This is a genomic window from Herbaspirillum chlorophenolicum (assembly GCF_001189955.1).
In the GTDB taxonomy this organism is placed as follows: domain Bacteria; phylum Pseudomonadota; class Gammaproteobacteria; order Burkholderiales; family Burkholderiaceae_D; genus Herbaspirillum; species Herbaspirillum chlorophenolicum.
This window is the reverse complement of record NZ_LFLT01000006.1, coordinates 56134-111343: the sequence shown is the minus strand read 5'-3', so window position 1 is coordinate 111343 and position 55210 is coordinate 56134. Positions and strand designations below refer to the sequence as shown.

Here is a 55210-nt window from a genome sequence, read left to right as displayed (position 1 = left end):
CGCTCATCACGGACAGCAATCTGGTGCATGGACTGGCGCTCAAGCTGGAGGCCGGCGAGCGTGCGGTGGCAATTCCCATCGATGAAGTCGCCGCGGCCGGCAACAAGATCGAGGCCGGCGATTATGTGGACGTGTTTTTCACGCTGAAACAAGGTACCGATGTCGAGAAAAGCCAGGCACGGCTGCTGGCATCGCGACGCCTGGTGCTGGCCTACGGCGCCAACGTGATCGGCGAAGCGCCAGGCGACTCCCTCCCCAAAAACCCATCCCAGAACCAGGCCCGCACTGCCGTGCTGGCAACCCCGGTCGATCAGGTCAATCCATTGCTGCTGGCCATGCAGAACGGCAAGCTGAGCCTGGCGCTGCGCCATCCCGACGACACCGGTGTGGCCGATGGCGACCTGTTTGCGGCGCCGAAAAAGGTCCTGGGCAACAAGCCCGAATTGACCGGCAACCAAAAAGACGCCCTGAAGACGGCTGACAACCAGGCATTTGCCGGCATCGACCTGTCCAGCTGGAGCGGCGGCAATGCCAAAGGAACCCCCGTCTCGCCCCCGCCTCGCAAAGGCGTCGCCGGAGAGAACAGACACGCAGCCGGAACGCTGGAAGTCATCAAGGGAACACATCGGGAGAACGTTAATTTCTGATTGCGCCGCAGCCTGAACCTGGAATTTGTGCCGAACCGACATGGGGAAGAACATGAATATATGCAAGGCTCTCGTGGTTGCAACAAGCCTGCTGCCGACAATTTCAGTCATGGCGGACGATGCCAGTGTGCATCTCGGCGTACATGAGCAGCGCGAGCTGGCTATCCCCGCCGGCCTGGAGCGCATCGCCGTCGCCAATCCGGATGTGGCCGATATCGTGGTCCTGCGCGGTTCCGCAAAACGCCAGGGCAGCGTGCTGGTGGTCGGCAAGAAAAGCGGCACAACCACCGTCACCGCATGGCAGCGCAACGGCAGCAGCCGCGTCTGGCAAGTTACGGTGCAAAGCCAGTTGCAGCGCCAGCAGCCGCCGGCCCCGGGCGGCGCCGAACTGCAGATCAATGACGACAGCGCCTTGCTGCGCGGCCAGTCGCCCTCGCTGCTGGAGCATGCTTACAGCAATGCGGTTGCCGCCAATGCCGTGGGCAAGGACAAAGTCATCGACACGGCCACCATCGCCACCGGCGGCGTCGTGCAGATCGATGTCAAAATCGTCGAATTCAGCAGGACGGCGCTGAAAGAAGCCGGCTTCGGCTTCCTGTTCAATCTGGCGCGCGGCAACTTCACCTTCGGGTTGAGCAACAACCTGCCGGCCAGCGTGCCGCTGCAAACGCCAACGACTTCCGCATTCAACCTGGTGACTGGCTTGAAGCGCGGCAGCTTCAATCTGCAAACATCGCTGGAACTGATCGAAAACAATGGCCTGGCCCGCGTGCTGGCCCAGCCCACGCTGACGGCCTTGTCGGGCCAGAGCGCCAGTTTCCTGGCGGGCGGCGAACTGCCGATTCCGCAGTCGGGTGGTCTCGGCACCACGACCATTGTCTACAAGCCGTTCGGCATCGGCCTCACCGTGACGCCGACGGTGCTCGCGCCCAACCGGATCGCCCTGAAGGTGGCGCCGGAAGCCAGCGACATCGATTACACCAATGCGCTGGTGAGCAGCGGCGTATCGATTCCGGCCATTACCACGCGCCGCGCCGAGACCACCGTTGAACTGGGCGACGGCGAGAGCTTCGTCATCGGCGGCCTGGTGTCGCGCACCACCAAATCCAGCCTCAGCAAGGTGCCCTTCCTCGGCGACTTGCCGATCATCGGCACTTTTTTCCGCAGCATGAGCTATTCGCGGGATGAAAAGGAACTGGTCATCGTGGTCACGCCCAAACTGGTCAATCCGATTGCCAAAGGCGTCAAATTGGCCATGCCGGGCGCCGACAAGGAAAAACTCGACACGCCGACCAACGCGTGGAGCGCCTACTTGATGGGCAATGCGGGCGGCGACGATTTGCCAGGTTTTTCAAAATAACCGTGGAGATCATTCTTGACTTCCCTTATGGATAAAACTGATCACGGTGCCACCACCATTGCTGACGCCAACCGGTTTGTCTTCTGCTCGTCAAACGGAACGCATGCGCGCTGGCTGGCGCAAGCACTGAACGAGTGGCAGGTCCAGCAACAGGAATTGGTGGCGCTGCCCCTGCTCGCCGCCCAGATCGGTGAATCCAGGCCGCGCCTGGTCTTTCTGGACTTCTCGGGAAATTGCGGCAGCAGCATCGCCAATTGCGCGGCCGACATGATCGCGCTGGCGCAGACGCTGAAAAAAGAAATGCCGCATTGCCTGCTGATCGCCGTAGGCACGATGAATTACCCGGAAGGCGCGGTGGCTGCACTGCGCGCCGGCGTCAATCATTTCATCGACATGTCGGCGGCGGCGGTCGAAGCGCGCGACGTCGTGCGCAAGCTGATTGCGTCGGGCGCCACCTCCTCCGCACAGGATTCGCAGCAAGGCGTCCTGATCGCCTTGCTCGGCGCCCGCGCCGGCATCGGGACCACCACCATGGCAGTGCATTTGGCCGACCTTTTGCAGCAGCGCCACATCGCCGGCCAGGCCGAATTCCGGGTCGCCTTGCTCGACCTGGGCTTGCCGGCGGGCGACGGCCAGCTATACCTGAATGCCTCCGGCAGTTTTCATTTCGCCGACGTCGTGCGCAGCCGGCATCGCCTGGACCAGACGCTGATTCAGACGGCCCTGACGCGCAGCCGCAGCGGCATCAAGATCATTTCCATCCCGCGCAGCGCGCACCAGATCAGCGGCCTGGCCGCTGCCGATATCGTGGCGGTGCTGGCGCTGCTGCGCTCGTACTTCGATGTGCTGGTGATGGACCTGGGCGGCTTTGCCGATCCCGCATTGGCTTGCAAGATGGCCGCCACGGCCGACCAGACATGGCTGCTGACCGACCAGAGCGCCGGTTCGCTGGTGTCGCTGGCGGCGCTGATTGCCGAACTCGACCTGCATGCAAGCGTAACGGCAACTCCGCCACGGCAGCTGATCGTCAATCGCTACAACAAGCAATACGGCATGAGCGCCGAGCAGATCGCCGAACGCTTCCAGCTGAACCTGGCGGCCGCGATACCGGATCGCACCGCATCGCTGATGAGCAGCGCCAATCAGGGCAAGCTGCTGCACGAAATCGTCGGTAGCGATTCCTATCTCCATGCGCTCGAGACGCTGGTCGAAAAAACCTTGGGCTCGGTAGTGAAAATAAATGGTGCTGGGACGTTGTCCCGCTGGCTGTCCGGTGTCCTGTTTCGATAAAAAACATCATGGATGCAGATAAGGAAAAAGCGAGATGAGCGAACACATTGATCTGGCCGACGACAACGAATCCTTCGTCAACACCCAGCGGTTCCAGGATATCAAGACCGCTGCCTACGACAACCTGCTGACGCGCATCGAAGAGCTGGGCGCGGAATTCGGACGCTGGTCGCGCACCGCGATCCAGCAGTTCGTCAATCTGGATGTCGACGGCTTTGTGCGCCTGCGGCATATACCGCTCAATGAAAACGAAGTGCGCCTGATCGCCGATTCGCTGACCAAGGAACTGGCCGGGCTGGGGCCGCTGGAAGACCTGCTGGGCGATGCCGCCGTCGAAGATATCCTGATCAATGGCTACAACGATGTGTTCGTGTCGCGCCACGGCGTGCTGGAGCGGGAAACCCTGCGTTTCACCGACAACAACCACCTGCTGCGCATCGTGCGCCGGATTCTGGCGCCGCTCGGCCGCCGCCTGGACGAATCCAATCCCATGGTCGATGCACGCCTGCCCGACGGCGGCCGCCTCAATGTCGTGATCGAGCCGCTGGCGGTGGACGGCCCGATGGTGTCCATCCGCAAGTTCCGCAAAGACCCGCTGAAGCCGGCCGATCTGCAAGAACTCGGCACACTGAACGACCAGTTGTTCAACCTGCTTGAGCAGGCGGTCAAGGCGCGCTGCAATATCCTGATCTCAGGCGGCACCAGTTCCGGCAAGACCTCGCTGCTCAATGCATTGGCCTTCTTCATCCCCAACAATGAGCGCGTCGTGACCATCGAGGACACCGCCGAACTGTCGCTGAACCATCCGCATGTGGTGCGCCTGGAGTCGCGCATCGGCAGCTTTGAAGGTTCCGGCGCGGTGACCATCCGCGACCTGATCCGCAACAGCCTGCGCATGCGTCCCGACCGCATCATCGTGGGCGAAGTGCGCGGCGCCGAAGTGCTGGAAATGCTGCAAGCCATGAATACCGGCCACGACGGCTCGATGGCCACCATCCACGCCAATACGCCGCGCGAATGCCTGCACAGGATCGAGATGCTGGCCGGCTTCGCCGGCTTCCAGGGCAGCGAATCGAGCCTGCGGCGGCAGATCGCCGGCGCGCTCGACTTCATCGTGCAGATCGCGCGCCTTTCCAATGGCCGGCGCCGCATCATGTCGATCACCGAAATCACCGGCGTCGGCGACAACATCATTACCACCCAGGAACTGTATCGCCACGAAAGCTACAACACGCCAGACGGCGAGGAAAAGGATCGCTGGGTGTCGCTGGGCATACAGCCGCATTCTCCGAAACTGCAAAAACGGCGCCTGATGCAAAACGCGGGCGACGGCAACCCGCCGCGGAGGAACTGATGACTGCCCCCGCATTATGGTTGATGGCCGTAGCAGTGCTACTGCTGGCGCTGGGCATCCTGCTGTGGCAAAACGCCAAATCCCGGCTGCATCAAAACGCCACGTCGGACTTCGTCAACCAGCAGATACGCAGCATGGCGCCCACGCTCGACGCTGACGCGGACGGCAGCGACCAGCCGCTGTTCCTGCCGGCCCAACCCGGCCCTCGCCTGTGGCGTCACTTCTGGCTGCGCGCGGGCGTCGTGCCGGGAATTGCGCTGTATGCCGGACTGCTGTTGCCTGGCCTGGTGCTGGCGATACTGGCGATGGTTTTCGGCGGCGTGCTGTCGACCGTCTGCGCCGTGCTGATGTACCTCGTGCTGGCGTATTTCCGCCTATGGCTGAAAATCACCAGGCGCCACCAGAAGATGGTGCATCAATTGCCGGCCTTTCTCGATACGATGGTGCGCCTGACAACGATCGGCAATAGCCTCGAGTCTTCTTTCCAGGCGGCGCTGCTGACCATCGATGCGCCGCTCAAGGAGCCGCTGAATCGGGCCAATCTGCTGATACAGGCCGGCCGCAGCCTGGAACATGCTTTAGCGCAGGAAGCCCGCACATTCCGCCTGACCGAACTGAACCTGGTGGCCGCCGTCATCGGCGTGGCGCTGCGCTTCGGCGGCCGTGCCGACACGGTACTCGAGCGCATGGCCTCCTTCATGCGCGATCGCGAACAGGCGCAAAGCGAATTGCTGGCGCTGTCGGCGGAGATCAGGTTGTCGGCCTGGGTGCTGGCATTGATGCCGATCGGCCTGGGCGCCTTCATGGTCATGTTCAACAACGACATGTTCATGTTGATGTGGGACGACAGCGTCGGCAAGCAACTGCTGTTCGGCGCCACCGTCATGGAATTCGTCGGCGCCTACTGGTTGTACCGGTTGGCCAAATCAGTGTGAGGGAACCATGGAACAGGAACGCCTGATCGTCATCTCCATGCTGTTGCTGGCAGCGGCGGCCTTGCTGATCGCCGGCGCCATACTGCTGCGCGACTGGCAATTGCGGCGCAGCGAAAAAGTCTTGAACCGGCGCATCGACATCCAGCAGCAGCAACCGGATCCGGAGCAGCCGCCCACCGCCCCGTCCAGGCAACGCTGGCTGGATCATCTGGCGAACTATGCCGCGCAATGGGTCGACACGCCGCTGGGACGGCAACTGGTCGCAGAAGAAGACCGGCAGCTGCTGGACCAGTGCGGCGTCAACGACATTCGCGGCAAGGCCTTGTTCTTCGCCACGCGCGTGCTGCTCGGCGCCGGTATTCCCATCATTGCCTGGATCGTGCGCGCCGACGAGGATGTGCTGCATTTGCTGATCATCGGCTTCTTCGGTTTCGGGATCGGCTACATGATCCCGAAATGGGTCATGCTGGCCAAGGCAAAAGAACGGCGCCGCAAAGCCGCCGAAGAACTGCCCCTGCTGATCGACTTGCTGCGCCTGCTGCAGGGCGTCGGCTTGTCCATCGACCAAAGCCTGCATGTGGTGCAAAACGAATTCGCGCACGCCCTGCCGGTGCTGAGCAAGGAACTGCAGATCGCCTCGCAGCAATACCTGAACGGGCGTACCCGCGAGCAATCGCTCAAGCGCTTTTCCACCGTATTCGACAACGATGACATGAACTCCATCGGCCGCCTGATCGCGCAGGTGGACCGTTACGGCGGCGCGGTGCAGCAGCCGCTGCAGCAGTTCAGCGAAAGAATTCGCGAGCAGCGCAAGATGGAAATGAAAGAACGCATCGGCAAGCTCACCGTAAAAATGACCGGCGTCATGGTGCTGACCCTGTTGCCGGGTCTGCTGATCATCACCGGCGGCGCAGGTTTCATTGCCATCATCCGCACACTCTCGCAGGTGGGAACATGATCATGATCGACATTGCCGAAAAGAATATCCGCCGGCGGTTTCCGGCCGTATGCCTGGTTCCGCTGCTGGCGGCGCTGGGCGCATGCTCCTCGTTCAACAACTCGGCCGGCGGTTATGCGGCGCAGAACGAGGCCGCCTTGCAGCGGCAGCAGGCGGAAGAAGAAAAGCCCAGCCTGGACAACAAGCAGGTCTATCTTGAGATGATCCGGAAAATGCAGGCGCGCTCCCTGTACTTTGCCTCGCTGGCCCATCTCGACGCTTACCAGAACGCTTACGGCAGCTCGCCCGAAGTACAGCGCATGCGCGCCGATGCATTGCGGCTGACCGGCGAAACGGCTGCCGCCGAAGTGCAATACAAGCAATTGCTGTCAGGTCCGGAAGCGACTGCCGCCTGGCACGGGCTTGGCTTGCTGGCGGCGCAACGCGGCGACTACGCTGCCGCTGCCGTGGACTTCAGGAAAGCCAATCAGCTCTCCCCCGTCAATGCGACGGTGCTGAGCGACCTGGGTTATGCCCTGCTGCATGGCGACGACCGTCGCGCTGCGCGGCTGCCGCTGATGCAGGCCGCCGAACTGGATCCGGACAATCGCAAGATCCTCAGCAACCTGGCCTTGTTCTTGCTGCTGACGGACGAGACCGCGAAAGCCGATGGCTTGATGAAGCGGGCCGAGATTCCGCCCGATGCGCGCGCCGAAATCTTCCGCCAGGCCAGGGAGATCAGCGGACAGCCGGTTCCGCTGCCGGCGCAAGGCAAGGCGGCGCCGGCGAAAGCAGTCGCTGTCGCAACCGCAGAAACCGTCACCGCAACGACGGCAATCATGCCGATCGCGCCAATCAGCACGGCAGCCATCACCAGAACCATAACAGCGCCCGACTACAACAGCGTCGGCTTCATGCAGTCGATGCTGGAGCGGTTTCGCCGCAGCGATTGATCGGGCATGAAGACAGCGGAGTGAACACGGCAGCACCAGCAAGATGAACAAATCGAGCGGATGGACAAGGCGTAATACGTTGAATCATTGCACACCGAAAGGGGCATCATGTCAGCAAACAGGCCACGCCGTACAGGCAGATTCGTGTTCTGTGGATTGGTCGCACTCTCGTCTGGCGTCATGCCGGCGGCGATCGCGCAATCGCGTGATCCTGAAGCGCTCAACAACAAACCGCCCACAGCAGAAATACCCGCAAGCCAGAAACCGCCGGCGCAGATAGGCGACGCCACGAATGCCATGCTGCAAATGCAGGCGGATGGCAGCCAGGCGGCTCCCACCCTGCCGACGCTGGGCCCGGCGGCGGAACTTAGCTGGCAACGCTATCTGAACAGCTACAAATACCCGATCCCTGAGTCCTACGGCAACAAGATCCAGAAAATCGGCAGCGGCCAGTGAGATCGCCATGACCACACCCGCGCCCTCGTGTTCATCAGCTCCCGGCATGCCGGTGCGGCAATGCACGGCGGCGGCGCGTCATCGCCAGAACGGCTCGATTGTCGTGATGACGGCCATTTTCATTTCGGTCATGATCATCCTGCTGGCCTCGATCGATATCGGCTATCTGTTTTTCCAGAAACGGGATCTGCAAAAAATCGCGGATCTGGCCGCCATTGCCGGCGCGCAGCAACTGCCCAGATCGAATGCCTTGACGAATGACCAATGCGCTACGGTATTCCAGGTCGCCAGCGCCAACGCACAAGTTGCCCAGGGCTTTACCGGAACATTGACCGTCACTTGCGGCAACTGGGACCCGGTTGCCATCCCCGCCTCGCCGAACTACCTGGCGTATCCGGGGGGGATTGCGCCTTCGGGACAGCCGCAGCCGACCGCGGTCAACGTGGTGCTACAGCGTTCGGTCCGCAACTTCTTCGGCCCCTGGGGCACACAGCAGATCAGAGCGACGGCCATCGCCACGGCGTCGGCGCCGATCGCGGTCTTTTCCGTCGGCTCCCAGCTAATACAAATCAATAATGGCGTGGTGCCAGGCCTGCTCACCGCCCTGGGCGTGAACATCAACGGCACCGGGCTGGTCTCCTACAACGGCCTGGCCAATGTGTCGGTGACGCCCAGCGGCCTGCTCAATGCGCTCGGCTTTCAGATTCCGCTGACGGCCGATGTCGCCACGATCAAGCAGGCTGTTCTGCTCAACACCGCCGGTTGCAGCAACGGCAGTTGTACCCTGGAAGCCTTGCTGGGGGCAATGTCGACCGTCCTCGGCCAGCAAAACCTGTTGAGCGCACTCGGCTTGCAGGCTGCGGGCGGCCAGTTGGTCAAGATCATCTCCGACAGCACCGGCCGCGGTGGCCTGTTTGTACTGGCGGATGCGGCCAACGGCGCATCCGCGCTGCAGCTCAGCATCAACGCGCTGCAATTGCTGACCACCGCCATCGGTGTGGCCAACAGCCATAATTTTGCCGCGCTGCCGCTCACTATCAACGTCCCTGGCGTCGTCCAAACCCAGTTGCAGGTCGGCATCGTCGAACCGCCGTCGATCGGCATCGGCGGCGTCGGCACGACGGCCTATACCTCGCAGGTCCGGGTATACAGCAAGGTGACGGCCAACGGGCTGACGGCGGGATTGCTCAGCGTGAACCTGCCCATCGCCATCGATGTCGTCAATGGCCAGGGCACGATTACAAACATGTGCACCGCCAAGGACAGCAATGGCAACGACACCGCCACCATCGCGGTATCGGCGCCGATACTCAAGGTCTGCGTCGGAAACGTCAATTCGGGTGCGATCTTTTCAACGCAAGGCGCTTGCGACACAGCTCTGACACCTGCTCCGCTGGTCAATATCCTCGGCAACGTACTCAGCCTCAATACCAGCTTCGCCATTACCGGCCTGAACAATACCGGCAGCGTGACGCTGAGCAAAGGACAGACGCAAACCGTCGGCAACAACAGCCTGCAGCTTGGCACCACCGTCAGCAATCTCCTGCAGGCAGTGGTGGCAACCGTGCTGGGCCAGTTGCTCAATCAAGGGCAAGGCAACGTCACCAACAATTCGCTGGCGTCGACGCTGCTGAGCGCGACCGGCAATGTGCTGAATACGGCGGTCCAGACACTGGACACTTCCCTGACTTCACTCACCGCCTTTGTCAATAGCCTGGGCACCAGCGTCAATCAGTTGCTGACCAACTCCCTGGGCGCCGGCGTGATCAGCCTGCTCAACAGTGTCGGCAATCTGGTCGGCGGCTTGCTGACCAGCGTTCTCAATCTGCTGGGCAACCTGCTGGGCAACGTCGGTTGTCTTTTGAGCGGCAATTACAACCAATGCACGCTGGCCAACCAATTAAGCGGCAGCCAGAGCAGCGGCGGCAATACGGTCAGCAATGTGCTGCTGACCCTGCTCGGCCTGGTGCAAAGCCTGCTGACACCGGTCCTCAATAGCCTGGGCAGCACCCTGGCGAGCCTGCTGAACAGTCTGCTGGGCATCAATATCGGTCTGGTGGACGTGACCTTAATCGATCTCAACTGCGGCGGAGGATCAAATGTCAAACTGGTTTATTAACACTGATGGGTTCTGGATCATGAAGAAAACAGGATTTTTGAATGGCGTGCGCAGCCATGTCAATTTCGAGCATCTGGTCACGCCGCTGCTGATCAGGCTGACCTACGGCGTGGGTCTGGTGATCATCATCAGCGCCGGTATCGGCAGCCTGTTTACCGCCTTCACCTTGCCGGAGAACGGCGTCATGCGCGCGGCGCTGTCGATCGGCGCAACCTTGCTGGTGCTGGTGCTGTGGCGCCTGATCAACGAACTGTGGATTCTGGCGTTCAACCTGCATACCCGCCTGGTCGAAATCCGCGAACTGCTTGCGCAACGGCAAAGCGAATTCAAGGCACGGCAAAAGACGTCCGGCATATCGGCGCAATAAGGCCGGCGCCGCATCCGACTGTTGAAGGAAGTACGATGAAGAACAAAACACTCAAGGAAAACATCGATGTCTACGTATGGGAGGGCAAATCCGATATTTTCGACCGCATCGTGCGCTGCCTTGCCAGTTTTGAAATCGATGTGATCCGGGCCGACAATACCGATTTGACGCAGGAACAGGTTGCGCAGACGCCTTCCCTGGCCGTGATCTCGGTCACCGTGATCGACCGTTTCGGCTTCAACGCCGACGAATGGCAAAAAACCCATGGCATGCCGGTCATCTGGGTGGCGGAAGCGCCGCGCGCCTACGATTCGCGGGTTTATCCGCCGGAGTATTCGCACATCCTGATGCTCGACTTCACCTGCTCCGAATTGCGCCGCCTGGTATTCGGCCTGGCGGGGGAAATGCACAGTCACGCCGTCGATGTACAACCGCACGATCCGCTGATCGCAGAATCGGCCATCATGCAAGCCTTGCTGAAAGAGGCGGAGGTCTTTGCCGATTGCGATTCGAATGTCTTGGTCACCGGCGAAACCGGGGTCGGCAAGGAGCGCATCGCCCGGCTGCTGCACGACAATCACAGCCGCTATGGACAAGGTCCTTTTGTCGCCGTCAACTGCGGCGCGATTCCGGACGGCTTGTTCGAGTCGCATTTCTTCGGCCACGCCAAGGGCGCCTTCACCGGCGCCATGCTGGCACACAAAGGCTACTTCGAACAGGCCGACAAGGGGACGCTTTTTCTCGACGAGATCGGCGACCTCCCGCTGTATCAGCAAGTCAAGCTGTTGCGCGTGCTGGAGCAGAACAAGGTGACGCGCCTGGGCACCACCGTCGAAACCAATATCGATTTCCGCCTGGTCGCCGCCACCAACCGCAACCTGCGTGAACTGGTGCGGCTGGAGATGTTCCGTTCCGACCTGTACTACCGGATGGCGGTGATCGAGCTGCACGTCCCTACGATAGAAGAACGCGGCGCTGTCGATAAGCTGGCCATCTTCAGCGCCATCGTCGGACGCATACTCGGCGGTGACAAACCGGACCGGGAACCGCCGCCGGCAATCCCGGAATGGCTGCAGCAACAGGTCGCACAAACGCAATTCCAAGGCAATGTGCGCGAGTTGCGCAACATCGCCGAGCGCGTCACGATCATCCACCGCCAGTTCGGCGACTGGAACAGGGAAGCCATCAACCGCGTGTTCGACTTGCTGCGCCACAGCCGGATCGAAGCCGACAATAGCGATAACCCCAGAGATAAAAAGAAATGGGACAACGCCGACCGGACGAGAATCATCGAAGCGCTTGACGCGCATAACTGGCGCCGCCAGGACACGGCAAATTACCTGAACATCAGCCGCAAGGTCTTGTGGGAAAAAATGCGCAAGTTCCAGATCATCGATGGCAACCAGGCCACGGCGGAAGAAATCGATTGATGACGCGTACGCTGGTTCAAACCCAAACCATCACAAAGGAGATGTACATGCCTACTTGCCGCTCCGCCATCGCATTGGCCATCGTGCTTTGCTCCCTGCTGGCCACGCCCTGGGCGCTCGCCAAGACCAGGAAACCTGCCGTCACGGAAAATCCGGCCAGTGCGACAACGACGACAAACATCAGCGAACTGCAATCGCTGGTCGCCAATCCGGCCTTGCTGGAATTGCGCTCTACTTACAATGGCCAATACGGCGCGAGCCTGTTGCTCAATCCCGATACCCTGACTTATTACGTGGTTCTGTTTCAGCAAAAGACCTTTCAACGCGTGCTGAAGACCTCATCTGTCGCCAAGGCCGAGAGGAATTACAAGGCTTATGCCGCCAGATCGGAACAACAGGCCACCGACGATATCGAGCGCATGAAACAAATGGCGGAAAAACGCTATATGGATATGCAAGGCGTAGAAAAGGGCAAGCGTCTGCTGACCCTGAAAACCGGCATTGCGAGCGATCAAGCGCAGGAAAAATGATCGGCCGCCATGGTCGATGCGAGCACTAGGGCCTGTCCCCTCTCCTGCTCAGTCGTCGACCGGCAGCGCGAGGGTTTCCTTGATCTCTTCCATCACCACATAGCTCTTGGACTGCGCCGCACCCGGCAACTGCAGCAGGATATCGCCCAGCAGCTTGCGGTATTCGGCCATGCCGCGGATGCGCGCCTTGATCAGGTAATCGAAATCGCCTGATACCAGATGGCACTCCTGCACCTCGGGAATGCGCAGCACTTCGCGCCGGAACTGCTCGAACATGTTGCCCGACTTGTGGTTCAGGGTGATTTCAACGAACACCAGCAAGGTCGCCCCCAGCGACTCGGGATTGACGCGCGCGTAGTAGCCGGTGATCACGCCGTCGCGTTCCATGCGGCGCACCCGTTCGATGCAGGGCGTGACCGACAAGCCGACCAGCTCGCCCAGCTCTTTCATGGAAATGCGCCCGTCTTTCTGGAGGGCGGCGAGGATGCGATGGTCGAGCTTGTCGAGGGTGCGGATCGATTGCTGCTGGGTTCTCATGATTTTTCTCGCCGGTTTTCTCGTTAATGGTCATTTTTCACTATTTATTCTCGAATATACAAATAAATATAGAAACAACCACTACATATTCATCAATATGATAGCGGAATACTCTACTCAACAAACTGTTCTTCAGCACATTCACATTCAGCGGGGGTTGCCATGCGTGTCGTCATTCTTGGAAGCGGTGTCATTGGCGTCACCAGCGCCTGGTATCTGGCCCGTGCCGGCCATGAAGTTACCGTGCTGGAGCGCCAGGACGGCGCGGCCCTGGAAACCTCGTTCGGCAACGCCGGCCAGATCTCGCCCGGCTACGCCTCGCCCTGGGCTGCGCCCGGCATTCCGCTCAAAGCCATCAAGTGGATGTTCCAGGAACACGCCCCGCTGGCCATCCGCCCGGACGGCACGCTGCGCCAGCTGCGCTGGATGTGGCAGATGCTGCGCAACTGCAATGCCGCCAGCTACGCGGTCAACAAGGAACGCATGGTGCGCCTGGCCGAATACAGCCGCGACTGCTTCCGCGACCTGCGCGCCGATACCGGCATCCCTTATGAAGGCCGCCAGCAAGGCACGCTGCAATTGTTCCGCACGCAGGAGCAATTGGACGGCGCCGCCAAGGACATCGCCGTGCTGAAAGAAGCCGACGTGCCGTATGAACTGCTCTCCTCCGATCAGCTTGAACGCGCCGAGCCGGCGCTGGCCAAGGTACGCGGCAAATTGGCCGGCGGCCTGCGCCTGCCCAACGACGAAACCGGCGACTGCCAACTGTTCACCACCCGCCTGGCGGCGATGGCGCAAGAACTGGGCGTGAAATTCCGCTACGGCGTTTCCATCGACGCGCTGGCCATGGCCGGCGGCAAGATCGCTGGCGTGGTATGCGGCAAGGAACTGGTGCAGGCCGATGCCTACGTGGTGGCGCTCGGCTCCTACTCGCCGCAACTGCTGCGCGACGTGCCTGCATTGCCTGATATCCCGGTCTATCCGCTCAAGGGCTACTCGATCACCGTACCGATCGTCGATGCCGCTGCCGCACCGGTTTCCACCATCCTGGATGAAACCTACAAGATCGCCGTCACCCGTTTCGACGACCGTATCCGCGTGGGCGGCATGGCGGAGATCGTGGGCTACGACAAGACCCTGAGCGCCAAGCGCCGGGCCACGCTGGAGCTGGTGGTCAACGACCTGTTCCCGGGCGCCGGCGACACCGCAAAAGCCAGCTTCTGGACCGGCCTGCGCCCGATGACGCCGGACGGCACGCCGGTAGTCGGCGCCACACCGGTATCGAACCTGTACATCAATACCGGCCACGGCACGCTGGGCTGGACCATGTCGTGCGGCTCCGGCCAACTGCTGTCTGACCTGATGTCGGGCCGCCGCCCGGCCATCGCTTCCGATGATCTCTCGGTGGCGCGCTACATGGGCGGCGCAAGCCACGGCCACACACCGCGTTTGGCCGGAGCCTGAACGGCACTACCGCAAAGTTTCATCTCTTCTGCTTCCCTCGCAGAACGGTTGGCCGGAGTGCTTCGCATTCCGGCCTTTTTTCCTTTTGCATCTCCCTTCATCAACGCACTTCATCGGCACATATGCCTGCATGTGCGCGCTGACGTTCATCTTGTCCGCCTATCGGCATTCCCGGAAATCGGCGCGTAGGAAAAATCCCACATGCATTCCACTGCGTGGCTGACTGCCTGATGCGTCGTGTTCCATCAATAATGGACTCCGCCGATACGGCAGGCCGCGAAGCGAATTTCCGCCCCTGCCGGCGGCGTGATTCACACAAGGGAACCGATGAACTCAGGACATTCCGCCAATGAGCGCGGCAGTTGCCAGGAACAAGCCGCAGGTATCGCCCACCAGAATGACCTGCGCTATATGAATGATGAAATGCCGGGCATCACCCGTACCCGCCACGGCAAGGGATTTGCCTACCACACCCCCGATGGCCACCTGATCTCCGACAAGGAAGAAGTGGCGCGCCTGCAGGCACTGGCCATTCCGCCAGCGTGGGAGGAAGTGTGGATCAGCCCCTGTGCCAACGGCCATATCCTGGCCACCGGACGCGATGATCGCGGCCGCAAGCAATACCGCTACCATCCGCAGTGGCGGCTGGTGCGCGACGATGCCAAATACGAACGCATGGTGGACTTCGCACAGGCGTTGCCGGCAATACGGCGTGCGGTGCATGAGGACTTGCACCGCTCCGGCCTGCATCGCGAAAAGGTAGTGGCTTCCATCGTGTACTTGCTGCAAGCGACGCTGATGCGGGTGGGGAACGACGAATACGCGCAGGGCAGCAAATCCTTCGGACTCACCACGCTGCGTAACCGCCATGTGCGCCTGGATGGCAGCGACGTGCTGTTCCGCTTCCGCGGAAAGGGCGGCGTACTGCACGACATCAAGCTGCACGACCCTTATGTGGCGCGCCTCGTCCGCAAGATGCACGACCTGCCCGGGCAAGAGCTGTTTCAGTACAAGGATAACGAGGGCAATACGCGCAGCATCGGTTCAGGCGACATCAACGCCTATCTGCGCGAGGTGAGCGGCGAAGATTTCAGCGCCAGGGACTTCCGCACCTGGGCCGGTACCGTATTGGCGATGCTGGCGCTGCAGGCATCCGGGCATGCCGATTCGCTGGCGCAGGCCAAGGCAAACATGGCGCGCGCAATCGAACGCGTGGCTCAAAAACTGGGCAACACGCCCTCCGTCTGCCGCAAATGCTATGTCCACCCGGTGGTGCTGGAAAGCTATCTGGACGGCAGCTTCGCCGAGCTGCTGGAACAACGCGTACCAAACGAACCGGCGGAAGAACTGCATTCGCTCACGCAGGAAGAAGCGGCCGTGCTGGCGCTGCTGCAACAGCGGCCATGCGAAGCCAACGAAGGCGCAGCCGGCCACGACAGCCGCCGCAAGCAGCCCGTGCAGACCGTTAAGCCCAAAAACAGCACGGCCGGGGAAAGGAAGCATCATGCCTCCCCTCGCCCGGCCGTGCGACGCTCGCATGCCTGATTTTTACACCGCTCGTCTTCTTCAAGCTACTGCACGACGCCGGATCTTGGCGTCGCGCCACCGGCATCAGGCTGCGGCAGGTTCAGCCTCCACCTTTTGCATCTTGGGCAAGAATGCCGCCAGCAAGCCGATCAGCGGCAGGAATGCGCACACCTGATAGACGAAATAGATATCGGTCAGGTCGGCCAGCTTGCCCAGCAACGCCGCGCCGATGCCGCCCATGCCGAATGCGAAGCCGAAGAACAGCCCCGAGACCGTGCCGATCTTGCCGGGCATCAGTTCTTGCGCGAACACCAGGATGGCCGAGAATGCCGAGGCCAGGATCAGGCCGATGATCACCGACAGTATTCCGGTCCAGAACAGGTTTGCGTACGGCAGCATCAGCGTGAACGGCGCCACGCCGAGAATCGATGTCCAGATCACCGCCTTGCGGCCGATGCGGTCGCCGATGGGGCCGCCGGCCACGGTGCCGACCGCCACCGCAAACAGGAAAGCGAACAGGTGAATCTGCGCATCCTGTACCGACAGCTGGAACTTGCTGATCAGGTAGAAGGTGAAGTAGCTCGACAGGCTGGCCATGTAGAAGTACTTGGAAAAGATCAGCAGCAGCAGGATGCCCACCGCCTGCGTCACCTTGCGCTTGGGCAGCGCAACGTAGGCTGGCCCCTTCTTTTTCGCCTTGCCCTTGGCGGCGCTTTGCTGGCGCGCGTACCAATGGCCGATCTGGCGCAGCACGACGATCGCCACCAGCGCCGCGATCGAAAACCAGGCGATGCTGGCCTGGCCGCCGGGAATGATGATCCACGCCGCCAGCAATGGCCCCATGGCGCTGCCGGCGTTACCGCCCACCTGGAACAGCGATTGCGCCAGGCCATGCCGTCCGCCGGACGCCATGCGCGCCACGCGCGAAGCTTCCGGGTGGAACACGGAAGAACCGGTGCCCACCAGCGCCGCCGCCACCAGCAGCACGCCGAAATTGGGCGCCACCGACAGCAGCAGCAAGCCGCACAGTGTGGAGCCCATGCCGATGGCCAGCGAATACGGCTTCGGATGCTTGTCGGTGTACAGGCCGACCAGCGGCTGCAGCAGCGAGGCGGTCACTTGGAAGGTCAGCGTGATCAGGCCGATCTGGGCGAAGCTGAGATGGAAATTGCCCTTCAACAGCGGATAGATCGCCAGCAGCAGCGACTGGATCATGTCGTTCAGGAAATGCGAAAAACTGATCGCGCCCAGTACGCGGAACCCGGTCTTCTCGGCCGGCTGCGGGGCCGATGCGGGCGGCATGGCCGGCGGATTGTCCGGCACGTTGTCGAGTGCTGTCTCCATAGTCATTATTTATTTTCCTGCAAGGTGGGATGACTCCGTCCTAAGAACCTGTTCAATCATTGAACAGGTTCTAAGCTGCTTGGGCCTCGGATCGGAGGAAAGCCGTAATTTTATGCCTGTCGGCGCAACTTGTCTTTTGACGCCGTTTTTTGGGCGCCGGCAGCCCGGTACCTGCGCTAGCGCGCGCACCGGAATGTGAGGTTGTAGCGGCAGCGGCCCGTCAACGGATGCTCGCCCTCGGCCAGGATGTCGACGCCATGAAACAGCAGCCGCGCCGGGCCGCCCCACACGACGACATCGCCGCTCTCCAGCCGCATGCGGCGCGGACGCTCGGAGCGCTCCATGCCGCCGAACATGAAGGTAGCCGGCAGCCCGAGCGACACCGAGACGATGGGCTGGGCCATGTCGAGTTCGTTCTTGTCCTGGTGCAGCGACATGCGCGCGCCGGGTTCGTAACGGTTGACCAGGCAGGCGTCCGGCGTAAAGTTGGCGAAACCGGCTTCCTGCGCCGCGCGCGCGGCCAGTTGCGTAAATGCGGCCGGCATCCCGGGCCAGGGATGGCCTGAGAGCGGGTCCTCATGCTGGTAACGATAACCGCGGCGGTCCGTCACCCAGCCATATTGCCCGCAATTGCTCATCGCCACCGACATGCGAAAGCCACCGGGCGTCTGCATGTGACGCAGCGGCGCCAGGGCGATGACCGCGTCGATGGCTTGCATCAGTTCGCGCACCTCGCCGGACGCGAACCCGCGTAGCAGCACCGCGCCTTCCGTGATGGGCTCACGGGAGGGCGGCGCGGGAAGATCGGCAAACAGGTCGAAGGTCATGGCTTGGCGACGCGTTCCTTATCCAGCAAAGCCTGCTTGCGCTCCACGCCCCAGCGGTAGCCCGAGGGCGAGCCATCAAGCCGCACGATGCGGTGGCACGGGATCAGCAAGGCGATGCTGTTGTTGGCGCAGGCGCTGGCCACGGCACGCACCGCGGCCGGGCTGCCGATGCGCTCGGCCAACGCGGAATAGCTCAGGGTGACGCCGGGCGGGATGCCGCGCAGCGCTTGCCACACGCGCTGCTGGAACGCCGTGCCGCGCACATCCAGCGGCAGCTCCAGCCCGCGCTCCGGCGCCTCGATGAAAGCCAGCACTTGCGCCAGCATCTGCTCGAATTCGACATCGCCGCCTACCAGCTCCGCATTGGGGAAACGGTCTTGCAGTTCCTTTACCAGCGCATCCGGGTCGTCGCCCAGCGTGACCGCGCAAATGCCCTTGGCGGTAGCCGCCACCAGCAACGCGCCCAGCCAGCATTGCGCCACCGCGAATCGGATGGATTCGCCGCTGCCGCCCTGGCGATAGGCGCTGGGCTTCATGCCCAGCTGCTCGCCGGTCTGTTCGTAGAAACGGCCGCTGGAATTGAAGCCGGCGTCGTACATCGCTTCGGTCACGCTGGCGCTGCCCGGCAAGCGGCTGCGCATGCGCTCGGCGCGCTGGCCGTCGGCATAGGCCTTGGGCGTGACGCCGGTGTGCGCCTTGAACAGGCGATGGAAGTGATAGCGGCTCAGGCCCACCGCATCGGCCAGCGCTTCCAGCGCAAGCGGCGCATCGGCCTGCTCGATCATGCGGCAAGCCTGCTCCACCGCCTGCGCCTGGCGTTCCTCCAGCGGCGGCTGGTCGGGCTTGCAGCGCTTGCAGGCGCGAAAACCGGCCGCCTCGGCCGCCGCGCAACTGTCATGGAAAGCGACATTCTTGCGCAAGGCCGGACGCGCCGCGCACGAAGGCTTGCAATAGACGCCGGTGCTGCGCACCGAATAATAAAAATGGCCATCGGCAGCCTTGTCGCGGCGCTGCACGGCTTGCCAGCGCGCTTCGTCGCCGGCGTAGGCAGGTGCCGCCGCCACGTCCGGTGTCGACGGGACGGCCTTGGCGCTGCGGCGGAGAGATTGGGTAGCCATGGTATGCATGATGCGCTCCTTTGATCGTGAACAGGTTCTAATGCCTGCAGTCTACGAACCGCGGGAGCATGCCGCACTCCGGCGCTTGCTTTCAAATTCGCGCGAAGGTAACGGCCGTCGTCAATTACTGCGAAAACCGGATGCGCTGGCGCGACTTCACCGGCTGCATCACATGTTCCAGCGGGAGCTCGTGCGATTGCTTGACCTTCTTGAGGGTGATATTGGACTTCACATTGGTCACCCCCGGCAAGCGCAGCAACTGGGTCATCATGAACTCGGAAAAGCTCGCCAGGTCGGGCGCCACGATACGCAGGATATAATCGGCTTCGCCAGTGATGGAAAAACATTCGGTCACTTCCGGCATGGCCTCCACCGACTTTTCAAACAACTCGCCGCGGGTTTCGCCCTGGCGGTCCAGCGTGACGGTGGTAAAGGCGGTCACTCCCAGGCCGACCACGGCGGCATCGAGCACGGCGGTGTAGCGCTCGATCACGTGGGCCTCTTCCAGCCGCTGTACGCGACGGCTGATCTGGGACGTGGACAGATGCACCTTCTGCCCCAGGGCGCTGTTGGTGATATGTCCGTCGCGCTGCAACTCGGTCAGCAGGGCGAGGTCGAAGCGGTCGACATTGATGATGCTCATTTTTATCTCCAAAATCCAAATTTAAGAATTATTTGTGCGTATTATCGACCACATTACGCAAAAAACAATCACATATTGCATCAACGGCACAATAAACTCCTCCCATGGGCTGGCAATATCGCAGCTCTCCCTTTGAAACACAGAGAATCGGCCTGCCGCATCCGCCAATCCATGCCAAAACGGCAAGCATGGCGCCCCGCGATCCGGGAAGCGGCGGCCCGATTCCCCACAACACGAGGAGACAACTCATGGGCCACGCAGACACCAATTTCACCCCCGCAGCCAAATCGCAGGACCTGTTCGATAACCCCATGGGCACCGACGGTTTCGAGTTCGTCGAATACGCCGCGGCCGATACGAGCGCTATCGCCGCCGTGCTGGAACTGATGGGCTTCGTTGCGGTGGCGCGCCATCGCTCCAAGAACGTCACCCTGTATCGCCAGGGGCAAATCAATTTCATCCTCAATGCCGAACCCGGCAGCAACGCCGCCGCCTTTGCGCAGGTGCATGGCGCCTCGGTCAATGCCATGGCGTTTCGCGTCAAGGATGCTGCCTTCGTCTACAAACGCGCGCTGGAACTGGGCGCCGAAGGCGTAGAAGCCAAGCTGGGCCCGATGGAACTGAACATCCCTGCCATCCGCGGCATCGGCGGCTCCTTGCTTTATCTGGTGGACCGCTACGGCGACAACGGCTCGATCTATGACGTCGATTTCCAGTTCCTGCCCGGCGTCGACCACAATCCCAAGGGCGTGGGCCTGACCTATATCGACCACCTCACCCACAATGTGGTGCGTGGCGCGATGGATACCTGGTCGTCGTTCTACACCCGCCTGTTCAACTTCCGCGAGATCAAGTACTTCGATATCGAAGGCAAGCTGACCGGCCTGAAGTCGCGCGCCATGACCAGCCCCTGCGGCAAGATCCGCATCCCCATCAACGAGAGTGCCGACGACAAGTCGCAGATCGAGGAATTCATCAAGCAGTACAACGGCGAAGGCATCCAGCACATTGCGCTGGGCACCGACGACATCTACCAGACCGTGCGCAACCTGCGCGGCCGGGGCGTGCCGCTGCAGGACACCATCAGCACTTATTACGACCTGGTGGAGCGCCGCATTCCAGGCCATGGCGAAGACCTGGACGCGCTGCGCGAATTGAAGATCCTGATCGACGGCGCCCCTACCGCCGGCCAGGGCCTGCTTTTGCAGATCTTTACGCAGAACGTGATCGGCCCGGTGTTCTATGAAATCATCCAGCGCAAGGGCAACGACGGTTTCGGCGAAGGCAACTTCAAGGCCTTGTTCGAATCGATCGAGCTTGACCAGATGCGCCGCGGGGTAATCTAAGACGCCCCAATCGGGACGCATCCCGTCTCGAAACAGCCCGGCAAAGGGCGCAGGCCGAGGAACCGGCCTGCGCCCTTTTTCATGCCATCAGGAGTTTTCTTGCTTTGCCTCAAGGAATTTCAGATGCTGCCGTAAAAGAATCCATACTTCATCACAACCTGCGCCTCCTTGGGGCTGGAGCTTTCATGGCAATCATTTCCGAATGCGAAGAAGCCGAAGCGGCATGCAGCACTCCGCTGGCCGACGCGTTTGACAACGGTACGTCCGAACTGGTCGCACAGTTGAGCAGCCGCATCGTCATCCTGCAACAGCAGGCGCAATCGCTAAGCCGCTTCCCCGCCAACAAAGACGGCAAGCAGCAGCACAACATCCTGCAACAGCAGATCCGCAACCTGTACCAGCAGATCTTCCTGCTTGAGCAGCAGGATACGCGCAACCGCCACCGCGCCGAAAACTACCTGAGCATGGCCTTGTCAGTTGCCGCCCACACGGCCCACGTGCGCAGTTGCAGCCACTTCGCCGCGGGCTGAGATCAAGCAGCCCTCCCCTCGCATGCAAAAAAGCGATCCGCATATGGATCGCTTTTTTATTTCCCCTTCAGCGTCTCAGTGACGGTGCTCAGTCAGGTTGATAACGCAGCCGCGACAGGCTGACCACGCATGCTGCGCCTGCCAGCCCTGCCGCGCACCACAACACCAAGGCGTAGGGTGACGAGAACAATGTCAGCATCATCGCCACCACCGATGCACCGGCAGTCTGGCCGGTCAGGCGCGCGGTACCCAGCATGCCGCTGGCGCCGCCGGTACGCGAACGCGGCGCCGAGCTGATCAGCGTACGGTTATTGGGCGACTGGAACAAGCCGAAGCCAAGACCGCAGACGGCAAACAATACCGCGATGGTGAGATCGGCGGTGCCGGGCCCGATCGTCAGCAACGCCAGCAAACCGGCGCACATGATCGCCAGGCCGATGCCGCCCAGCAGCCCCGCCGACATGCGGTCGGACAGCTTGCCCGCCACCGCCCCGGTCAGCGCCACCGCAATCGGCCACGCAGTCAGCAGCAGCCCGGCGCGGGCGGCGCTCATGCCCAGATGGTTCTGCAGCATGAAAGGCAGCATTACGAAGGTCGCCATCTGCGCAGCAAACGAACAGAACGATGTGCCGATCGACAGTGCGAACAACGGAATACGCAGCAAGTCCAGCGGCAGCATGGGCGCACTGGCCGACTGCACCTTCAGCAGCACCGCCAGGCTGGCCACGGTCAACAGGGCGCAGGCGAGTACCGCCTCCCATCCCTGCACATGGCCGATCGCATCCACCGTGTACAGCAGGAACCCCACGAACAGCATGCATACCAGCGCGCTGGGCATATCGAACTTGCGGTTCGACAACGGGTTGAACGGCAGCGCCTTCCAGCCGATGGCCAGCGAGAGTAGTCCCAGTGGAATGTTGATCAGGAACAGCCAGTGCCAGGAGGCGAAATGCAGAATGGCGCCAGCCACGGTCGGCCCCAGTGCCGTCGACGTGCCTGCCACCAGCGCGTTATAGCCAATGGCGCGGCCCAGCAGCCGGCTGGGATAGATGAAACGGATCAGTGCCGTGTTCACACTCAGGATGCCGGCTGCGCCAATGCCTTGCAGCACGCGCGCCAGGCTCAGTTGCAGCATGTCGCCGCTGAGCGCGCAGGCCAATGAAGAAATAGTGAACAGCACCAATCCCGTGAGGTAGACCCGGCGATAGCCGACCACCTCGCCCAGCGAAGCCAACGGCAGCAGGAACACCGCCATGGCGATCTGGTAACTGTTGATGATCCAGATCGCATCGGCCTCGGTGGCCTTGAGATCCTGTGCAATGGAGGGTAGCGCGAGGTTGGCGATGGAGCCGTCCATCACCGCGATGGTCACCGCCAGCACCACCGTGGCGATGGCGAGGATACGCTGCTCGGCAGGCAAGCCGTCGGCGTCTGGCTGCGCGCCGTTTCTGGTTTCTGTGTGTACTGGCATTTTCATGAAAACCGCGCCTGGCGCGGCTCCCCGTGGATGGGGGTAAATTTGTTCCAAGCCCGGTATGCTATCACCGCATCGCCATTGGGATCGGCCGCATCGGCCTGGCGATCACACCGCCGCCAGGCCAATGCCAGGGATACCGGCGATGCCGGTATCCCTGAACGGTCTTGCTTACTGGAAGCTTGAGATCGGTGTCAGCTTCTTCTCGCGCGGGATGTTGAACTTGGTCTGCGGGCCAAACCACTTGGTCCACAGCACATCGGTCTCGCCCGACTTTTCCAGCTTGTCGAGGGCATCGTTGACTGCAGCCAGCAACGCCGGCTCGCCCTTTTTCACACCCATCGCGGTAGGTTCCCAAGCCAGGGCGCCTTCGAGGAATTTGTACTTGCCATCGGATTCGTTGACGAAACGGATACCGGACGGCTGCGACAATGCCAAGCCCTGCACCTTATTCTGCGCCAGCGCCAGGAAGGCCGCGGGCGTGTCCTGGAAGGTCAGGATGGTCGCCTTGGGGAACATGCGGCGGGCATACAGTTCAGGCGTGGAGCCCTTGTTGGCGCTGATGCGCTTGTCGGCCAGGTCTTCTATCTTGTTGTAGCCTGCGCCGCTGTGGGCGATCAGCTTGATGGGCGTCTGATAGTGTGCAGAGGTGAAATCGATCTGCTGCGCACGCTCCTTGGTATAACCGAGCGCGGCGACGACCAGGTCGACACGGCCCAGCGTCAGTTCGGGAATGCGCGCTTCGACCGACACGCCCTTGTGCTCCAGCTTCACGCCAAGCTGCTTGGCCACGGCGCCGCACATGTCGACGTCGAAACCGACGACCTGGCGGGTCTGAGGATCGGGATAACCAAGCGGTTCGCTGCTGGTCAAGGTGGCACAGATCAACGAACCGCGCGCTTTAATGTCGGCCAGCCGGTCAGCATGCGCCGCAGTGGAAAAAGCCAGCGAAACGACCGCAGCCGCCATCCCAAGATGAGTCTTCCTGATAAACCCCAAAAACATTTTCTTTCCTTTCCCAGATTGAACAAGCAACATACCCTGAAATAAATCATAATTTCATTATGATTTTTAAACAAGCATAATTTCCCTTTATTTTTCATGCACTTAGAAAATGCTTCGATGCAGTGCAAAATCCGTTGCAAAGCACAGGGCAATCCCATTGGCAGTGCAGAAAATCGCGCCGGAGGTTATTTTTTGGTGCAATGCACCACCCCTGAAAAAGGTGTTACTCTCGCCGAATTCCTGAATTTGAAATCGTTTTATGAAAAAAGAGAAAGAGACAACAACAAAGAAGGAAAAAGATACCGGGCCCGACCGTACCGTCCTCGGGGCGGAGCGCAGCCTGGCTATCCTGAGCGCGTTCGTCGACGTGTCCGGCCCGTTGGGGCTGACCGAACTGGAGCAGCACACCGGCCTCTTCAAGAGCGTGATCCACCGCTACATGATGTCCTTTATCAAAGAAGGCTATGTGGTGCAGCGCGCCGACAGCTCCTACCAGTTGGGCCCGCGCGCCTACCAGTTGGGCAAAGCCTTTGAGGCGAGCTTCAATTACGCCGACTTCATCGTCCCTGCGCTGGATAAGCTGGTGCGCGAGACCGGCGAAAGCACCGCTTTCTATATTCGCCAGCAAAACCAACGACTGTGCATGTATGCGGCGGAATCGCCGGAATCGGTGAAAGCGACCGTCAAGGCCGGCTCGCTGTTTGCCATCGACCAGACCTCCAGCGCACAGGTGCTGCGCTTTTTCTCGGTGCCAGGCAACGCGGCGCGTTCGGGAGGACGTTATGTGTGCGTCTCGGTGGGCATCAACAATCCGCTCTCCTCTTCCATGTCGGTGCCGGTATTCGGCGCAGGCAATGCGCTGGTGGGGGCGATGACCATCTTCGGCCTCTCGCTGCGCTTCGACCCTGTCGCCAGCGAGTCGCTGCGCGGCAAGCTGCTGGCGCTGGCGCAGGAGCTGTCGATACAACTGGGGGCGACGCCACAGGCCTACCGCAATCCCCTGCCCGAAGTGTTCGACGAAGCCGCTGCCCAGACGGCCTTGTTGCAAGACGCGGTGCACGATGCCTGAGCACAGGCGCGGCTAACGCCATGCCACATGAAAAAAGCGCATCCGAGATGCGCTTTTTTCATGGCGGCAATCGACGGGCCTGCGACGGTTCAGCCATGCCCCAGATACGCCTTGCGGACATCGCTGTTGGCCAGCAGGTTGGCGCCGGTGTCGGCCAGTACCACATGGCCGTTCTCCAGCACATAGCCGCGGTCGGCCACACCCAGCGCCTTGTTGGCATTCTGCTCGACCAGGAATACCGTCACTCCGCTTTCGCGGATGGTGCGGATGATCTCGAAGATCTGCGCAATCACCAGCGGCGCCAGGCCCAGCGTGGGCTCGTCCAACAGCAGCAAGCGCGGCTTGCTCATCAGCGCGCGGCCGATCGCCAGCATCTGCTGCTCGCCGCCGGACATGGTGCCGGCGCGCTGGGCGGCCCGCTCCTTCAGGCGCGGGAACAGGCCGAAGACATAGGCGATGCCCTCTTCGATCTCCTGGTCCTTAGCGAAGAATGCGCCCATCTTGAGGTTCTCCAGCACCGTCAGGCTGGGAAACACGCGGCGCCCTTCCGGCGAGATCGCCATCCCCAGGCGCATGATCTCGTGCGTGGGCAGCTGCGTGATGTCCTGCCCTTCGAAAACGATGCGGCCGCTGGAGGCGCGCGGGCGGCCGCACAGCGTCATCAGGAGGGTGGTCTTGCCGGCGCCGTTGGCGCCGATCAGGGTGACGATCTCCCCCTTGTCAACCTTCAGCGACACGCCGTGCAGCGCTTCGATGGCGCCGTAGTGCGTATGCACCTGTTCAAACTGCAGCATCATTCTTCTCCCAGGTAAGCCTTGATCACGCGCTCGTCGCTGCGCACCTGCGCCGGCGTGCCGGTGACGATGGGCTTGCCGTGTTCCATCACCAGGATACGGTCGGAAATGCCCATGATCAGGCTCATGTCGTGTTCGATCAGCAGCACCGCCACGCCATGCTCGCGGCGCAGGCGGTCGATCAGTTCGCTCAGCTCCTGCTTCTCGTGCGGGTTGAGGCCGGCGGCCGGCTCATCCAGCAGCAACAGGCGCGGGCGAGTGATCATGCAACGGGCGATTTCGACGCGCCGCTGCAAGCCGTAGGACAAGGTCCCGGCCTCGCGATTGGCCAGTGCGGTCAGGCCCAGCTGGTCGAGCCAGTAAGCCGCCCGCTGCAGCGCTTCCTTCTCCGATTTGCGGTAAGCCGGGGTCTTCAGCAAGCCCCACAGCAGGTTGGTGTTGACCTGATGGTGTTGCGCCACCAGCAGGTTTTCCACCACCGTCATCGATTTGAACAGGCGGATGTTCTGGAAGGTACGCACCAGCCCCTGCTGCGCCACCTGGTGGCTGGGCTGGCGGGCGATCGACGTGCCGTCCAGGCTGATGTCGCCCGAGCTTGGCTGGTAGAAACCGCTGATGCAGTTGAAGACGGTGGTCTTGCCGGCGCCGTTGGGGCCGATGATGGCGAAGACTTCCTTGTCCATCACCGACAGCGACACGCCATCCACGGCCAGCAGGCCGCCGAAGCGCATCGACAGGCTGGAGACTTCCAGCAGCGCCTTTGCTTGCGAATTCATGGCGGTCATTGCGGCAGCTCCACATGCGGACGGGTTGCGGGGAGCAGTCCTTGCGGACGCCACATCATCATCAGCACCATCACCAGGCCGAAGATCAGCATGCGGTATTCGGCGAAGCTGCGCGCCAGTTCCGGCAGCACGGTCAGCAGGATGGCGGCCAGGATTACGCCCAGTTGCGAGCCCATGCCGCCCAGCACCACGATGGCCAGGATCAGCGCCGACTCGATGAAGGTGAAGGACTCCGGCGTCACCAGGCCCTGGCGCGCCGCGAAGAAGGAACCGGCCAGGCCGGCGAAGGCCGCACCCAGCGTGAAGGCCGAGAGCTTGACCTTGGTCGGGTTGATGCCCAGCGAGCGGCAGGCGATTTCATCTTCGCGCAACGCTTCCCAGGCACGGCCCATCGGCATGCGCAGCAGGCGGCTGGTGACGAAGTAGGTAAACAGCACCATCAGCAGCGCCAGGAAGTACAGGAAGATCACCATGTGGCTTCCCTGATAGGTCAGCCCCAGCAGCTCATGGAAGGTCGTGCCCCCCTCGACGCTGGCGCTGCGCGCCATCTCGATGCCGAACACGGTCGGCTTGGGGATGCCGGAGACGCCATCCGGACCGCCGGTCAGGCCGGTCATGTTATTCAACAGCAGGCGGATGATTTCACCGAAGCCCAGCGTCACGATGGCCAGGTAGTCGCCGCGCAGGCGCAGCACCGGGAAACCGAGCAAGAAACCGAACGTCGCCGAAGCGGCGGCAGCCAGCGGCACGCACTCCCAGAAGGTCAAACCGAAATACTGGTTCAGCAGTGCGTAGGTATACGCGCCGACCGCATAAAAACCGACGTACCCCAGGTCCAGCAGGCCGGCGAAACCGACCACGATATTCAAACCCAGCCCCAGCACCACATAGATCAGCGCCAGCGTCATCACGTCGACATAGCCGCGCGAGCCGAAGAACGGCCACACCAGCGCCACCAGCAGCAGCAGCGACACGGCCATGCGCTGGCTGCGCGGCTGCAGGCGCGGCAGCGCCGGCAACTTGATGCCGGCCTTGCCGCGTACCAGCGCGGGCTTGATCATCTGGAACACGAATACGGCGAGCATGGCCACCAGCACCGGCGTCCAATGGGTATTCAACACCACGCGATAGCCTTCGAACCGCAATTGCATGCCCAGCAACGGGATCGTCAATACGGCGGTAACCAGCGCCGCCGCCACGGCATTCTTGAAAGTGACAGGCATCATGCCTCCTTGGAGATTACGGTCCATGGTTCAGACTTTCTCGATATTAGGCTTGCCAAGCAGGCCGGTGGGACGGAACAAGAGGATCAGCACCAGCAGGCCGAAGGACACCACGTCCTTGTATTCCGATGGCAGGTAACCCGCAGCAAAAGTCTCGGCCAGGCCCAGCAGCACGCCGCCCAGCATCGCGCCGGGAATGCTGCCGATACCGCCCAGCACCGCCGCCGTAAAGGCCTTGATGCCGGCGATGAAGCCGATGTAGGGATTGAGCTTGCCGATGGTCAGCGCGATCAGCACGCCGCCGACCGCCGCCAGCATCGCGCCCAGCACGAAGGTGAAGGAGATCACGCGGTTGGTGTCGATGCCCAGCAGGTTGGCCATGCCCATGTCCTCGGCGCAGGCGCGGCAGGCGCGGCCCATGCGCGAGCGCGCGATGAACAGGGTCAGGGCCACCATCAGCACCAGCGTAACGCCGACGATGACCATGCGCGAGTAAGGCACGGTAACGGTGAAGTCGCTGCCCATCTGGAACTCGAGGGCGCCGGAGATCAGCACCGGCACCGACATGTCGCGCGCGCCCTGGCCGATCTGCACATAGTTCTGCAGGAAGATCGACATGCCGATGGCCGAGATCAGCGGCACCAGGCGCGGCCCGCCGCGCAAGGGCCGGTAGGCCACGCGTTCGACGGTCCAGCCGTACAAGCCGGTGACCAGCACCGACACGATCAGCGCGCCACCCAAGAGCAACGGCAAGGGATAGCCGCTTTGCACGCCGATGGCAGTGAGCGTGACCAGGCCGACGTAGGACGCGATCATGTAGATCTCGCCGTGGGCGAAGTTGATCATGCCGATGATCCCGTAGACCATCGTGTAGCCGATGGCGATCAGCGCATAGATCGCGCCCAGGGAAAGCCCGTTGACGAGCTGCTGGGTCAGTTGTGGGAGCAATTCATTCATAGGAAGGGGCTAAATGTGGAAATGCCCCATTCATACAGCAATGGGGCATTTCGCGGGTTGACGTCAAGTCAGACGATCGCGCCAACGAGAGCGCTACTTACTTCGCCTCGGTCTTGGTGGCGTCCTTGTGCCAGGTGTAGACCACGAAGTTGAACGACTTCAGGTCGCCCTTCTTGTCGTATTCGACGGTACCGATCGGGGTCTTGAAGCTGTTGGCGTGGATGTAGGCAGCCACCTTGGTCGGATCGGTCGACTTGGAACCGGCAATGGCGTCGGCGATGATCTTCACGCCCGAGTAGGCCGGCATCTGGAACGGACCGTTCGGGTCGCGCTTTTGCGCGTTGAAGGCCTTGACCAGTGCAGCGTTGGCCGGATCGGCGGCGAAGTCGGCCGGCAAGGTCACCAGCATGCCTTCCGAAGCAGGACCGGCGATGGCGGTGATGTCCTTGTTGCCCACGCCTTCAGGGCCCATGAACACGGCCTTGACGCCCTGTTCGCGCGCCTGGCGCATGATCAGGCCCATTTCCGGGTGGTAGCCGCCGAAGTAGACGAAGTCCACGCCTTGCGACTTGAGCTTGGTGACGATGGCAGAGTAGTCGCTGTCGCCGGCGTTGATGCCTTCAAACAGCACCACAGGCACCTTGGCTGCATCCAGCGCGGTCTTGACCGAAGTCGCCACGCCCTGGCCGTAGGACTGCTTGTCGTGCAGCACGGCGACCTTCTTGGGCTTCAGCTTCTCGATCACGTAACGGGCGGCAGCAGGACCTTGCTGGTCGTCGCGGCCGATGGTGCGGAAGATGTACTTGTGCGGCTTGGCTTCGGTCAGCTGCGGCGCGGTGGCCGACGGGGTGATCATCACCACGCCTTCGTTTTCATAGATGTCGGAGGCCGGAATGGTCGAGCCCGAGCACACATGGCCGATGACATACTTGATGCCCTGGCTGACGATCTTGTTGGCCACGGCCACGGCTTGCTTCGGTTCGCAGGCATCGTCCATCAGCACCACTTCGAACTTGTTGCCATTGGCGCCGCCGGCGGCGTTGATCTGTTCCACGGCGGTCAGTGCGCCGGCCTTGACCATGTCGCCATACTGGGCGACGGCGCCGGTCATCGGGCCGGCGATCGCGATCTTGACGGTTTCAGCGTGGGCGATGCCCGAGAAGGCGGCAACTGCAGCAACTGTGGAAGCAGCCAGAGCGATCTTGGTCAGACGATTTGCGGATTTCATAGACGTTTCCTCCATGTATTTTCGGTTCAAGGGGCGGCAGCAAATGCTTGCGCACATTGGGCGCCGATTCTCTGACCCTTATTATTTTCGGGTCTGGCCGGCGCATGGGGGCAGAGTGTAACACCACCGTCATATACGACAACTTTTTTTTGAGAAATCGGCATACCCCGTCATTTCATCCCCTTTAAATTTGACTCTTCACACGTTTTGTTCATTATTTATTTCGTTTTAAAAAATACGGCCATCTCCGCACCGCACCATCGACTTGTTGCCTCTTCGCCGCAAACGCCCGCCACACCGCACATTGCCGAATGCAGAACTTTTCCTCTGGTACACCCTCTCTAGAGGCATTTACAATAAGCGCCCGCCCCTTCCACGAATGCTCAGGACGGGACAAAACCGGTAGACCTGCAGAACAAGATGCACTTTCCCTTTTTCCCCTTTACATTGCGCCGCCCCTCTCCGCGCCAAGGCAAGCCTTTCGCCTCGCTGCTGGGCGCAGTGTTTCTCGCCTTCTCCGGCCTGGCTCCCGCGCATGCCGCCGACCTGAAACAGTACCAATACCGGCAGACCTTCATCAGCGCCTGCCGCGCCGACCCGCGCACCGATGTCATCCGCACTTACTGGAAGGACGATGCCGGCACGCCGCTGGGCACCTTCGTGCGGCTCGACACCCTGTTGCGCGCGCAGAACCAGGAAATGCTGTGCGCCACCAACGCCGGCATCTACGATAAGCAGTTGCAGCCGCTGGGCCTGTACATCGAGAACGGCAGCGTGCTGCGCAAGCTCAACACGCGCCAGAATGCCTACGGCAACTTTTATATGCAGCCCAATGGGGTATTCATCCTGGGCGAACACAAGGCGTACATCGTGGAAACCTCGCAGTTCTCAGCCGAGGCCGAGCGCTGGAGCGCACTGAGCCGCTATGCCACGCAATCCGGGCCGCTGATGATCGTGGCCGGCCAGATCAACACGCGCTTCGATCCCAATTCGCCCAACGCGGTCGTGCGCAATGCCGTGTGCCTGGACGCGGAGGGAATGGTGACGCTGGCCATCGCGCGCAACCCGATCAGCTTCTACGACTTCGCGGTCTTCCTGCGCGACGAGCTCAAATGCAGCGATGCGCTTTATCTCGACGGCAGCATCTCGCGCATGTATCCCACGCTGGAAGCGAATATGGGACCGGCTTTCGGCGCGATGATCGCGATCATGAAAAAAACGGCCTCCAAGTGAAGCGGCAGACTGCGCTTCGCCTGCCTGCGGGAAAATGCGAATCGACAAAAAAAAGCCCGCAGCAAAAAACCGCGGGCAAGTTCCCTCTCATGAGGGAGGTTGAAGGAACAGTTCAACCACCTCTAGGAGTCGAGGCCTGAAAAAAAAGTTCGGGGATATTTTTGACGTTGCCGAATGCATCAACGCCTTTGCGTCCGCCAGACCGGTCAAACCGTCATCAAGCCCGACAGTATGGTGTGCATCTGCGCGCCCTCTTGCCATGCTGCGTGCTTCCGGCCTGGCGCCGGGTTTTCTCTTCACCAATGTAAAACGCCGCAACGGCATGCCCGTTGCGGCGTCTGCAGTGCTGTTCCCACTGCAAGGGACTTGCTATGCGGCGTCGACCGCCGTTCTGTAATGGCGCTGATCCGGTAAAGCCTACTTCTTCTCGCCGCCGGCGCTGCTATTGTCGGAAGCAGGTGGAGCCGCAGGCGCCGGAGAGGAAGAGTCAGCCGGCGGTACCGCCGATGGCGCAGCCGGCATCGCTGTCGAATTGCCTGAATCGGTCGGTGCCGGAGTGGCCGGCGGGGCGGCAGGCTCAGCCGGAGAACTTGCCGGCGGCGGAGTAGCCGGCGCTTCGTCGCGCTTGTTGCAACCGGCCAGAACGGTGGTGAATACGGCGGCAGCCAAGAGTGTGTGGCGAATCATCATATTTTGCCTCCAAAGGTTGTTAATCATGGATTTGCCGAAGTTCATAGGTTTGCCGAAGTTCGACTCTTTCTGATCTTGGAACTCATTTCATCAATAGGCGTGAGATGCGTTCTGCTCAGAAAGGGCGCTGGCAAGGCGCGCGACGCGTCGTGTGGCGGCGCCACACGCAAGGAGCGCAACGCGGCCAGCGCCCTTTCTGAGCAGAACCCGTAGGGAGCGGCCCGTTTGGGCGAATTGCTGCGTTACGACTTTGGGTCAAGACGCCCAGTCTTGACCCAAAGTCGCGCCTTGCACTTCATCCCAAACGGGACTCGCTCGCACTCACGCCTATTGATGAAATGAGTTCCAATTATTCCCGTTTCGGCAATACCCGCCTGTCAGAGAATGACGCATATTCATGTCAGTGATCCAAGGTGAATTTACCTTCATGGCGGCTCAAATCGGCACAAAAAACCCGTATCATCGCGACTTATGATCCAACTCATCGCATCCAGTTTCGGCCGTGCAACTGCCTGGGCCGCCGCCCCTGCCATGCTGGCCATCCTCGCCTTCGCGCCAGCCGCGCATGCCGATATCGTCCCGGTTTCCGCTGCGCAATGCGCCGCAATGAAAACGCGCCACGTGATCACGCCGGCCAATCCCGTGCCCTGTTCGCGCCTGTCGACGGTCAGCTTTGACTACACCGATTTCGACGGCGCCACGCGCAGCGGCTCGGTAGTCGTGCTTGACGCTGTCGCCCCCCAGGTTGAATCGCTGTTCGGCGAACTGCTGCTGCGCTCAACGCCGCTGGCCAGCGCCATGCCGCTGGAGAATTTCGACGGCGACGATGAAAAGTCGATGGCGGCCAACAATACCTCCGCCTTCAACGGCCGGCCCATGACCGGCGGCGGCGCCTGGTCCAAGCATGCCTATGGCGCCGCAATCGACATCAATCCCCTGCAGAACCCTTATGTGAGCAAGGCCGGCAGCCCGCAACAACAAGTGCTGCCGCAAGCCGGCGCGGACTACGTGCCGCGCATGCCGCTGCGGCCCGGCCAGGCCGAGGATCTGGTTGGCGTGTTCTACGATCACGGCTTCCTGGCCTGGGGCGGCAACTGGAAAGAGCCGATCGACTACCAGCACTTCGAGATCGGCAGCCGCGAATTCATCCGCAAGCTGGCATCCATGCCGCGCGCCCAGGCGCGTGCCGAGTTTGAACGGTACGTAGCGCGCTACCGCGGCTGCGTACGTCAACACCCGCAGGCACACACCGGCGATGCCGATGACGATGCACCGGAGGACACCGCACTACGCGACAACTGTGCAGCACGCATGCGCAAATGAGCATGCCTGCCGGTGTCATCGAAGTGCCACTTACCCGTAAATACATGTAAGTTTGGGTTAAAAGGCGCGGCAATCACATCACGCCCTCCTCCCGCCCACCTATACTTTCCCGGCAATATTCGAGTCTGGGCCCTGCGGCCCGGTGGCACACGCTTTCTTGAGGATGAACACCATGCCGATCAATTCCGTCTCTTCCAGCCATAACGCAACCGCTCACGCGACCCAGCCCCAGCCGGCGAAAAAGTCCAACGTATCGTTCGCCGACCTGATGGTGGCTAGCCAGCCTGTGGCCCAGCCGGCCAACACCGTTTCCGGCAGCACCAGCAGCACCTCGACCTCCCAGGTCAACAAGGTTTAAGCGGCAAGGGTTCCGTCCGGCATCCGCCGGATGCAAAAAAGCCCGGAAGGCTCTTGCCTCCGGGCTTTTTCACATGCTGCGCGCGTGTCTATATACTGTGCCCTCCACAAAGGAGGAAAAGGTATGGAGCAAGCCAAGGAAGCAGCCGTCTTGATCAGGCCGGCGCAGCGCGAAGACTTTGCGCAGTGGAAAATACTTTGGGACGACTACAACGCCTTCTACGGACGTTCCGGCCCTACCGCCCTGCCGCTGGAAATCACCAATGCCACCTGGTCCCGCATCCACGACGAAGCTGAGCCTGTGCACGCACTGGTGGCCGAAAGTCAAGGCCACCTACTGGGCATTGCCCACTACCTTTACCACCGCAATACCATCCTGATCGGCCCTACCTGCTACCTGCAGGACCTGTTCACGGTCGAAGCCGCACGCGGCAAGGGAGTGGGCCGGGCGCTGATTGAAGAGCTATATCGGCGCGCCGCCGCGGCCGGCGCGGAACGCGTCTACTGGCACACCCACCACACCAACGCCACGGCACGCCGCCTGTACGACACGGTGGCGGTGGACTCCGGCTTTATCGTCTATCGCAAGTCGATGTAAAACTAGGCGCTGGCCTCGTTGAGTGCGCTGACGATGTCGGCCCGCTTGAGCTCCGGTGCGAACTCCTGGATGAAGTCGAAGGCATAACCGCGCAGGTAGGCGCCGCGGCGCACCGCCAGCCGCGCGATGTTCGGCTTGAACAGGTGCGAGGCGCCGATCGGCAGCAGATCCTGGTGCTTGGCCTGGTCCACCGCCATCGACGCCACGATGCCCACGCCCAATCCGAGCGCCACGTAATGCTGGATCACGTCGGAGTCCATCGCCGTCAGCACGATATCGGGTTCGATGCTGGCCTGGCGGAACGCCTCGTCGATATGGCCGCGGCCGGTGAAGCCGACGTCATAGGTGATCAGCGGCCAAGTAGACAAGTCTTCCAGCGTGACCCGCTCCAACCCCAGCAGCGGATGGCCCTGCGGCACCACGATCACGTGGCTCCAGGTATAACAGGGGAAAGACACCAGCTCCTTGAACTGCGACAGGCCTTCGGTAGCGATGCCGATATCGGCCTTGCCCGAGATCACCCATTCGGCGATGTGCTCAGGCGCGCTTTGCTGGAGCGCGATACGCACCTGCGGGAAGGCCGTGCGGAACGCCTGCACCACGCGCGGCAGCACGTAGCGCGCCTGGGTGTGGGTGGTGGCAATCGACAGCGTGCCGCTCTGCTCGCCGGAGTATTCCTTGCTGGCGCGGCGCAGGTTCTCGGCTTCCAGCAGCAGGCGCTCGACGATGCCCAGGATGCCTTTACCGGGTTCGGTCAAACCGGTCAGGCGCTTGCCGTTGCGCTCGAAGATTTCGACGCCCAACTCCTCTTCCAGTTCGCGGATCTGGCGCGAGACGCCTGGCTGCGAGGTGAACAGTACGTTGGCCACTTCGGTCAGGTTGAAGCCACAGCGCGCGGCTTCGCGGATAGATCTCAGTTGCTGGAAATTCATTGCGCCTGCCCTCCACCCTGGTCGGCAAACACTTGCAAGCGGCGCGGCTTGACCACCAGAGTTTCACCGCTCTTCAAGTTCAATTGGGCAAAGCGTTCGTTGGAAATCACCGCCTCGATCAGTTGCGCATTATCGTCGCGCTCCAGTTCCAGCTGGGCCAGCGGGCCGATGGCATGCGAGCGGCGCAGTTGCACCACGATGCCTTCGGCGCCGGGCGAATAACGCTCCACCTCGATGTCGTGCGGACGGACGAAGCCGACGCCGGCGGCATCACGCGCATCGCCGTGGCCGGGCGCATCGAAACGCGCCGCACCGGTGTCGAGCACGCCTTCATGCAGGCGGCCGTGGAACAGGTTGACGTTACCGAGGAAGCCGTAGACGAAAGGTGACGCAGGCTGGTTGTACACTTCCGCCGGTGCGCCGATCTGCTCGACCCGCCCCTTGTTCATCAGCACCACTTGGTCGGCCACTTCCAGCGCCTCCTCCTGATCGTGCGTGACGAAGATGCTGGTGACATGCAGCTCGTCATGCAAACGCCGCAGCCAGCGGCGCAGTTCCTTGCGCACCTTGGCGTCCAGCGCACCGAAAGGTTCGTCCAGCAGCAGCACACGCGGCTCCACCGCCAATGCGCGCGCCAGGGCGATGCGCTGGCGCTGGCCGCCGGAGAGTTGCGGCGGATAGCGGTCGGCCAGCCAGTCGAGCTGCACCAGCTCCAGCAGGCTCTTGACCTTCTCGCGGATGGCCGCTTCCGATGGCCGCTGGCTGCGCGGCTTCACACGCAGGCCGAAGGCGATGTTTTCGAACACCGTCATGTGCTTGAACAGCGCGTAGTGCTGGAACACGAACCCGACCTGGCGCTCGCGCACATGGCGCGCCGAAGCGTCTTCGCCATCCAGCAGCACCTGGCCGGAATCGAGCGATTCCAGCCCGGCGATGATGCGCAACAATGTGGTCTTGCCGCAGCCGGACGGGCCCAGCAGCGCAGTCAGCTCGCCCGCGGGGAAATTCAGCGAGACGTTGTCCAGCGCGGTGAAATTGCCGAAGCGCTTGTTGATCTGTTTGACTTCGATACTCATGTCCTGCTCCTCTTATTCGCGGTTGCCGGCGGCCAGTTGATGATGGATGCGCCACTCGACCACGCTCTTGATCACCAGCGTCACCAGGGCCAGGAAGGCCAGCAGCGAAGCCACCGCAAAGGCGCCGGTGATGTTGAATTCGTTGTAAAGGATCTCGACCTGCAGCGGGATGGTGTTGGTCTCGCCGCGGATGTGGCCCGAGACCACCGACACCGCGCCGAACTCGCCCATGGCGCGCGCATTGCACAGGATCACGCCGTACAGCAGGCCCCACTTGATGTTGGGCAGGGTCACATGCCAGAAGGTGCGCCAGCCGGACGCGCCCAGCACCAGCGCCGCTTCTTCTTCCTCGTTGCCTTGCGACTGCATCAGCGGGATCAGCTCGCGCGCCACAAACGGGAAGGTCACGAACACGGTGGCCAGCACGATGCCGGGCACGGCGAACAGGATCTTGATGTCATGCTCGCGCAGCCACGGGCCGAAATAGCCTTGCATGCCGAACAGCAGCACATAGATCAGGCCCGAGATCACCGGCGAGACCGAGAACGGCAAGTCGATCAGCGTGAGCAGCAGGTTCTTGCCGCGAAACTCGAACTTGGCGATGGCCCAGGCCGCGGCCACGCCGAATACCAGGTTCAGGGGCACCGCAATGGCGGCGGTCAGCAGCGTGAGCTTGATGGCCGACCAGGCGTCGGGCTCGACGATGGAAGCGACATAGACGCCCCAGCCCTTTTTCAGCGCCTCGTAGAACACCGAGACCAGCGGCACGAACAGGAACAGCGTCAGGAACACCAGCGCGGTGCCGATCAGCAAGGCGCGTACCCACCACGGCTCCAGCGTGGCGCCCGGCGTCAGCGGCGGCTCGCCACGGTTGATGGCGCCGGCGGCAATGGAAGTTGCAGCACCGCTCATGTCAGGCCCTTTCCGCCCGGCCGCGCTTGCGGGTCCAGGCTTGCAACAGGTTAATCGTCAGCAGCAGGATGAAGGACACGATCAGCATCACCATCGCGATGGCCGTGGCGCCGGCATAGTCGTACTGCTCCAGCTTGGTCACGATGAACAGCGGCGTGATCTCCGACACCATCGGCATGTTGCCGGCGATGAAGACCACCGAACCATATTCGCCGGCGGCGCGCGCAAAGGCCAGCGCAAAACCGGTCAGGAGCGCCGGCAACACCGTCGGGAAAATCACGCGCGTGAAGGTCTGCCAGCGGTTGGCGCCCAGGCTGGCAGCGGCTTCTTCCAGTTCGCGCTCGGCCTCTTCCAGCACCGGCTGTACGGTACGCACCACGAACGGCAAACCGATGAAGGTCAGCGCCACCAGCACGCCCAGCGGCGTGAACGCCACCTTGATGCCCAGCGGCGCCAGCAGGCTGCCCAGCCATCCGTTCTGCGAATACAGCGTGGTCAGCGCGATACCGGCCACGGCGGTCGGCAGCGCGAACGGCAGGTCGACCAGGGCGTCGATGATGCGCTTGCCCGGAAAGCGGTAACGCACCAGCACCCAGGCCACGATGCCGCCGAATATCACGTTGAGCACCGCGCCCAGCAGCGAGGCGCCAAAGGTCAGGCGGTAGGAAGCCATCACGCGCGGCGAAGTCACCGCATCGACGAAGCCTTCCCAGGTCAGGGTGAACGTCTTGAGGAAAATCGCGGACAGCGGGATCAGGACGATCAGCGCCAGATAGAAGATGGTGAAACCCAGCGACAGGCGAAATCCCGGCAAGACGCGCTTGGATCGGGCGGGCTTGAAAGCCCCGCCAACAGCCTGCGACGCCGGAATGGATACAGTTGAAGCGGTCATGGGGACGTTCTCTTTTTATTACAAATGCGACTATAGGGAGCCGATAATCGCACCCGATAGTTATAAAGAGAACGAAATTTTTCGCATTCCTTTAGATGAAAACCGTATAAAGGCAAGGCGGCGAACGAGGAAATCCGCGAAGAGAATTATGGTTATTGCAAGGAAAGCATTGTGCAGGTATCGATGCTGGTCACAAACCCGGCGGCCTTACCCGCTCCAGCAAGCCCAGCAGCAATTCCTGCCCCGCCAGCCAGTCATCCAGGCCCGATTCGGCATTGATATGCCCCAATGCCCCGGCATGATGGAAAGACGCGCCCCAGGTCTTGGCCCATTGCTGGGCCCGCGGCGCACTCATCCACGGGTCGTTTTCGCTACCGACCACCAGTGCCGGAAACGTCAGGCGATAGCTGACCTCGTCGCCGACCTCGAACTTGCCGGGATCGGCAGGCGCCACCAGCAAGGCGGCAGCGATGGGGAAGGCAGAACCGGATTCGGCCTGCAAGGCGGCAGCGCGATGCACCGTAGTCAGGCAGCCGAAGCTGTGTGCCACGATCACCACCGGCCGGTCGGATTGCGCCAGCACCTCCCCCAGGCGCTGCGACCAGCGCGGCAAGTCGGGTTGGCTCCAGTGAACCTGCTCGACGCGCTCGAAGGCCGGATAAAGCCGCTGCCAGCGCGATTGCCAATGTTCCGGCCCACTGCCGTGCAGGCCGGGCACCACCAGCACGCGATAATCGGCCAGCCGCGCCAAATGGGCGGGGGCGATGGCGGGACGGGAAAACAATGTGCTCATGGAATCCTCGCGCAAGGGTCGCGGACAGGGAAGTACGCTGTCCACTATAGTCCGAGTCAGGCCGCCTGCGCCCCTTCCCCTTGCGGCAGCAGGCGCGCTCCCGGGGTGTCCCACAAGTAGCCTTGTGCATGGATGGACTGGGCAAGCGCACTGCCATATTGCTCCAGCTTGTCGAACACCTCGCGGTTTTCAACGCGCTTGAAGAAGATGCGCACGCCCTGCTCCGCCGCGCGCAGCAACAGCAGGCCGACGCTGTCGGGATCGGGCAGTTCACGGGCATCGACCTTGATCAGGTCGGGACGCACCTTGTCCAGCAGGCCCAGCGCCTCCAGCGGACTGTTGGCCGAGACCCCCAGACGGAAACCGTTGCGGCGGTAGTTGTCCAGCACGTAGTTGAGCAGCCAGCGCTGGTTGGGCGTCACCACCGGCAACTGCAGCACGATGCGGTCATGCGGCAGCTCCAGCACCGACAGGATGCGCCGGTAAGCGACGCCGTGGTTGCTGTTGACCGCCGCCAGCAAGCGCGCATGCACCGACAGGTGCAGCTCAGGCGCATCGCTGCCGGCCTGGCGGTAGTAGTTGACCGCATGCAGCATGCGGCACAACCGGTCCAGTTCCACCGATTCGTCATCGCTGGCGGCGTGGTCGAGCAGCTTCCACAGATGCAGCCCGTCATCGAACTCGGAATAACTGCGTGCGAACGCCTCGTAAGCGACGATGCCGCCATCGCCGAAAGCCCGCACCGGCTGGAATGCCGACGTCAGCGAAGTATTGAAATAGCGTCCAACTGCGCGCTCCTGCTCGTCCAGCCATACTTTCGACGCAGTGTGCGACGCATTGTTGAGGCGCTCCAGATAAGCGTCCAGTGCCTGAGATGTCATCCGGGCAGCTCCATGAAAATGCACCGCTCCTGAAGAAAAAGCGGTATGCGGCGGCTACCGGCCGCCGTTGAAACGATCAGAGCCTGTTTGCGATTACGCCAGAATCGGATAACCCTGGCGCGATCGTAGACAGGTTCTTACAGCTTGGCGATCGAGACTTCGGTCGCCTTCACCAGTGCAACGACTTCGCTGCCGATGGTCAGGCCAAGGTCTTTCACCGAACGGGTGGTGATGACCGAGGTGACGATGCCTGCCGGGGTTTCGACATCGACTTCGGACACGACCGAACCTTCGATGATGGCTTTGACTTTGCCCTTGAACTGGTTACGTACGTTGATGGCTTGGATGGTCATGCTGTGCTCCTTGGTGGATGATGCGGCGCCGGCACCTGCCTCGCCGCGATGGTTGAAATTCGGTTGATCAGATAACGCTTACACTGCCCACTGCACCTGCTGCACGCCGCGCGGCGCAAACAGTTCCAGCTCTTGCCCTGCGGCCGGCTGCTCGCTGCCCGGATGGCGCAACACACGCGCCAGAATGGCTTCCTCCAGCAGCGCGAACTGCGCCTGGCCGCGCGAACGCGGGCGCGTCAGCTCGATACGCTGGTCCAGCGCGACATGCCCGTCTTCGATCAGCAGCACGCGGTCGGCCAGGGCAATCGCTTCCTGCACGTCGTGCGTGACCAGCAAGGCGGTAAAGCCGCGTTCCTGCCAGATCGATTCGATCAGTTGCTGCATCTCGATGCGGGTCAAGGCATCCAGCGCGCCCAATGGCTCGTCCAGCAGCAACAGTTGCGGATCGTGCACCAGGGCGCGCGCCAGCGCCACGCGCTGCCGCTGCCCGCCCGAAAGCACCGCCGGCCATTCGCCGGCACGCTGCTCCAGGCCGACATGGCGCAGCGCCTGCAAGGCTTGCGGCGCGGCTTGTTTGGGCAAGCCCAATGCCACGTTGGCCAGCACGCGCTTCCACGGCAACAGGCGCGAGTCCTGGAACATGATGCGGATCTCCGGGTCACCTTCGCCCTGTCCGTAGATCACCTCGCCTTCGCTGGCGCCGTCCAGTTGCGCCACCAGGCGCAACAGCGTGCTCTTGCCGCAGCCGCTGCGGCCGACGATGGCAACGAACTCGCCCGGCTCGATCTCAAGGTCGATGCCGTGCAGGACTTCGCGCCCGCCGAACGACTTCGACAACGCCTGCAGGCGGATGCCGATGCCACGGTTGCCGGCGGCGGTGCGGCTGACTGCCTGGTTTTCCTGAGCATGGATATGCATCGGGTTCTCCTGTAGGTTCAACCTAGATCCGGCAGTTGAATGCGTTCGCCGGTGCCGTGATCGACGTGCCAGGCAAGGCGCGACGACGCGGCGCACTACTGTGCGCAAGAAGGAGCAACGCCGCATGGCGCGGCGAGCGCGGTGCCGGCGAATGCATAGCGCTCTCACCACCAGAGAGGACTGTATTGATACTGCCAAAGATTGTTTTCATGCTCATCCTCAAAAAATAGCAAGCGGTCACTGCCGGGTCTAGGTTTATTGATAGCCCGGATGCCAGCGCAGCCAGAAACGTTCCAGCGCACGGGCCGCGCTGTCGGCCAGCTTGCCCAGCAACGCATAGAGCAGGATGCCCACCAGCACCACATCGGTCTGCAGGAATTCGCGGGCGTTCATGGTCATGTAGCCGATGCCGGCCTGGGCGGAAATGGTCTCGGCCACGATCAGCAGCACCCACACCAGCCCCAGCGCAAAACGCAGCCCGACCAGGATGGACGGCAAGGCGCCCGGCAGGATCACGTCGCGGTACAGCGCCCAGCCCGACAGGCCGTAACTCTTGGCCATCTCGATCAGCCCCTTATCGACCGAACGGATGCCGTGGAAGGTATTGAGGTAGACCGGGAAGAACACGCCCACCGAGACCAGGAACAGCTTGGCCGTCTCGTCGATGCCGAACCACAGGATCACCAGCGGGATCAGCGCCAGCGCCGGAATGTTGCGCACCATCTGCAAGGTGGTGTCGAGCAGCAGCTCGGCCGAGCGCAGGCTGCCGGACAGCAGCCCCAGCACCAGGCCCAACCCCGCGCCCACGGCAAAGCCGGAAGCCGCGCGGCCGCTGCTGACGGCCAGGTGGCGCCACAGTTCGCCGGACGCCGACAGGTTCCAGACGGCTTTAAGCACCGCCCACGGTTCAGGCAAGATGCGGCTGGACAGCCAGCCGGCCTGGGCGGCGATTTCCCACCAGGCCACCAGCGCCAGCGGCAGCAGCCAGCCTATCCAGCTACCGCTCTGCCAGCCCTGGCCTTTGCTTGCCTGGCTTTTTGATTTGCCCGTGCGTTCGGCCGGCACACCGGCGACATCGACCACGGAATTGGAGGTTGCGCTCGTCATGGCCGCCTCAGCTCGCCGACACGCGCACCGGCGCGGACTTGGGCACTTCGGTATTGCCGACGATCTCGCCGAAGGGGCCGGTCAGGTTGAAGCCCGGCAGCCCTTCGCGCTGGCTGCGCGGCAGCAGCGGGAACACCAGTTCGGCAAACCGGTAAGACTCCTCCAGATGCGGATAACCGGACAGGATGAAGGTATCGATGCCGAGGTCGGCGTATTCTTTCATGCGCGCCGCCACGGTCGGCCCATCGCCCACCAGTGCGGTGCCGGCGCCGCCACGCACCAGGCCGACGCCGGCCCACAGGTTGGGGCTGACTTCCAGCTTGTCGCGGCGGCCGCCGTGCAGGGCCGCCATGCGGCGCTGCCCTTCGGAGTCCATGCGCGCGAAGTTGGCCTGCGCCTTGGCAATCGTTTCATCGTCGAGGCGGCTGATCAGTTCGTCCGCGGCCTGCCATGCGGCTTCATTGGTGTCGCGCACGATCACATGCAGACGGATGCCGAAGCGCAGTGTGCGGCCCGCCTTGGCGGCGCGTTCACGCACGACGGCGATCTTCTCGGCCACTGCTGCGGGCGGTTCGCCCCAGGTCAGGTAGACGTCGACCTGCTCTGCGGCGAGGTCGATCGCTTCATCGGAAGATCCGCCGAAATACAGTGGCGGATAAGGTTTTTGCAGCGGCGGATAAAGCGCCTTGGCGCCTTTGACTTTCAGATGCTTGCCGTCGAAATCGGTCTCGCCGCCGGTATGCGTCTTGGCCAGCACATCGCGCCAGATCTTCAGGAACTCGTCGGAGATTTCATAGCGCTCGGCATGGGTACCGAACACGCCATCGCTCTCCTGCTCGACCGGATCGCCGCCGGTGACGACGTTGATCAGCAGGCGGCCGTTGGACAGGCGGTCGAAGGTAGCAGCCATGCGCGCCGACAGCGTCGGCGCGGTCAGGCCGGGCCGCACCGCGACCAGGAATTTGAGGCGACGGGTGGCATCGATCAGGCTGGCGGCCGCCACCCAGGCGTCCTCGCAAGAACGCCCGGTGGGCAACAGCACGCCGTCGTAACCCAGCGTGTCGGCCGCCACCGCGACCTGTTTCATGTAGTCGTGGCTGACCGGACGCGCGCCCTCGGAGGTACCGAGGTAGCGGCTGTCGCCGTGGGTGGGGATAAACCAGAATACGTTCATGCGAGACTCCTGTGAGGCGGACCTGCGCCGCCTCGCGTTGTTTATTTCAATACGGCGTCGCTGACCTTGAGCGGCTTGGGGATCAGCTTGAGTTCGAAGAAGGCGTCGGCGATCTTCTGCTGCTCGGCCAGTACTCCGGCATCGATCGGCTTGTAGATGTGGGCGTAGCGCTTCAGGCCGGTTTCGATGATGTCGGCATCCAGGCCCTGGATCGGCGCCAGCTGGGCGGCGGCTTGTGCGGTATTGGCGCGCACCCACTGGCCTTCACGGGTAATTTCTTCCAGCAGGATTTTTTCTATCTGCGGATTCTTCGCGGCGAAGGCGCGTGCGCTCAGGAAGAACTGGTGGTGGTTCACCGCCCCTACGCCGGTGGCCAGGCGACGCGCGCCGACTTGCTTCTCGGCTGCGGCCTGGAACGGATCCCAGATGGCCCAGGCATCGACCGCGCCCTTCTCGAAGGCGGCGCGGGCATCGGCCGGCGCCAGGTAGACCGGCTGGATGTCGCTATAGGCCAGGCCGGCCTTCTTCAGCAACGCCACTACCAGCCAGTGCACGTCGGAGCCCTTGTTGAAGGCGACTTTCTTGCCCTTCAGTTCCGCCACACTGTTGAGCGGGGAGTTCTTGGGCACCAGCAAACCCTCGGCGTCGGGCGTCGGAATCTCATAGGCTGTGTAGACGAAATCAGCGCCCGCGGCTTGCGCGAACACCGGCGGCGCTTCGCCGACATAGCCGAAGTCGACCGAGCCGACATTCAACGCTTCCAGCAATTGCGGACCGGCGGCGAATTCAGCCCATTTCACATCCACACCCAGCGGCTGCAGGCGCTTTTCCAGTGTGCCGTGCGTCTTCAGCAGCACCAGTGTGTTAGCGGCTTTCTGATAGCCGATGCGCAGCACTTTGGCCTCCTGCGCCTGCGCGGTCGTCACGGCGCCGGCGGCAATCGCCAGTGCCCCCAACGCGGCGGCCGACAAACGCGCCAGGGCGGCGCGGCGTTGCATGGATGTGTTCTTGTCGCTATAGGCTTTCAAGGATGCTCTCCAGTTCTTGGGCGTGCAGGCGGCCTTCCGCTGCACCAGCCGGTTGTTTTATCGGGTCAAGAGATTGGTGCGGCGGCTTCGCCGCATGCTGCTGGCGCGCCTCAGGCGCCGGTCAGATGCTACATCGCACTTGCGAGAACGGGACTTCGCGGAACTCCTGCGGCGCCGCCTTGTGCAGCGCCGACAGGCTGGCCGAAAGCTGCGCCACGCCTTCTTCCACGCGTGCGGCAATGGGAGCGTCGAGAGTCAGTCCGCTTTCTTCGCTCCAGGTGACCTGGGCTTCGGTGGCATAAATGCTGGGCAACACATGCTTGGGATTGAGCGAGGACAGCACCGGGCGCAACGCATAGTCCAGCGCCAGCATGTGCGACTGGCTGCCGCCGGTGGCCAATGGCAGCACCAGCTTGTCGGTCAGGCCGAACTGCGGCAGCAGGTCAAGAAAGGCTTTCAGGATGCCGCTGTAGGCCGCCTTGTAGACCGGCGTGGCGATCACTACCGCAGAGGCCTCTTCCACCGTCGACAGCGCGGCCTTGATCTGCGCATCGTTCCAGTCGGCGCGCAGGATGGCCTGGCCCGGCAGGTCGCGCACTTCCAGGCGCGCGTAACGATGGCCGAGCTGAACCAGCTTATCGCCGACGTGGTTCAACAGGCGGGTGGAACGGGATGGAGCCGAGGGGCTGCCGGCCAGCAACAGGATGGTCATGTCAATCTGCTTTACTTGCTTTCTTGCTTCTTCAGTCGGCAGGCACGTCGCCTGCTGGTGTTGGCTGCAGGCCGGCTGAACCGGCCTGCATTGATTTGCGGTCAAATCACTTCTTGTTCGGCACGTACAGTTGGTCGAAGGTGCCGCCATCGGCGAAGTGGGTCTTCTGGGCCTTCTGCCAGCCGCCGAAATCCTTGTCGATGGTGACCAGGTTCAGCTTGGGGAATTGCGATGCATACTTGGCGGCGATCTTCGGGTCGATCGGGCGGTAGTAGTTCTTGGCGATGATTTCCTGGCCCTCTTCCGAGTACAGGTGCTTCAGGTACTCTTCAGCCACCTTGCGGGTGCCGCGGCGGTCGGCCACCTTGTCGACCAGCGCCACCGGCGGCTCGGTCAGGATGGAAATCGACGGTGCGACGATGTCGAACTTGTCCGGGCCCCATTCCTTCAGCGAGATCAGCGCTTCGTTTTCCCACGCCAGCAGGACGTCGCCGATGCCGCGTTCAACAAAGGTGATGGTGGCGCCGCGTGCGCCGGAATCCAGCACCGGCACGTTCTTGAACAGCTTGCCGATGTACTCGCGCGCTGCGGCGTCATTGCCGCCCTTCTTCTGCGCGTAGGCCCATGCTGCCAGGTAGTTCCAGCGTGCGCCGCCGGAAGTCTTGGGGTTCGGGGTGATGACGGAAACGCCCGGCTTGATCAGGTCATCCCAATCCTTGATCTGCTTGGGGTTGCCCTTGCGCACCAGGAACACGATGGTCGAGGTATAGGGCGAGCTGTTGTGCGGCAGGCGCTTTTGCCAGTCGGCCGGCAGCAGCTTGGCCTTTTCCGAGATTTCGTCGATGTCGTAGGCCAGCGCCAGGGTCACCACGTCGGCATCGATGCCGTCGATCACCGAGCGCCCCTGCTTGCCGGAACCGCCGTGCGAAGCCTTGATGGTGAGGTTATCGCCGCTCTTTTCCTTCCAGTATTTGGAAAAGGCCTTGTTATAGTCGGCATAGAGTTCGCGCGTCGGGTCGTAAGAGACGTTCAGCAACGAGATATCGGCCGCCTGGGCCACATGTGCAACCTGCGCCAGCACCAGTGCGGCCGCAATCGTTTTGATGATGTTCTTGAGCTTCATATCCGTTCCCAATGAGTGTTGTCTTCATGCGTTTTTGTTTGGAGAGCACAGGTTAATGAGCGCCCTCCCAAAAAAGAACGAATACTTTCTTCTCTAGTTATGCAAAAAACAGATATGCAAGATCAGGACCGCTGAATAAAGAGCGGCGTCTTTATATCAAAATGGATAGCAAGCGCTGGCGGCGATGATGCCGGCCGGGAAACGCTTCGCGGCGCCGACGCCTGATGCAATCATCCGAGTTGAGCGAACGCTAGTGCTTGATCGGTTTGGCTCGAAGGAAATACGTCCTGCGGAATTGCAGGCTCGGAGACCATTCACATAAAAGAACGACCGAACTTTTTGTTGTTTTCACAATGTGGTATAACTGTTCTATTGCAACGCATCAGACTGCACCATGAAAAAAGAAGCGGCAGGCGAAACGGACAACATTTCCATCCAGGTCATCGAGCGCATGGTGTCGCTGCTCGACGCGCTGGCGGCCTATCCCGACCCGGTCAGCCTCAAGGAGCTGTCCGCCGCCACCGACCTGCATCCATCGACTGCCCACCGCATCCTCAACGACCTGGTGGTCAAGCGTTTCGTCGACCGCGTGGAGCCGGGCACCTACCGCCTGGGCATGCGCCTGCTGGAGTTGGGCAATATCGTCAAGAGCCGCCTGTCGGTACGCGAAGCCGCGCTCGACTTCATGCGCGCCCTGCACCGCAAGACCCACCAGACCATCAACCTGTCGGTGCGCCAGAGCGACGAGATCGTCTACATCGACCGCTCCTTCTCCGAACGCTCCGGCATGCAGGTGGTGCGCGCCATCGGTGGCCGCGCGCCGCTGCACCTGACCTCGACCGGCAAGCTGTTCCTGTCGGTCGACGACCCCAAGGCGGTGCGCGCCTATGCGACCCGCACCGGGCTGGCCGGCCACAACAAGAACTCCATTACCGATCTCTCCAAGCTAGAGCGCGAATTGTCCATGGTGCGCGCGCTCGGCTATGCGCGCGACAACGAGGAGCTGGAACTGGGTGTGCGCTGTATGGCGGCGGGTATCTGCGATGACTCCGGCAAGCTGGTGGCGGGACTGTCGATTTCGGCTCCTGCCGATCGATTGCAGGAAGAATGGGTGGAAGATTTGGTCAGCACTGCCAACCAGATTTCATCGGCACTGGGATTCGACAGCAGCCGGGGTTGATAAAGCTGAAGGCAACCATTCTTTCGTCACAGCCCCTGCTCCCATTCGTCATGCAGACATAAAAAAAGCGAACCATTTTTGGTTCGCTTTTTTATTGGCGCCTGCGCGCCAGCGGCAAGATCTGGTATCAACCCTGATCGGCGCGCACCATCTTCACACGGGTCAGATTCTTCGGCGCATCTTCCACCAGCCACTTGCGCATGCGGGTGGCGTCGCCCACGTGCGACAGGCGGCCCTTGGAATCCAGGAACACCATCACGATGGGACGGCCTTCAATGCGGGTCAGCATCACCAGGCAGTGGCCCGCTTCGTTGATGAAGCCGGTCTTTTGCAAGCCGATGTCCCAGTCCTTGTTCGACGTCAGCCGGTTGGAGCTGTTGTACTGCAGCGCGTGGCCGCTCGGTTCAACCATGTATTTGGAATCGGTCGAGTACTGGCGGATCAGCGGATACTGATAAGCCGCCACGACCAGCTTGGCCAGATCGCGCGCACTGGCGACGTTCTGGCTGGACAGGCCGGTCGAGTCAACATAGTGGGTATCCTGCATGCCCAGCGAACGGGCCTTGGCATTCATGGCTGCCACGAAGGCCGGCAGGCCGCCCGGATAATTGCGGCCGAGCGCGGATGCGGCACGGTTTTCCGAACTCATCAGGGCGATGTGCAGCATGTCGTCGCGGCTCAATTGCGCGCCTACGCGCAAGCGCGAGCTGCTGTGCTTTTCACGGTCCACATCGTCGTCGGTGACAGTGAGCACCTCTTCCATGTTCATGTGCGCTTCAGCCACGACCAATGCGGTCATCAGCTTGGTGACCGAGGCAATCGGCAGCGCTACGCTGGAATTCTTTTCAAACAAAACCTGCGAGCTGGCCTGGTCGATCACCAGCGCGACGTTGGAACGCAGCGCCAACGGGTCCTGCGTCAGGTTCAGGCCGGCTATGTCGCCCGCGGTCATCACCGGAGGCACTGCCGGGATCGATGGCGCAGCCGATACGCGCTGGTAGCTCACATGGCGACGGCCTTTGACCATGGTGACCTTGCGCACCAGCTTCTCGCGGTTGTTCAGCGAACCTTTGGCGACAGTTTTGGTGGTGGTTACCGTGCGTTTGGCGACCACTTTTTTGGGCGCGACCTTCTTGGCGACGGTTTTTTTGGCGGCGGTAGTTGTCTGGGCATTGGCGGGAGCCAGACCAGCGTTTATGAATAATAGCGTTGTAAAAATGGCCAGCGCTGATTTGAACATAGGTGGATCTCCCCCCAAATTAACCCTGATAATACATAAGAGAAACGTTGGCAGTGTAGCAAAAAGCAGAAATTTCGCAAGAGAATTAAGTAGTTAGCGCAGTTAATTAAACGACTTTCTACTTATCGCCGGGCCCCTCACCCCTGAGCGGCTTCTTATTTTTCTTATCTTTATGGCAATTCTTTGCGTCCCTCTGTCTGTATATTGACTGATACCAGCGCAAAAAAGAAAACATGATACCAGCGCAAAACTTCACTGGGCACCGCTATCTTCATCACAAAGGCGAATCAATGGCGGCGCCGGCTGTTCTGCTTTGGAAAAACCGGCCGCGTCGATTGAAAACGAGCCATGCGCGACATCGGACGGAATGGGTGGAATAACGGCAAAAGAGACCGCGCCGTTGACGGGAAAACCAAGGAAAAAACATGTCCACTCAGGGAAGCCCATCCTTGAGAAGGATGGGCTTGAGATGCATATCAGGGCTTGCGCGCTTCCAGCATGGCGACATCGATGGAAAATGAATAGGCGTCATCCAGCTCGAAATAGTCTTTCACCTCTTGCGGCGCGCTGGCCCACAGCGCCTTGATGGCGGTGATATTGTCGGCCGGCGTACGCATGCGCGCCACCCAGCTGCTGAACTCCAGGCGCAGCTTCCAGGTCTTGTCCGATGCAATCGAAAAACCCGCCTGCCCGAGCAGCTTGCGCCACGAATTCAAACTGATATTGCGCACGTGCGACGTATCGCGCAGCAGCTCGATAGCCTGCACGTAAGTATCGGCCAGCACGTCGGCGGGCGCCGCCGTATCGATGGCGATGAAGCGGCCTCCCGGCTTGAGCACACGCAGCACCTCGCGCAAGGCCTGCGGCACGTTGCGCCAGTGGTGCACGCTGAAGCGGGTACACACGAGGTCGAAGCTGGCGTCGGGGAAATCGAGCTTGTCGGCGCTGCCCTGGCGCACGGCGAGATTATCCAGTCCGCGCTCTTTCGCAGCCGAGGCAACCACATCCAGCATTTGTGCCGACAAATCGTAGGCGATCACTTTTTGCACCACCGGCGCCACCGCGAAGCTCGCGTGGCCGCCGCCACAGCCCAGGTCCAGTACACGCGCATCCGGGATGACTGCAGCGATTTGCGCCAGCTCCTGCAGGTCTGCGCCCTGCGCGTGAACCGCGCTGGTGAGATAGGCGGCGGCAGTGGATCCGAATTGTTCTGTCACGACTTCTTGATGGCTACGCATTTGCTTGGCTCCTGTTGCAGGGTGGGATGAGGTAGCCCAGTCTAGACTTTTTTTATCCTGTTACAAGTTGATCATTTATACTATTACCCAAAGCAATAGTTTCGCCGCTCCGCAACAATCCTTCCCCTCCTCCATCGACAGCAAACCCGCATGGATAACGACCTGGCCAGACGCCGCGCCCTCGGCGAATTCATCAAGACCCAGCGCGAACAGACACCGCCTGCGCAAGCCGGCCTGCCGCAGCTCTCGCTGGGCGGACGGCGCCGCACGCCCGGCTTGCGGCGCGAAGAAGTGGCCCAGTTGTGCGGCATCAGCGTGACCTGGTACACCTGGATCGAACAGGGCCGCACCGACTCGGTGTCCCCGCAGGCGCTGTCGCGCCTGGCCGAAGCGCTGCACCTGCCGCGCGCCAAGCGCGCCTACCTGTTCGAACTGGCGGGGAAAAAGGATCCGGTCTTGCCGGAGCATGGCGATGAATCGGTGATCGCCCCCGAAATACTCGAGGTGGTGCGCAATTTCCGCGCACCCGCTTATTTGATGGATCGCTACTGGAACGCAGTCGCCTGGAATCCGGCGGCACGCAAGCTGTTCACCGGCTGGCTAGATACTCGCGCAGGCAGCCGCAACCTGCTGCACTTCATGTTCTGCACGGAAGAGGCGCGCCAATTGACCGCCGACTGGGAACAACGCGCACGCCGTGTGGTGGCGGAGTTCCGCGCCGATTGCGCAGCGTTGCTGGACGACCCGCAGGTAGCGTCGATGGTGGAAGAGCTATCGGCGCGCAACGCGCTGTTCAAGCGCGCCTGGAGCCTGCAGGACGTGGTCGAACGCGAAGGCGGGGAACGCCGTTTCCACCATCCGCAGATGGGCGAGCTAAGCTACCGCCAGGTCAATTTCCGTGTAGCCAACCGGCCAGACCTGAAGCTGGTCACCCTGATGCCGGATAGCGCCGGCACAAACGCCGGCTAATCCCCTACTTGCGCACTACGAAGGCAACTCCGATGACGCCGATCAGCATGCCCAGCGCACCGATCATGCTGAAGGCTTCGCCAAACATCAGCCAGGCCATCACGGCAGTGGTCGGCGGCGTCAGGTACAGCAGGCTGGTCACACTGGTGGCGGCGCTGCGGCGGATCAGCGCAAACAGCAGGAAGATGGCGCCGATCGACAACGCCAATATCGACCACAGCAAGGCGCCGACGAATTGCGGCGTCCACGACACCTGGCTAAGCCGCCAGTCCAGCCCTTCGATGGCGACAGCGAATGGCAGCACCACTACCGCCGACGCCAGGAACTGGATCACAGTGCCGGTACGCAGATCGAAATGGGAACAGTAGCGTTTCTGGTACAGGGTCCCTGCCGTGATGCAAAACAGCGCGAATACGCACAGCGCGATGCTGGCGTTCGAGAGACCGATCAGCGAAATCTTGTTGGCAACCACCAGCCCGACACCGCACAGCCCCAGCAATAGTCCCAGCCATTGCCGCTTGCGCACCGACTCGCCCAGCAAGGGTGCGGCGAAAGCGGTGAGGATCGGCTGCAGCCCGACGATGAGCGCCGACAATCCCGCCGGCATGCCGATCTTGATCGCGCACCATACCCCCGCCAGATAACCCGCCTGCAGCAATACGCCAGCCACGGCCACATGGCGGATGCGGCCGTGCGGCCAAGGCGCGCGGAACAGCAATACCAGCGGCAACAGCACCACCAGCACACCGGCAAAACGCAGTATGAGAAAAGTCAGTGGCGGCGCATATGGCAAGCCGAATTTGGCCACGATGAAGCCGGTGCTCCAGATCAATACGAACACCAAGGGAACCAGGCTCAGCAAGACCTGCTTTTGCCGGCTGCTGCCGGCGGCGGAGTGCATCATTTCTTCTTCCAGGATCGGCCACGCCTTTGCGTGGTCTCAGTCGCCTCGTCCATTGTTCCAGTCAATGGCATGGAGCTTGGCGAGTTTTATCGTTTGTACGTGGACAGCCACTGTCTGTTCTATGTCTCGGCCGTAACCGCCCGCCATCGTAACCGCAACCGGGATTTTATGCAGGCGGGCGAACGAAAACACCGCCTGGTCACGTGCCGCCAACCCTGCCATGCTCAACTTCATCTTGCCGAGCCGGTCGCCCTCGTGGGGATCCGCACCGGCCAGGAAGATCAGCAACTGCGGCGCGAAATTGGCCTGCAGCTTATCCAGCGCTGCTGCCAGCGCGGCGAGATAGTCGTCATCCCCCACCCCATCCGGCAAAGCTACATCGAGGTCGCTGCGTTCCTTCTCGAAGGGGTAATTATTTTCTCCATGCAGGGAAAGCGTAAACACCGAATCGTCGCGCGCCAGGATCGATGCCGTACCGTTGCCCTGGTGCACATCGAGATCGACGATGGCCACGCGCGAGGCGCGCCGTTCGGCTTGCATCAGCCGTGCGGCAATGGCTGAGTCGTTGAACACGCAAAAGCCGGCGCCGCGGTCGGCATAGGCATGGTGGGTGCCACCGGCCAGATTGACCGCAATGCCCTCGCTGAAGGCAGCGCGGCAAGCGGCAATGGTGGCGCCGGACGAACGGCGCGAGCGCTCGATCATCTGCGGCGTCCAGGGAAAACCGATATCGCGCTGCTCCGAGGCGCTTAGTTCGCCGCGACTGGCGCGCGCGACATAGTCGGGATGGTGGGCCAATGCCAGTTCGCCATCCGAGGCCGGCATGGCTTCGTGAAACTCGAGGCCCGGCACCGTTCGCGCCGCACCTTCGCGGATCATGCGGTACTTGATCATGGGGAAGCGATGGCCGGGCGGCAATGGCAGTACGAAGTGGTCGCTGTAAAAAGCTTTCAAACCGGATTTCCAGGAAACAGTTCGGACGGAAAAAGTAACGATGATGCCGATGATGCCGATGATGCCGATGATGCGATGCAGGATGGTAGCACCTCGGGGATCGAGCAAATGCTCTTGATGCGAGCAAAAGATGAGACCCTATCACTCAAAATTTTTGGCATTTGAACCCAATTTATTCGACCTTCTCCTGACTGGTAACACCACTGAAGAAACATGAGTCATCACACATAAAAAATCGTATTTCTCATGGCGTGAAAGTCATTGACTTTATGTCTTTTTAAACTAGAATCGTTTTGTGCAACGCATCATATTCAAATAAGAAATTACATCGGAGATCACTTCCCATCAGTTCAGATCGGTCCGTAAGCAATCCCTGTAGTCACAGTCCTTTTCATCAATCAACCAATCAAACCGAAGGATGTACCAACATGACGACCTACACCGAGCAATTTTCTGCAGCAGCCAAAGCCAACTTCGAAGCGCAGATCGCACTGTTCAGCCAATTGGCGAGCAAGACCTTTGAAGGCGTGGAAAAATTAGTGGATCTGAATCTGAAAGCGGCAAAATCTTCGCTGGAAGAAGGCCAGGCCACTGCGCAAAAGCTGTTTGCGGCCAAGGATCCGCAAGAGTTCTTCTCGTTGTCCACGGCCCAGGCCCAACCGACGGTCGAAAAATCCGTCGCCTACAGCCGCCACCTGAGCAGCATTTTCTCCAGCACCCAGGCCGAGCTGACCAAGACAGCAGAAGCCCAGATCGCGGAAGCCAACCGCAAAGTCATCTCGCTGATCGACGAAGCGTCGAAAAACGCGCCGGCCGGCTCCGAGCAAGCCATTTCCCTGCTGAAATCGACGATCGGCAATCTCAATGCCGGCTATGAGCAGTTCAGCAAAAGCGCCAAGCAGGCAGCCGAAGTGATCGAAGCCAACGTCACCAATGCCGTAGACCAACTGTCGCAAGCCACCACCAAGGCGACCAAGGCAACCAAGAAATAAGCATTGCAAGCGAGCACGCGCAACAGCCCGTTGCGCCGGTGCTTCAAAAACGCGAGCCAGGCAAGAAATTTTTGTCTATGATGAAGTCTGGCCGGTTCGCTGTTCAGTTCTTTTGCTTGATTTTTGCAGTTGCCTCCCGGGCTTATCGCCTGCGAGAAAAACTCATGCCGTGGCCAAGGAATGGCCGATACGGCAAACCAATCGATTCCGCATGCATGCCGACAGGCGGCAATGAATGGCCCTCGCAGCAAACCGCCGCCGGGCCGGCGCGAAAAGATTGTCTCCTCGGTATCCGATTCCTCCTACGATACCGTTAAATGCCTCGGCGCCGCCGGGGCATTTTTTTATCCGAATCGGAACGAGCAAGTGATGAAACGGCCCGACCTTCCTGCGAACCGGACCTGACAATTGAATGACCCCGAACGGGAGCGTGGGCTGGTACTTAGTTGTTCAACTGGAATTCCGCCTTCAGCTGGCGCAGCCCCTCTTGCATCTTTTCGAACGCAGGTTCGACCTGTTGCGGGTCGCCCTTGACGCCCAGGTCGATATGCCGCCGCGTCTTCTCGTCGCCCACATGCGGCAGGCTGAACACTTTCACCAGCGGAAATTGCGCCTCGATCAGCTCCATCAGTGGCGTCAGCGTCGATTCGGCCGACTCGAACACCAGCATCGACCTTTCAGCCCAGGCACGGCGGTGGAACAGGTCGGCGTAGTTGCTCTCCAGTACCCATTCGAACATCGGCCAGGCCATCACCGGGAAGCCGGGGGCAAAATAATGCGCCCCTTCACCGCTGGTGTTACGTACCGAGAACCCCGGAATCTTGTTGTAGGGATTGGGAATGATGGAGGCGCCTTGCGGGAATTCGCCCATTTTCAGGCGATGCAGGTTTTCCGGCGCATTGTAGTCGGGCTCGATACCGGTTTCACGCGACATATCGGCGATGCGCTCCCGGATCTTTTCCCTCGCCTCCGGATGCAAGGCCAGCGGCACGCCCAGGGCAGCCGCCACGCATTGACGCGTGTGATCGTCCGGCGTGGCGCCGATACCGCCGGTGCAAAATACGATGTCACCGCTGGAAAGCGTGCGCTTCAAGGTTGCAGTAATGCGTTCGGGCTCATCGCCCACATATTCTGCCCAGCCCAATTGCAGGCCGCGCTCGGACAGCAGCTCGAGCACCTTGGGGAAATGCTTGTCGATACGGCGGCCGGAAAGGATTTCGTCGCCGATGATGATGAGTCCGAATGCCATGAGTCCGCTCTGCCAGTGGGGTTGATCAAACTCCGGGGATTATGCCCGATTCCCCTGATGCACGCCGACGAGGACGGGCATCGGGAGATGCATGCGCCGTTCAGCGCGGCCCGGCATCGATGATGTCGGCCGC

At 61.6% G+C, this 55210-nt stretch carries 57 protein-coding genes (2 of these 57 running past the window's edge); 25 read left to right on the top strand and 32 right to left on the bottom strand.

Going from position 1 to position 55210, the window contains the following annotated elements:
* The 12 genes from cpaB to AKL28_RS06075 all read left to right on the top strand — a co-directional run.
* Positions 1-647: the 3' portion of a Flp pilus assembly protein CpaB gene (gene cpaB, locus AKL28_RS06130; RefSeq protein WP_082221383.1), read on the top strand. Its footprint begins 295 nt before the window's first position; only the last 647 of its 942 coding nucleotides appear in the window; the start codon falls outside the window, past its left edge; the stop codon is at positions 645-647.
* 73 nt (positions 648-720) lie between these two features.
* Positions 721-2007, top strand: a complete 1287-nt coding sequence (locus AKL28_RS06125; RefSeq protein WP_231602353.1) for a type II and III secretion system protein family protein — start codon at positions 721-723, stop codon at positions 2005-2007.
* A 27-nt stretch (positions 2008-2034) separates the two neighbouring features.
* On the top strand, positions 2035-3297 hold the full coding sequence (locus tag AKL28_RS06120; RefSeq protein ID WP_050467201.1) for a P-loop NTPase family protein: 1263 nt from the start codon (positions 2035-2037) through the stop codon (positions 3295-3297).
* Between the two features lie 34 nt (positions 3298-3331).
* Positions 3332-4651 carry a CpaF family protein gene (locus AKL28_RS06115; protein WP_050467200.1) on the top strand — a complete coding sequence of 440 codons (1320 nt, stop codon included), beginning with the start codon at positions 3332-3334 and terminating at the stop codon, positions 4649-4651.
* The gene (locus AKL28_RS06110; protein ID WP_050467199.1) at positions 4651-5586 is read left to right on the top strand and encodes a type II secretion system F family protein; all 936 of its coding nucleotides are present in this window, start codon (positions 4651-4653) and stop codon (positions 5584-5586) included. The genes AKL28_RS06115 and AKL28_RS06110 overlap by 1 nt, the downstream gene beginning before the upstream one ends.
* A gap of 7 nt (positions 5587-5593) precedes the next feature.
* The gene (locus AKL28_RS06105; RefSeq protein WP_050467198.1) at positions 5594-6544 is read left to right on the top strand and encodes a type II secretion system F family protein; all 951 of its coding nucleotides are present in this window, start codon (positions 5594-5596) and stop codon (positions 6542-6544) included.
* Positions 6545-6546: 2 nt separating this feature from the next.
* Positions 6547-7476 (top strand): tetratricopeptide repeat protein, encoded by a 930-nt coding sequence (locus AKL28_RS06100; protein ID WP_156226246.1) that lies wholly within the window; start codon positions 6547-6549, stop codon positions 7474-7476.
* 180 nt (positions 7477-7656) lie between these two features.
* Positions 7657-7932, top strand: a complete 276-nt coding sequence (locus AKL28_RS06095; protein ID WP_050467196.1) for a DUF3613 domain-containing protein — start codon at positions 7657-7659, stop codon at positions 7930-7932.
* 7 nt (positions 7933-7939) lie between these two features.
* A complete protein-coding gene (locus AKL28_RS06090) occupies positions 7940-10051 on the top strand; it encodes a pilus assembly protein TadG-related protein (protein ID WP_082221381.1) in 2112 nt (703 codons plus the stop codon).
* 19 nt (positions 10052-10070) lie between these two features.
* Complete coding sequence (locus AKL28_RS06085; protein WP_169801821.1) at positions 10071-10418, top strand: DUF4282 domain-containing protein; 348 nt, start codon at positions 10071-10073, stop codon at positions 10416-10418.
* Positions 10419-10453: 35 nt separating this feature from the next.
* The gene (locus tag AKL28_RS06080) at positions 10454-11848 is read left to right on the top strand and encodes a sigma 54-interacting transcriptional regulator (RefSeq protein WP_050467193.1); all 1395 of its coding nucleotides are present in this window, start codon (positions 10454-10456) and stop codon (positions 11846-11848) included.
* A complete protein-coding gene (locus tag AKL28_RS06075; RefSeq protein ID WP_050467192.1) occupies positions 11848-12378 on the top strand; it encodes a DUF2968 domain-containing protein in 531 nt (176 codons plus the stop codon). The genes AKL28_RS06080 and AKL28_RS06075 overlap by 1 nt, the downstream gene beginning before the upstream one ends.
* Positions 12379-12426: 48 nt before the next feature.
* On the opposite strand, the gene AKL28_RS06070 is transcribed toward AKL28_RS06075, so the two are convergent.
* A complete protein-coding gene (locus tag AKL28_RS06070) occupies positions 12427-12915 on the bottom strand; it encodes an Lrp/AsnC ligand binding domain-containing protein (RefSeq protein WP_050467191.1) in 489 nt (162 codons plus the stop codon).
* Between the two features lie 162 nt (positions 12916-13077).
* On the opposite strand from AKL28_RS06070, the gene AKL28_RS06065 reads away from it, so the two are divergent.
* A complete protein-coding gene (locus tag AKL28_RS06065) occupies positions 13078-14379 on the top strand; it encodes a D-amino acid dehydrogenase (protein ID WP_050467190.1) in 1302 nt (433 codons plus the stop codon).
* 327 nt (positions 14380-14706) lie between these two features.
* Positions 14707-15924 (top strand): DNA topoisomerase IB, encoded by a 1218-nt coding sequence (locus AKL28_RS06060; RefSeq protein WP_050467189.1) that lies wholly within the window; start codon positions 14707-14709, stop codon positions 15922-15924.
* Between the two features lie 66 nt (positions 15925-15990).
* Here AKL28_RS06060 and AKL28_RS06055 read toward each other — a convergent pair whose 3' ends face one another.
* The 4 genes from AKL28_RS06055 to AKL28_RS06040 form a co-directional block, all read right to left on the bottom strand.
* Positions 15991-17250, bottom strand: coding sequence for an MFS transporter (locus AKL28_RS06055; protein ID WP_050467188.1), 1260 nt, complete (start codon positions 17248-17250; stop codon positions 15991-15993).
* 176 nt (positions 17251-17426) lie between these two features.
* The gene (alkB, locus tag AKL28_RS06050; RefSeq protein ID WP_050467187.1) at positions 17427-18077 is read right to left on the bottom strand and encodes a DNA oxidative demethylase AlkB; all 651 of its coding nucleotides are present in this window, start codon (positions 18075-18077) and stop codon (positions 17427-17429) included.
* A complete protein-coding gene (gene ada, locus AKL28_RS06045) occupies positions 18074-19195 on the bottom strand; it encodes a bifunctional DNA-binding transcriptional regulator/O6-methylguanine-DNA methyltransferase Ada (RefSeq protein ID WP_050467258.1) in 1122 nt (373 codons plus the stop codon). The genes alkB and ada overlap by 4 nt, the downstream gene beginning before the upstream one ends.
* Before the next feature lie 124 nt (positions 19196-19319).
* Positions 19320-19838, bottom strand: coding sequence for an Lrp/AsnC family transcriptional regulator (locus AKL28_RS06040; RefSeq protein ID WP_050467186.1), 519 nt, complete (start codon positions 19836-19838; stop codon positions 19320-19322).
* A 248-nt stretch (positions 19839-20086) separates the two neighbouring features.
* On the opposite strand from AKL28_RS06040, the gene hppD reads away from it, so the two are divergent.
* Both hppD and AKL28_RS06030 read left to right on the top strand, forming a co-directional pair.
* Positions 20087-21184, top strand: coding sequence for a 4-hydroxyphenylpyruvate dioxygenase (hppD, locus tag AKL28_RS06035; protein WP_050467185.1), 1098 nt, complete (start codon positions 20087-20089; stop codon positions 21182-21184).
* Positions 21185-21369: 185 nt separating this feature from the next.
* The gene (locus AKL28_RS06030; RefSeq protein WP_050467184.1) at positions 21370-21714 is read left to right on the top strand and encodes a FlxA-like family protein; all 345 of its coding nucleotides are present in this window, start codon (positions 21370-21372) and stop codon (positions 21712-21714) included.
* Between the two features lie 88 nt (positions 21715-21802).
* Here the strand turns inward: AKL28_RS06030 and AKL28_RS06025 are convergent, their stop codons facing one another.
* Together AKL28_RS06025 and AKL28_RS06020 are read right to left on the bottom strand one after the other, a co-directional pair.
* The gene (locus AKL28_RS06025) at positions 21803-23191 is read right to left on the bottom strand and encodes an MFS transporter (RefSeq protein WP_231602352.1); all 1389 of its coding nucleotides are present in this window, start codon (positions 23189-23191) and stop codon (positions 21803-21805) included.
* A 168-nt stretch (positions 23192-23359) separates the two neighbouring features.
* Positions 23360-24193 (bottom strand): ABC transporter substrate-binding protein, encoded by an 834-nt coding sequence (locus AKL28_RS06020; protein WP_050467182.1) that lies wholly within the window; start codon positions 24191-24193, stop codon positions 23360-23362.
* Between the two features lie 259 nt (positions 24194-24452).
* On the opposite strand from AKL28_RS06020, the gene AKL28_RS06015 reads away from it, so the two are divergent.
* Complete coding sequence (locus tag AKL28_RS06015; RefSeq protein ID WP_050467181.1) at positions 24453-25262, top strand: IclR family transcriptional regulator; 810 nt, start codon at positions 24453-24455, stop codon at positions 25260-25262.
* Positions 25263-25351: 89 nt separating this feature from the next.
* Here AKL28_RS06015 and AKL28_RS06010 read toward each other — a convergent pair whose 3' ends face one another.
* From AKL28_RS06010 to AKL28_RS05990, 5 genes are all read right to left on the bottom strand, one after another.
* Positions 25352-26056, bottom strand: a complete 705-nt coding sequence (locus AKL28_RS06010; protein ID WP_050467257.1) for an ABC transporter ATP-binding protein — start codon at positions 26054-26056, stop codon at positions 25352-25354.
* Entirely contained in the window at positions 26056-26832 is a 777-nt protein-coding gene (gene livG, locus AKL28_RS06005) for a high-affinity branched-chain amino acid ABC transporter ATP-binding protein LivG (RefSeq protein ID WP_050467256.1), read from the bottom strand. Before livG ends, AKL28_RS06010 begins: the two co-directional genes overlap by 1 nt.
* A 5-nt stretch (positions 26833-26837) precedes the next feature.
* The gene (locus AKL28_RS06000) at positions 26838-28064 is read right to left on the bottom strand and encodes a high-affinity branched-chain amino acid ABC transporter permease LivM (RefSeq protein WP_050467255.1); all 1227 of its coding nucleotides are present in this window, start codon (positions 28062-28064) and stop codon (positions 26838-26840) included.
* 30 nt (positions 28065-28094) lie between these two features.
* Positions 28095-29021 carry a high-affinity branched-chain amino acid ABC transporter permease LivH gene (gene livH / locus AKL28_RS05995; protein ID WP_050467180.1) on the bottom strand — a complete coding sequence of 309 codons (927 nt, stop codon included), beginning with the start codon at positions 29019-29021 and terminating at the stop codon, positions 28095-28097.
* Between the two features lie 97 nt (positions 29022-29118).
* Complete coding sequence (locus AKL28_RS05990; protein WP_050467179.1) at positions 29119-30249, bottom strand: branched-chain amino acid ABC transporter substrate-binding protein; 1131 nt, start codon at positions 30247-30249, stop codon at positions 29119-29121.
* Between the two features lie 420 nt (positions 30250-30669).
* Here AKL28_RS05990 and AKL28_RS05985 point away from each other — a divergent pair, with 420 nt between their 5' ends.
* Positions 30670-31482 carry a phosphodiester glycosidase family protein gene (locus AKL28_RS05985; protein WP_082221379.1) on the top strand — a complete coding sequence of 271 codons (813 nt, stop codon included), beginning with the start codon at positions 30670-30672 and terminating at the stop codon, positions 31480-31482.
* Positions 31483-31899: 417 nt separating this feature from the next.
* Here the strand turns inward: AKL28_RS05985 and AKL28_RS23835 are convergent, their stop codons facing one another.
* Positions 31900-32172 (bottom strand): hypothetical protein, encoded by a 273-nt coding sequence (locus tag AKL28_RS23835; protein WP_082221388.1) that lies wholly within the window; start codon positions 32170-32172, stop codon positions 31900-31902.
* 531 nt (positions 32173-32703) lie between these two features.
* On the opposite strand from AKL28_RS23835, the gene AKL28_RS05975 reads away from it, so the two are divergent.
* From AKL28_RS05975 to AKL28_RS05965, 3 genes are all read left to right on the top strand, one after another.
* Positions 32704-33495, top strand: coding sequence for a M15 family metallopeptidase (locus AKL28_RS05975; protein ID WP_197091046.1), 792 nt, complete (start codon positions 32704-32706; stop codon positions 33493-33495).
* A gap of 172 nt (positions 33496-33667) precedes the next feature.
* Positions 33668-33853 carry a hypothetical protein gene (locus tag AKL28_RS05970; protein ID WP_156226244.1) on the top strand — a complete coding sequence of 62 codons (186 nt, stop codon included), beginning with the start codon at positions 33668-33670 and terminating at the stop codon, positions 33851-33853.
* A 123-nt stretch (positions 33854-33976) separates the two neighbouring features.
* Complete coding sequence (locus AKL28_RS05965; protein ID WP_050467176.1) at positions 33977-34450, top strand: GNAT family N-acetyltransferase; 474 nt, start codon at positions 33977-33979, stop codon at positions 34448-34450.
* 2 nt (positions 34451-34452) lie between these two features.
* On the opposite strand, the gene AKL28_RS05960 is transcribed toward AKL28_RS05965, so the two are convergent.
* From AKL28_RS05960 to AKL28_RS05900, 13 genes are all read right to left on the bottom strand, one after another.
* Positions 34453-35382 carry a CysB family HTH-type transcriptional regulator gene (locus tag AKL28_RS05960; RefSeq protein WP_050467175.1) on the bottom strand — a complete coding sequence of 310 codons (930 nt, stop codon included), beginning with the start codon at positions 35380-35382 and terminating at the stop codon, positions 34453-34455.
* Positions 35379-36458 (bottom strand): sulfate/molybdate ABC transporter ATP-binding protein, encoded by a 1080-nt coding sequence (locus AKL28_RS05955; RefSeq protein WP_050467174.1) that lies wholly within the window; start codon positions 36456-36458, stop codon positions 35379-35381. The genes AKL28_RS05960 and AKL28_RS05955 overlap by 4 nt, the downstream gene beginning before the upstream one ends.
* A 12-nt stretch (positions 36459-36470) precedes the next feature.
* Positions 36471-37370, bottom strand: coding sequence for a sulfate ABC transporter permease subunit CysW (cysW, locus tag AKL28_RS05950; RefSeq protein ID WP_050467173.1), 900 nt, complete (start codon positions 37368-37370; stop codon positions 36471-36473).
* A 1-nt stretch (position 37371) separates the two neighbouring features.
* Positions 37372-38262 (bottom strand): sulfate ABC transporter permease subunit CysT, encoded by an 891-nt coding sequence (gene cysT, locus AKL28_RS05945; protein WP_050467172.1) that lies wholly within the window; start codon positions 38260-38262, stop codon positions 37372-37374.
* Between the two features lie 190 nt (positions 38263-38452).
* Entirely contained in the window at positions 38453-39055 is a 603-nt protein-coding gene (locus AKL28_RS05940) for an RBBP9/YdeN family alpha/beta hydrolase (protein ID WP_050467171.1), read from the bottom strand.
* A gap of 56 nt (positions 39056-39111) precedes the next feature.
* Complete coding sequence (locus tag AKL28_RS05935) at positions 39112-39936, bottom strand: EAL domain-containing protein (RefSeq protein ID WP_050467170.1); 825 nt, start codon at positions 39934-39936, stop codon at positions 39112-39114.
* 137 nt (positions 39937-40073) lie between these two features.
* A complete protein-coding gene (locus AKL28_RS05930; protein ID WP_006464491.1) occupies positions 40074-40289 on the bottom strand; it encodes a TOBE domain-containing protein in 216 nt (71 codons plus the stop codon).
* A 78-nt stretch (positions 40290-40367) separates the two neighbouring features.
* Positions 40368-41207 (bottom strand): ATP-binding cassette domain-containing protein, encoded by an 840-nt coding sequence (locus AKL28_RS05925; protein WP_050467169.1) that lies wholly within the window; start codon positions 41205-41207, stop codon positions 40368-40370.
* A gap of 255 nt (positions 41208-41462) precedes the next feature.
* Positions 41463-42314 (bottom strand): aliphatic sulfonate ABC transporter permease SsuC, encoded by an 852-nt coding sequence (gene ssuC / locus AKL28_RS05920; protein ID WP_050467168.1) that lies wholly within the window; start codon positions 42312-42314, stop codon positions 41463-41465.
* A 7-nt stretch (positions 42315-42321) separates the two neighbouring features.
* Positions 42322-43488, bottom strand: coding sequence for an FMNH2-dependent alkanesulfonate monooxygenase (ssuD, locus tag AKL28_RS05915; protein WP_050467167.1), 1167 nt, complete (start codon positions 43486-43488; stop codon positions 42322-42324).
* Between the two features lie 41 nt (positions 43489-43529).
* Positions 43530-44486 carry a sulfonate ABC transporter substrate-binding protein gene (locus AKL28_RS05910; protein ID WP_050467252.1) on the bottom strand — a complete coding sequence of 319 codons (957 nt, stop codon included), beginning with the start codon at positions 44484-44486 and terminating at the stop codon, positions 43530-43532.
* A gap of 151 nt (positions 44487-44637) precedes the next feature.
* Positions 44638-45228 (bottom strand): NADPH-dependent FMN reductase, encoded by a 591-nt coding sequence (gene ssuE, locus AKL28_RS05905; RefSeq protein ID WP_050467166.1) that lies wholly within the window; start codon positions 45226-45228, stop codon positions 44638-44640.
* Positions 45229-45334: 106 nt separating this feature from the next.
* Entirely contained in the window at positions 45335-46351 is a 1017-nt protein-coding gene (locus tag AKL28_RS05900) for a sulfate ABC transporter substrate-binding protein (RefSeq protein WP_050467165.1), read from the bottom strand.
* Positions 46352-46745: 394 nt separating this feature from the next.
* Between AKL28_RS05900 and AKL28_RS05895 the strand changes: the two genes are divergently transcribed.
* Positions 46746-47531 (top strand): IclR family transcriptional regulator, encoded by a 786-nt coding sequence (locus tag AKL28_RS05895; protein WP_050467164.1) that lies wholly within the window; start codon positions 46746-46748, stop codon positions 47529-47531.
* A gap of 127 nt (positions 47532-47658) precedes the next feature.
* On the opposite strand, the gene pbpG is transcribed toward AKL28_RS05895, so the two are convergent.
* Positions 47659-48771 carry a D-alanyl-D-alanine endopeptidase gene (gene pbpG, locus AKL28_RS05890; protein WP_050467163.1) on the bottom strand — a complete coding sequence of 371 codons (1113 nt, stop codon included), beginning with the start codon at positions 48769-48771 and terminating at the stop codon, positions 47659-47661.
* A gap of 476 nt (positions 48772-49247) precedes the next feature.
* Entirely contained in the window at positions 49248-50009 is a 762-nt protein-coding gene (locus tag AKL28_RS05885) for a class I SAM-dependent methyltransferase (protein WP_050467162.1), read from the bottom strand.
* Between the two features lie 150 nt (positions 50010-50159).
* Here AKL28_RS05885 and AKL28_RS05880 point away from each other — a divergent pair, with 150 nt between their 5' ends.
* The gene (locus AKL28_RS05880; RefSeq protein ID WP_050467161.1) at positions 50160-50978 is read left to right on the top strand and encodes a helix-turn-helix transcriptional regulator; all 819 of its coding nucleotides are present in this window, start codon (positions 50160-50162) and stop codon (positions 50976-50978) included.
* Between the two features lie 4 nt (positions 50979-50982).
* Here the strand turns inward: AKL28_RS05880 and AKL28_RS05875 are convergent, their stop codons facing one another.
* Together AKL28_RS05875 and AKL28_RS05870 are read right to left on the bottom strand one after the other, a co-directional pair.
* The gene (locus AKL28_RS05875) at positions 50983-51882 is read right to left on the bottom strand and encodes a DMT family transporter (RefSeq protein ID WP_050467160.1); all 900 of its coding nucleotides are present in this window, start codon (positions 51880-51882) and stop codon (positions 50983-50985) included.
* 36 nt (positions 51883-51918) lie between these two features.
* Positions 51919-52776, bottom strand: coding sequence for a histone deacetylase family protein (locus AKL28_RS05870; RefSeq protein WP_169801822.1), 858 nt, complete (start codon positions 52774-52776; stop codon positions 51919-51921).
* Between AKL28_RS05870 and AKL28_RS24355 the strand changes: the two genes are divergently transcribed.
* Both AKL28_RS24355 and AKL28_RS05865 read left to right on the top strand, forming a co-directional pair.
* Positions 52714-53001 (top strand): hypothetical protein, encoded by a 288-nt coding sequence (locus AKL28_RS24355; RefSeq protein WP_169801819.1) that lies wholly within the window; start codon positions 52714-52716, stop codon positions 52999-53001. The genes AKL28_RS05870 and AKL28_RS24355 overlap by 63 nt on opposite strands.
* A gap of 263 nt (positions 53002-53264) precedes the next feature.
* On the top strand, positions 53265-53828 hold the full coding sequence (locus AKL28_RS05865; protein WP_050467159.1) for a phasin family protein: 564 nt from the start codon (positions 53265-53267) through the stop codon (positions 53826-53828).
* A gap of 442 nt (positions 53829-54270) precedes the next feature.
* On the opposite strand, the gene AKL28_RS05860 is transcribed toward AKL28_RS05865, so the two are convergent.
* The gene (locus AKL28_RS05860) at positions 54271-55077 is read right to left on the bottom strand and encodes a competence/damage-inducible protein A (protein WP_050467158.1); all 807 of its coding nucleotides are present in this window, start codon (positions 55075-55077) and stop codon (positions 54271-54273) included.
* Between the two features lie 100 nt (positions 55078-55177).
* Positions 55178-55210: the 3' end of an EI24 domain-containing protein gene (locus tag AKL28_RS05855; protein WP_050467157.1), read on the bottom strand. The gene runs 837 nt beyond the window's last position; the window shows 33 of its 870 coding nt (coding positions 838-870); its start codon lies off the right edge, out of view — the gene reads right to left on this strand; its stop codon occupies positions 55178-55180.

Excerpts from the sequence above, each read along its gene's own strand:
- AKL28_RS06070 (WP_050467191.1), bottom strand. The coding sequence starts at position 12,915 with ATGAGAACCCAGCAGCAATCGATCCGCACCCTCGACAAGCTCGACCAT.
- AKL28_RS06085 (WP_169801821.1), top strand. The coding sequence starts at position 10,071 with ATGAAGAAAACAGGATTTTTGAATGGCGTGCGCAGCCATGTCAATTTC.
- AKL28_RS05900 (WP_050467165.1), bottom strand. The coding sequence starts at position 46,351 with ATGAAGCTCAAGAACATCATCAAAACGATTGCGGCCGCACTGGTGCTG.
- AKL28_RS06105 (WP_050467198.1), top strand. The coding sequence starts at position 5,594 with ATGGAACAGGAACGCCTGATCGTCATCTCCATGCTGTTGCTGGCAGCG.
- AKL28_RS06055 (WP_050467188.1), bottom strand. The coding sequence starts at position 17,250 with ATGGAGACAGCACTCGACAACGTGCCGGACAATCCGCCGGCCATGCCG.
- AKL28_RS05875 (WP_050467160.1), bottom strand. The coding sequence starts at position 51,882 with ATGATGCACTCCGCCGCCGGCAGCAGCCGGCAAAAGCAGGTCTTGCTG.
- AKL28_RS06020 (WP_050467182.1), bottom strand. The coding sequence starts at position 24,193 with ATGTTTTTGGGGTTTATCAGGAAGACTCATCTTGGGATGGCGGCTGCG.
- cysT (WP_050467172.1), bottom strand. The coding sequence starts at position 38,262 with ATGACCGCTTCAACTGTATCCATTCCGGCGTCGCAGGCTGTTGGCGGG.
- pbpG (WP_050467163.1), bottom strand. The coding sequence starts at position 48,771 with ATGTTCAAATCAGCGCTGGCCATTTTTACAACGCTATTATTCATAAAC.
- ssuC (WP_050467168.1), bottom strand. The coding sequence starts at position 42,314 with ATGACGAGCGCAACCTCCAATTCCGTGGTCGATGTCGCCGGTGTGCCG.
- AKL28_RS05960 (WP_050467175.1), bottom strand. The coding sequence starts at position 35,382 with ATGAATTTCCAGCAACTGAGATCTATCCGCGAAGCCGCGCGCTGTGGC.
- AKL28_RS06120 (WP_050467201.1), top strand. The coding sequence starts at position 2,035 with ATGGATAAAACTGATCACGGTGCCACCACCATTGCTGACGCCAACCGG.
- alkB (WP_050467187.1), bottom strand. The coding sequence starts at position 18,077 with ATGACCTTCGACCTGTTTGCCGATCTTCCCGCGCCGCCCTCCCGTGAG.
- ssuD (WP_050467167.1), bottom strand. The coding sequence starts at position 43,488 with ATGAACGTATTCTGGTTTATCCCCACCCACGGCGACAGCCGCTACCTC.
- AKL28_RS06065 (WP_050467190.1), top strand. The coding sequence starts at position 13,078 with ATGCGTGTCGTCATTCTTGGAAGCGGTGTCATTGGCGTCACCAGCGCC.
- AKL28_RS06080 (WP_050467193.1), top strand. The coding sequence starts at position 10,454 with ATGAAGAACAAAACACTCAAGGAAAACATCGATGTCTACGTATGGGAG.
- AKL28_RS06025 (WP_231602352.1), bottom strand. The coding sequence starts at position 23,191 with ATGAAAATGCCAGTACACACAGAAACCAGAAACGGCGCGCAGCCAGAC.
- AKL28_RS06015 (WP_050467181.1), top strand. The coding sequence starts at position 24,453 with ATGAAAAAAGAGAAAGAGACAACAACAAAGAAGGAAAAAGATACCGGG.
- AKL28_RS05880 (WP_050467161.1), top strand. The coding sequence starts at position 50,160 with ATGGATAACGACCTGGCCAGACGCCGCGCCCTCGGCGAATTCATCAAG.
- livG (WP_050467256.1), bottom strand. The coding sequence starts at position 26,832 with ATGAATTCGCAAGCAAAGGCGCTGCTGGAAGTCTCCAGCCTGTCGATG.
- AKL28_RS05990 (WP_050467179.1), bottom strand. The coding sequence starts at position 30,249 with ATGAAATCCGCAAATCGTCTGACCAAGATCGCTCTGGCTGCTTCCACA.
- ada (WP_050467258.1), bottom strand. The coding sequence starts at position 19,195 with ATGGCTACCCAATCTCTCCGCCGCAGCGCCAAGGCCGTCCCGTCGACA.
- AKL28_RS06030 (WP_050467184.1), top strand. The coding sequence starts at position 21,370 with ATGGCAATCATTTCCGAATGCGAAGAAGCCGAAGCGGCATGCAGCACT.
- AKL28_RS06095 (WP_050467196.1), top strand. The coding sequence starts at position 7,657 with ATGCCGGCGGCGATCGCGCAATCGCGTGATCCTGAAGCGCTCAACAAC.
- AKL28_RS06110 (WP_050467199.1), top strand. The coding sequence starts at position 4,651 with ATGACTGCCCCCGCATTATGGTTGATGGCCGTAGCAGTGCTACTGCTG.
- AKL28_RS05940 (WP_050467171.1), bottom strand. The coding sequence starts at position 39,055 with ATGAGCACATTGTTTTCCCGTCCCGCCATCGCCCCCGCCCATTTGGCG.
- AKL28_RS05895 (WP_050467164.1), top strand. The coding sequence starts at position 46,746 with ATGAAAAAAGAAGCGGCAGGCGAAACGGACAACATTTCCATCCAGGTC.
- AKL28_RS23835 (WP_082221388.1), bottom strand. The coding sequence starts at position 32,172 with ATGATGATTCGCCACACACTCTTGGCTGCCGCCGTATTCACCACCGTT.
- AKL28_RS06060 (WP_050467189.1), top strand. The coding sequence starts at position 14,707 with ATGAACTCAGGACATTCCGCCAATGAGCGCGGCAGTTGCCAGGAACAA.
- AKL28_RS05975 (WP_197091046.1), top strand. The coding sequence starts at position 32,704 with ATGCTGGCCATCCTCGCCTTCGCGCCAGCCGCGCATGCCGATATCGTC.
- cysW (WP_050467173.1), bottom strand. The coding sequence starts at position 37,370 with ATGAGCGGTGCTGCAACTTCCATTGCCGCCGGCGCCATCAACCGTGGC.
- AKL28_RS05925 (WP_050467169.1), bottom strand. The coding sequence starts at position 41,207 with ATGCATATCCATGCTCAGGAAAACCAGGCAGTCAGCCGCACCGCCGCC.
- AKL28_RS06115 (WP_050467200.1), top strand. The coding sequence starts at position 3,332 with ATGAGCGAACACATTGATCTGGCCGACGACAACGAATCCTTCGTCAAC.
- AKL28_RS06040 (WP_050467186.1), bottom strand. The coding sequence starts at position 19,838 with ATGAGCATCATCAATGTCGACCGCTTCGACCTCGCCCTGCTGACCGAG.
- AKL28_RS05955 (WP_050467174.1), bottom strand. The coding sequence starts at position 36,458 with ATGAGTATCGAAGTCAAACAGATCAACAAGCGCTTCGGCAATTTCACC.
- AKL28_RS05910 (WP_050467252.1), bottom strand. The coding sequence starts at position 44,486 with ATGCAACGCCGCGCCGCCCTGGCGCGTTTGTCGGCCGCCGCGTTGGGG.
- hppD (WP_050467185.1), top strand. The coding sequence starts at position 20,087 with ATGGGCCACGCAGACACCAATTTCACCCCCGCAGCCAAATCGCAGGAC.
- AKL28_RS06000 (WP_050467255.1), bottom strand. The coding sequence starts at position 28,064 with ATGCCTGTCACTTTCAAGAATGCCGTGGCGGCGGCGCTGGTTACCGCC.
- AKL28_RS05930 (WP_006464491.1), bottom strand. The coding sequence starts at position 40,289 with ATGACCATCCAAGCCATCAACGTACGTAACCAGTTCAAGGGCAAAGTC.
- AKL28_RS06090 (WP_082221381.1), top strand. The coding sequence starts at position 7,940 with ATGACCACACCCGCGCCCTCGTGTTCATCAGCTCCCGGCATGCCGGTG.
- ssuE (WP_050467166.1), bottom strand. The coding sequence starts at position 45,228 with ATGACCATCCTGTTGCTGGCCGGCAGCCCCTCGGCTCCATCCCGTTCC.
- AKL28_RS05885 (WP_050467162.1), bottom strand. The coding sequence starts at position 50,009 with ATGCGTAGCCATCAAGAAGTCGTGACAGAACAATTCGGATCCACTGCC.
- AKL28_RS06010 (WP_050467257.1), bottom strand. The coding sequence starts at position 26,056 with ATGCTGCAGTTTGAACAGGTGCATACGCACTACGGCGCCATCGAAGCG.
- AKL28_RS05970 (WP_156226244.1), top strand. The coding sequence starts at position 33,668 with ATGCCGATCAATTCCGTCTCTTCCAGCCATAACGCAACCGCTCACGCG.
- AKL28_RS05865 (WP_050467159.1), top strand. The coding sequence starts at position 53,265 with ATGACGACCTACACCGAGCAATTTTCTGCAGCAGCCAAAGCCAACTTC.
- AKL28_RS05985 (WP_082221379.1), top strand. The coding sequence starts at position 30,670 with ATGCACTTTCCCTTTTTCCCCTTTACATTGCGCCGCCCCTCTCCGCGC.
- AKL28_RS05965 (WP_050467176.1), top strand. The coding sequence starts at position 33,977 with ATGGAGCAAGCCAAGGAAGCAGCCGTCTTGATCAGGCCGGCGCAGCGC.
- AKL28_RS05860 (WP_050467158.1), bottom strand. The coding sequence starts at position 55,077 with ATGGCATTCGGACTCATCATCATCGGCGACGAAATCCTTTCCGGCCGC.
- AKL28_RS06075 (WP_050467192.1), top strand. The coding sequence starts at position 11,848 with ATGACGCGTACGCTGGTTCAAACCCAAACCATCACAAAGGAGATGTAC.
- livH (WP_050467180.1), bottom strand. The coding sequence starts at position 29,021 with ATGAATGAATTGCTCCCACAACTGACCCAGCAGCTCGTCAACGGGCTT.
- AKL28_RS05870 (WP_169801822.1), bottom strand. The coding sequence starts at position 52,776 with ATGATCAAGTACCGCATGATCCGCGAAGGTGCGGCGCGAACGGTGCCG.
- AKL28_RS06100 (WP_156226246.1), top strand. The coding sequence starts at position 6,547 with ATGATCGACATTGCCGAAAAGAATATCCGCCGGCGGTTTCCGGCCGTA.
- AKL28_RS05935 (WP_050467170.1), bottom strand. The coding sequence starts at position 39,936 with ATGACATCTCAGGCACTGGACGCTTATCTGGAGCGCCTCAACAATGCG.